Annotated in this window: 53 protein-coding genes (1 of these 53 cut by a window edge); 31 read left to right on the forward strand and 22 right to left on the reverse strand. The window is 74.7% G+C overall.

Annotation, left to right across the window (positions count from 1 at the left end; all coding sequences use genetic code 11):
• Positions 1-136 precede the first annotated feature (136 nt).
• Complete coding sequence (locus tag ACFCZN_RS02300) at positions 137-709, reverse strand: O-methyltransferase (RefSeq protein ID WP_429762517.1); 573 nt, start codon at positions 707-709, stop codon at positions 137-139.
• 191 nt (positions 710-900) lie between these two features.
• Between ACFCZN_RS02300 and sigE the strand changes: the two genes are divergently transcribed.
• From sigE to ACFCZN_RS02335, 7 genes are all read left to right on the forward strand, one after another.
• Positions 901-1,542 (forward strand): RNA polymerase sigma factor SigE, encoded by a 642-nt coding sequence (gene sigE / locus ACFCZN_RS02305; RefSeq protein ID WP_429762516.1) that lies wholly within the window; start codon positions 901-903, stop codon positions 1,540-1,542.
• Positions 1,539-2,582 carry a zf-HC2 domain-containing protein gene (locus ACFCZN_RS02310; RefSeq protein ID WP_430555690.1) on the forward strand — a complete coding sequence of 348 codons (1,044 nt, stop codon included), beginning with the start codon at positions 1,539-1,541 and terminating at the stop codon, positions 2,580-2,582. Before sigE ends, ACFCZN_RS02310 begins: the two co-directional genes overlap by 4 nt.
• Complete coding sequence (locus tag ACFCZN_RS02315; protein WP_430555691.1) at positions 2,579-3,916, forward strand: S1C family serine protease; 1,338 nt, start codon at positions 2,579-2,581, stop codon at positions 3,914-3,916. The genes ACFCZN_RS02310 and ACFCZN_RS02315 overlap by 4 nt, the downstream gene beginning before the upstream one ends.
• Before the next feature lie 9 nt (positions 3,917-3,925).
• Positions 3,926-4,309, forward strand: coding sequence for a Sec-independent protein translocase TatB (locus tag ACFCZN_RS02320; protein WP_429762512.1), 384 nt, complete (start codon positions 3,926-3,928; stop codon positions 4,307-4,309).
• Positions 4,310-4,370: 61 nt separating this feature from the next.
• Entirely contained in the window at positions 4,371-5,438 is a 1,068-nt protein-coding gene (trpS, locus tag ACFCZN_RS02325; protein WP_429762511.1) for a tryptophan--tRNA ligase, read from the forward strand.
• Entirely contained in the window at positions 5,435-5,989 is a 555-nt protein-coding gene (locus ACFCZN_RS02330) for a 2'-5' RNA ligase family protein (RefSeq protein WP_429762510.1), read from the forward strand. The genes trpS and ACFCZN_RS02330 overlap by 4 nt, the downstream gene beginning before the upstream one ends.
• 9 nt (positions 5,990-5,998) lie before the next feature.
• Positions 5,999-7,087, forward strand: a complete 1,089-nt coding sequence (locus ACFCZN_RS02335) for a YihY/virulence factor BrkB family protein (RefSeq protein WP_430555692.1) — start codon at positions 5,999-6,001, stop codon at positions 7,085-7,087.
• Here the strand turns inward: ACFCZN_RS02335 and ACFCZN_RS02340 are convergent.
• From ACFCZN_RS02340 to sdhC, 4 genes are read right to left on the reverse strand one after another with little or no spacing between them, the layout of a single operon-like run.
• On the reverse strand, positions 7,071-7,838 hold the full coding sequence (locus ACFCZN_RS02340) for a succinate dehydrogenase iron-sulfur subunit (protein ID WP_429762508.1): 768 nt from the start codon (positions 7,836-7,838) through the stop codon (positions 7,071-7,073). The genes ACFCZN_RS02335 and ACFCZN_RS02340 overlap by 17 nt on opposite strands.
• Positions 7,838-9,673: a succinate dehydrogenase flavoprotein subunit gene (gene sdhA / locus ACFCZN_RS02345; protein ID WP_429762507.1), complete on the reverse strand. Its 1,836-nt coding sequence runs from the start codon at positions 9,671-9,673 to the stop codon at positions 7,838-7,840. The genes ACFCZN_RS02340 and sdhA overlap by 1 nt, the downstream gene beginning before the upstream one ends.
• A 16-nt stretch (positions 9,674-9,689) precedes the next feature.
• Entirely contained in the window at positions 9,690-10,154 is a 465-nt protein-coding gene (locus tag ACFCZN_RS02350) for a succinate dehydrogenase hydrophobic membrane anchor subunit (protein WP_429762506.1), read from the reverse strand.
• Positions 10,154-10,537 (reverse strand): succinate dehydrogenase, cytochrome b556 subunit, encoded by a 384-nt coding sequence (gene sdhC, locus ACFCZN_RS02355; protein WP_429762505.1) that lies wholly within the window; start codon positions 10,535-10,537, stop codon positions 10,154-10,156. Before sdhC ends, ACFCZN_RS02350 begins: the two co-directional genes overlap by 1 nt.
• Positions 10,538-10,716: 179 nt before the next feature.
• Between sdhC and ACFCZN_RS02360 the strand changes: the two genes are divergently transcribed.
• The 15 genes from ACFCZN_RS02360 (at position 10,717) to ACFCZN_RS02430 (ending at position 26,718) form a co-directional block, all read left to right on the forward strand.
• Positions 10,717-11,850, forward strand: coding sequence for a mannose-1-phosphate guanylyltransferase (locus ACFCZN_RS02360; RefSeq protein ID WP_430555693.1), 1,134 nt, complete (start codon positions 10,717-10,719; stop codon positions 11,848-11,850).
• Complete coding sequence (locus ACFCZN_RS02365; protein WP_429762503.1) at positions 11,847-13,037, forward strand: amidohydrolase; 1,191 nt, start codon at positions 11,847-11,849, stop codon at positions 13,035-13,037. The genes ACFCZN_RS02360 and ACFCZN_RS02365 overlap by 4 nt, the downstream gene beginning before the upstream one ends.
• 181 nt (positions 13,038-13,218) lie before the next feature.
• Complete coding sequence (locus ACFCZN_RS02370; protein ID WP_429762502.1) at positions 13,219-14,316, forward strand: BMP family lipoprotein; 1,098 nt, start codon at positions 13,219-13,221, stop codon at positions 14,314-14,316.
• A 175-nt stretch (positions 14,317-14,491) separates the two neighbouring features.
• Positions 14,492-16,036 carry an ABC transporter ATP-binding protein gene (locus tag ACFCZN_RS02375; protein WP_429762501.1) on the forward strand — a complete coding sequence of 515 codons (1,545 nt, stop codon included), beginning with the start codon at positions 14,492-14,494 and terminating at the stop codon, positions 16,034-16,036.
• Positions 16,033-17,454 carry an ABC transporter permease gene (locus tag ACFCZN_RS02380; RefSeq protein WP_430555694.1) on the forward strand — a complete coding sequence of 474 codons (1,422 nt, stop codon included), beginning with the start codon at positions 16,033-16,035 and terminating at the stop codon, positions 17,452-17,454. Before ACFCZN_RS02375 ends, ACFCZN_RS02380 begins: the two co-directional genes overlap by 4 nt.
• A complete protein-coding gene (locus tag ACFCZN_RS02385; protein ID WP_430555695.1) occupies positions 17,451-18,749 on the forward strand; it encodes an ABC transporter permease in 1,299 nt (432 codons plus the stop codon). Before ACFCZN_RS02380 ends, ACFCZN_RS02385 begins: the two co-directional genes overlap by 4 nt.
• 2 nt (positions 18,750-18,751) lie before the next feature.
• Positions 18,752-19,177, forward strand: a complete 426-nt coding sequence (locus ACFCZN_RS02390; protein ID WP_429762498.1) for a cytidine deaminase — start codon at positions 18,752-18,754, stop codon at positions 19,175-19,177.
• Positions 19,174-20,481 carry a thymidine phosphorylase gene (locus tag ACFCZN_RS02395; RefSeq protein ID WP_430555696.1) on the forward strand — a complete coding sequence of 436 codons (1,308 nt, stop codon included), beginning with the start codon at positions 19,174-19,176 and terminating at the stop codon, positions 20,479-20,481. Before ACFCZN_RS02390 ends, ACFCZN_RS02395 begins: the two co-directional genes overlap by 4 nt.
• Positions 20,482-20,510: 29 nt before the next feature.
• The gene (locus tag ACFCZN_RS02400; RefSeq protein ID WP_430555697.1) at positions 20,511-21,350 is read left to right on the forward strand and encodes a hypothetical protein; all 840 of its coding nucleotides are present in this window, start codon (positions 20,511-20,513) and stop codon (positions 21,348-21,350) included.
• 124 nt (positions 21,351-21,474) lie between these two features.
• Positions 21,475-21,729: a hypothetical protein gene (locus tag ACFCZN_RS02405; RefSeq protein ID WP_429762495.1), complete on the forward strand. Its 255-nt coding sequence runs from the start codon at positions 21,475-21,477 to the stop codon at positions 21,727-21,729.
• Between the two features lie 19 nt (positions 21,730-21,748).
• A complete protein-coding gene (locus tag ACFCZN_RS02410; RefSeq protein WP_429762494.1) occupies positions 21,749-22,864 on the forward strand; it encodes an adenosine deaminase in 1,116 nt (371 codons plus the stop codon).
• The gene (gene deoC, locus ACFCZN_RS02415; protein WP_430555698.1) at positions 22,861-23,592 is read left to right on the forward strand and encodes a deoxyribose-phosphate aldolase; all 732 of its coding nucleotides are present in this window, start codon (positions 22,861-22,863) and stop codon (positions 23,590-23,592) included. The genes ACFCZN_RS02410 and deoC overlap by 4 nt, the downstream gene beginning before the upstream one ends.
• A gap of 10 nt (positions 23,593-23,602) precedes the next feature.
• The gene (locus ACFCZN_RS02420) at positions 23,603-24,253 is read left to right on the forward strand and encodes an ATP-binding cassette domain-containing protein (protein ID WP_430555699.1); all 651 of its coding nucleotides are present in this window, start codon (positions 23,603-23,605) and stop codon (positions 24,251-24,253) included.
• 7 nt (positions 24,254-24,260) lie between these two features.
• Positions 24,261-25,814, forward strand: coding sequence for a hypothetical protein (locus ACFCZN_RS02425; protein WP_430555700.1), 1,554 nt, complete (start codon positions 24,261-24,263; stop codon positions 25,812-25,814).
• Between the two features lie 73 nt (positions 25,815-25,887).
• On the forward strand, positions 25,888-26,718 hold the full coding sequence (locus tag ACFCZN_RS02430) for a siderophore-interacting protein (protein WP_430555701.1): 831 nt from the start codon (positions 25,888-25,890) through the stop codon (positions 26,716-26,718).
• Positions 26,719-26,725: 7 nt separating this feature from the next.
• Here the strand turns inward: ACFCZN_RS02430 and ACFCZN_RS02435 are convergent, their stop codons facing one another.
• Complete coding sequence (locus tag ACFCZN_RS02435; RefSeq protein ID WP_430555702.1) at positions 26,726-28,573, reverse strand: phospho-sugar mutase; 1,848 nt, start codon at positions 28,571-28,573, stop codon at positions 26,726-26,728.
• Between the two features lie 40 nt (positions 28,574-28,613).
• Positions 28,614-29,465 carry a purine-nucleoside phosphorylase gene (locus ACFCZN_RS02440; protein WP_429762488.1) on the reverse strand — a complete coding sequence of 284 codons (852 nt, stop codon included), beginning with the start codon at positions 29,463-29,465 and terminating at the stop codon, positions 28,614-28,616.
• 185 nt (positions 29,466-29,650) lie between these two features.
• Here ACFCZN_RS02440 and ACFCZN_RS02445 point away from each other — a divergent pair, with 185 nt between their 5' ends.
• Positions 29,651-31,054 carry an NAD(P)H-quinone dehydrogenase gene (locus tag ACFCZN_RS02445; RefSeq protein WP_430555882.1) on the forward strand — a complete coding sequence of 468 codons (1,404 nt, stop codon included), beginning with the start codon at positions 29,651-29,653 and terminating at the stop codon, positions 31,052-31,054.
• Between the two features lie 33 nt (positions 31,055-31,087).
• On the opposite strand, the gene ACFCZN_RS02450 is transcribed toward ACFCZN_RS02445, so the two are convergent.
• On the reverse strand, positions 31,088-31,612 hold the full coding sequence (locus ACFCZN_RS02450; RefSeq protein WP_429762487.1) for an NUDIX domain-containing protein: 525 nt from the start codon (positions 31,610-31,612) through the stop codon (positions 31,088-31,090).
• Between the two features lie 29 nt (positions 31,613-31,641).
• On the opposite strand from ACFCZN_RS02450, the gene ACFCZN_RS02455 reads away from it, so the two are divergent.
• A complete protein-coding gene (locus ACFCZN_RS02455; RefSeq protein ID WP_430555703.1) occupies positions 31,642-33,009 on the forward strand; it encodes an MFS transporter in 1,368 nt (455 codons plus the stop codon).
• Positions 33,010-33,041: 32 nt separating this feature from the next.
• On the opposite strand, the gene ACFCZN_RS02460 is transcribed toward ACFCZN_RS02455, so the two are convergent.
• The 4 genes from ACFCZN_RS02460 to ACFCZN_RS02475 all read right to left on the reverse strand — a co-directional run bounded on the left by ACFCZN_RS02460 (position 33,042) and on the right by ACFCZN_RS02475 (position 38,397).
• Complete coding sequence (locus ACFCZN_RS02460) at positions 33,042-34,832, reverse strand: acetyl/propionyl/methylcrotonyl-CoA carboxylase subunit alpha (RefSeq protein WP_429762485.1); 1,791 nt, start codon at positions 34,830-34,832, stop codon at positions 33,042-33,044.
• Positions 34,833-35,008: 176 nt separating this feature from the next.
• Positions 35,009-35,686 carry a Maf family protein gene (locus tag ACFCZN_RS02465; RefSeq protein WP_430546833.1) on the reverse strand — a complete coding sequence of 226 codons (678 nt, stop codon included), beginning with the start codon at positions 35,684-35,686 and terminating at the stop codon, positions 35,009-35,011.
• Between the two features lie 17 nt (positions 35,687-35,703).
• Complete coding sequence (locus ACFCZN_RS02470) at positions 35,704-36,630, reverse strand: AEC family transporter (RefSeq protein ID WP_430555704.1); 927 nt, start codon at positions 36,628-36,630, stop codon at positions 35,704-35,706.
• A 24-nt stretch (positions 36,631-36,654) separates the two neighbouring features.
• Positions 36,655-38,397 carry a DUF885 domain-containing protein gene (locus ACFCZN_RS02475; RefSeq protein ID WP_430555705.1) on the reverse strand — a complete coding sequence of 581 codons (1,743 nt, stop codon included), beginning with the start codon at positions 38,395-38,397 and terminating at the stop codon, positions 36,655-36,657.
• 71 nt (positions 38,398-38,468) lie between these two features.
• Between ACFCZN_RS02475 and ACFCZN_RS02480 the strand changes: the two genes are divergently transcribed.
• Entirely contained in the window at positions 38,469-39,671 is a 1,203-nt protein-coding gene (locus ACFCZN_RS02480) for a glycerate kinase (RefSeq protein ID WP_430555706.1), read from the forward strand.
• 4 nt (positions 39,672-39,675) lie between these two features.
• Here ACFCZN_RS02480 and ACFCZN_RS02485 read toward each other — a convergent pair whose 3' ends face one another.
• The 4 genes from ACFCZN_RS02485 to ACFCZN_RS02500 are packed head-to-tail and all read right to left on the reverse strand — an operon-like array spanning position 39,676 to position 42,766.
• Positions 39,676-40,248 (reverse strand): hypothetical protein, encoded by a 573-nt coding sequence (locus ACFCZN_RS02485; RefSeq protein WP_429762480.1) that lies wholly within the window; start codon positions 40,246-40,248, stop codon positions 39,676-39,678.
• Positions 40,245-40,487, reverse strand: a complete 243-nt coding sequence (locus tag ACFCZN_RS02490) for an acyl-CoA carboxylase epsilon subunit (protein ID WP_429762479.1) — start codon at positions 40,485-40,487, stop codon at positions 40,245-40,247. Before ACFCZN_RS02490 ends, ACFCZN_RS02485 begins: the two co-directional genes overlap by 4 nt.
• Entirely contained in the window at positions 40,484-41,068 is a 585-nt protein-coding gene (locus tag ACFCZN_RS02495; RefSeq protein WP_429762478.1) for a hypothetical protein, read from the reverse strand. The genes ACFCZN_RS02490 and ACFCZN_RS02495 overlap by 4 nt, the downstream gene beginning before the upstream one ends.
• Positions 41,069-41,113: 45 nt before the next feature.
• The gene (locus tag ACFCZN_RS02500; protein ID WP_430555707.1) at positions 41,114-42,766 is read right to left on the reverse strand and encodes an acyl-CoA carboxylase subunit beta; all 1,653 of its coding nucleotides are present in this window, start codon (positions 42,764-42,766) and stop codon (positions 41,114-41,116) included.
• Between the two features lie 88 nt (positions 42,767-42,854).
• Between ACFCZN_RS02500 and ACFCZN_RS02505 the strand changes: the two genes are divergently transcribed.
• On the forward strand, positions 42,855-43,733 hold the full coding sequence (locus tag ACFCZN_RS02505; protein WP_430555708.1) for a biotin--[acetyl-CoA-carboxylase] ligase: 879 nt from the start codon (positions 42,855-42,857) through the stop codon (positions 43,731-43,733).
• A gap of 11 nt (positions 43,734-43,744) precedes the next feature.
• Here ACFCZN_RS02505 and ACFCZN_RS02510 read toward each other — a convergent pair whose 3' ends face one another.
• Positions 43,745-44,575: an LLM class flavin-dependent oxidoreductase gene (locus ACFCZN_RS02510; RefSeq protein WP_430555709.1), complete on the reverse strand. Its 831-nt coding sequence runs from the start codon at positions 44,573-44,575 to the stop codon at positions 43,745-43,747.
• Between the two features lie 129 nt (positions 44,576-44,704).
• Between ACFCZN_RS02510 and ACFCZN_RS02515 the strand changes: the two genes are divergently transcribed.
• A complete protein-coding gene (locus tag ACFCZN_RS02515; RefSeq protein ID WP_429762474.1) occupies positions 44,705-45,766 on the forward strand; it encodes an adenylate/guanylate cyclase domain-containing protein in 1,062 nt (353 codons plus the stop codon).
• A gap of 25 nt (positions 45,767-45,791) precedes the next feature.
• Here ACFCZN_RS02515 and ACFCZN_RS02520 read toward each other — a convergent pair whose 3' ends face one another.
• The gene (locus ACFCZN_RS02520; RefSeq protein ID WP_429762473.1) at positions 45,792-46,676 is read right to left on the reverse strand and encodes a helix-turn-helix transcriptional regulator; all 885 of its coding nucleotides are present in this window, start codon (positions 46,674-46,676) and stop codon (positions 45,792-45,794) included.
• 149 nt (positions 46,677-46,825) lie between these two features.
• Here ACFCZN_RS02520 and ACFCZN_RS02525 point away from each other — a divergent pair, with 149 nt between their 5' ends.
• On the forward strand, positions 46,826-47,581 hold the full coding sequence (locus ACFCZN_RS02525; RefSeq protein ID WP_430555710.1) for an SDR family NAD(P)-dependent oxidoreductase: 756 nt from the start codon (positions 46,826-46,828) through the stop codon (positions 47,579-47,581).
• Between the two features lie 7 nt (positions 47,582-47,588).
• Here the strand turns inward: ACFCZN_RS02525 and ACFCZN_RS02530 are convergent, their stop codons facing one another.
• Entirely contained in the window at positions 47,589-48,413 is an 825-nt protein-coding gene (locus tag ACFCZN_RS02530; protein WP_430555711.1) for an SOS response-associated peptidase, read from the reverse strand.
• 92 nt (positions 48,414-48,505) lie between these two features.
• On the opposite strand from ACFCZN_RS02530, the gene ACFCZN_RS02535 reads away from it, so the two are divergent.
• The gene (locus ACFCZN_RS02535; RefSeq protein WP_430555712.1) at positions 48,506-49,735 is read left to right on the forward strand and encodes a multidrug effflux MFS transporter; all 1,230 of its coding nucleotides are present in this window, start codon (positions 48,506-48,508) and stop codon (positions 49,733-49,735) included.
• A 48-nt stretch (positions 49,736-49,783) separates the two neighbouring features.
• Here ACFCZN_RS02535 and ACFCZN_RS02540 read toward each other — a convergent pair whose 3' ends face one another.
• Positions 49,784-51,136, reverse strand: coding sequence for a permease prefix domain 1-containing protein (locus ACFCZN_RS02540; protein WP_430555713.1), 1,353 nt, complete (start codon positions 51,134-51,136; stop codon positions 49,784-49,786).
• Positions 51,136-51,516, reverse strand: coding sequence for a PadR family transcriptional regulator (locus tag ACFCZN_RS02545; protein ID WP_430555714.1), 381 nt, complete (start codon positions 51,514-51,516; stop codon positions 51,136-51,138). The genes ACFCZN_RS02540 and ACFCZN_RS02545 overlap by 1 nt, the downstream gene beginning before the upstream one ends.
• A gap of 174 nt (positions 51,517-51,690) precedes the next feature.
• Here ACFCZN_RS02545 and ACFCZN_RS02550 point away from each other — a divergent pair, with 174 nt between their 5' ends.
• On the forward strand, positions 51,691-54,000 hold the full coding sequence (locus ACFCZN_RS02550) for an esterase-like activity of phytase family protein (RefSeq protein WP_430555715.1): 2,310 nt from the start codon (positions 51,691-51,693) through the stop codon (positions 53,998-54,000).
• 81 nt (positions 54,001-54,081) lie between these two features.
• Positions 54,082-55,356 carry an LCP family protein gene (locus ACFCZN_RS02555; RefSeq protein WP_429762466.1) on the forward strand — a complete coding sequence of 425 codons (1,275 nt, stop codon included), beginning with the start codon at positions 54,082-54,084 and terminating at the stop codon, positions 55,354-55,356.
• 24 nt (positions 55,357-55,380) lie between these two features.
• Here the strand turns inward: ACFCZN_RS02555 and ACFCZN_RS02560 are convergent, their stop codons facing one another.
• Positions 55,381-56,227, reverse strand: the 3' portion of a protein-coding gene (locus ACFCZN_RS02560) for a LysR family transcriptional regulator ArgP (RefSeq protein WP_430555716.1). Its footprint extends 104 nt past the window's final position; 847 of the gene's 951 nt are visible here — the last part of the coding sequence; its start codon lies off the right edge, out of view; it ends in the stop codon at positions 55,381-55,383.

Below are 56,227 nucleotides of genomic sequence, written 5' to 3' on the forward strand. Positions count from 1 at the left end.
TTGGGGGGGGGGAGAGGAGAGAAGGGGGGGGGGGGGGGGGGGGGGAGGGAGGGGGGGGGGGGGGGGGGGGGGGAGGGGGGGGGGGGGGGGGGGGGGGGGGCGCGGGGCGAGGCTCCCCCCCCCCCCCCGCGGTGTCTCACTGCCGTACGGCGAGGAGCAGTCCGTCCCCCGACGGGGCCAGGGCGGACAGCACCCGGTCGTCGGAGCGCAGCGCGCGCCCGACGTCGCGCACCACGGTGGTCACCTCGTCGCGCCGCGCAGGATCGGGCACGCGCCCGCCGTGGAGCGCGCCGTCGACGGCGAGGACGCCGCCAGGGCGCAGCAGCCGCAGACCGGCCTCGACGTACTCGGGATAGGAGTGCGGCTCCGCCCCGACGAGCACGAGGTCGTACGCGCCGTCGGTGAGCCGGGGCAGGACGTCGGCGGGCCGGCCGGGGATGGCCCGGGTGCGCCCCGGCGCGACCCCGGCCTCGGCGAAGGCCCGCTTCGCGGCGCGCTGGTGCTCGAGCTCGGCGTCGATGGTCGTGAGCACGCCGTCGGCGGGCATGCCGCGCAGGAGCCAGAGGGCGGCGACGCCGGTGCCCGTGCCGACCTCCACGACGGCCCGCGCGCCGAGCGCCGCGGCCACGACCTGCAGCAGCGCCCCCGTGCCGGGGGAGACGGCCCCGCAGCCGAGCTCCGCCGCGCGCTCGCGGGCACGGAGCAGCACCTCGTCCTCGGGGACGAAGGACTCGCTGTAGGCCCAGGCTGCGGTGCGACCGCTGCGGGCGTCGACGTCGGTGGTGATGGCGGTCCTCCACGGCGGGGTCGCCGGCGGACGGCCGGCGCGGGTGATGCTGCGGTGATCGTACGCGGGAACGCCGCGGCGCGCCCGGACGTTGCCGTGGGACGATGGTGATGATGACGACCGACCCCGCTCCCGTGCAGGACGTGCCCGAGGCCCCCGCCGAGGCGACCTTCGGCGCGCCCGAGGACGCCGCGTCAGCGCCGGCATGGACGCCCCCGACGTGGGACGAGATCGTGCGCGAGCACTCGGCGCGCGTGTACCGGCTCGCGTACCGGCTGAGCGGCAACCGGCAGGACGCCGAGGACCTCACCCAGGAGACGTTCCTGCGCGTGTTCCGGTCGCTCTCCAGCTACACCCCGGGCACGTTCGAGGGGTGGCTGCACCGCATCACGACGAACCTGTTCCTCGACCAGGTGCGGCGCAAGAAGCGCATCCGCATGGAGGCGATGGGTGACGACGCCGCCCGCGTCGCGGCCCCCGAGGACCACGGTCGCCCCGAGCGCGGGTTCGAGCACGCGAACCTGGACCACGACGTGCAGGCCGCGCTCGACGCGCTGCGCCCCGAGTACCGCGCCGCGGTCGTCCTGTGCGACATCGAGGGCCTCAGCTACGAGGAGATCGCCGTCACCCTGGGCATCAAGCTCGGCACGGTCCGCTCCCGCATCCACCGCGCCCGTGCGCAGCTCCGCGACGCGCTGGAGCACCGGCGCGCGGAGGTGACCGCGCGGGACGCGAACGGCGGGGCGGCGTCGTGACGGGGTACGCCGGGTCCGGGCACCTCGGGGCCTGGGTGAGCGACCTGGCCGACGGCCAGCTCGACGCCGCGGCGACCGAGCGCGCGCTCGCGCACGTCGCGGGCTGCCCCCGGTGCGCGACCGAGCTCGACGCGGCCCGGGCCGCGCACCGCGCGCTCGCGGCAGCCTGCGACGTCGCGCCCGACCCGGAGCTCACGAACCGCCTGCTCGCGCTGTCGGCGTCCATCCCGTCGACGACCGGCGACCCGCTGCGCGACCGCGGCCGGTCCGCGGACTGGGAGCGTCCCCGGGCGTGGGAGCCGTCCCTGTCGGGCGACCTGGGTTCCCGACGGCGGCACCGGACCCGGCGGGTGGTCGCCGCGGGGGCGGGCGGCGTCGGCGTGCTCGGCGTCGCGCTGTTCGTGCTGGGGCAGGCCCCCGTGGTGACCCCGGACCCGTCGCGGGTCGCGGCGCTGACGCTGCTGGCGGACGCCGAGCCGGGCGGGCACGACGTGGCGGCCGGCCGCGCGGCCACCGCCGACGCACTCACCTGGCTGGCCGACCACGGCTGGTCCGCGCCCGCCGCGCTGCCCGAGGGGTACGCCGTGACCGCGCTGCGTACGGACGGCTGCGCCGGCGCCGGCGGCTCGGACGCGGCGGCCGTCGAGCTGGACCTGTCCGGGCCGGACGGCAGCGCCGTCGCGTGCCTGCGGCAGGGTCGGCTCGCGGACCTGGGCACGGCCGTCGCCGGCACCACCGACGGGGCCGCCGACGGGTCGGCGGGCGGGCTCGCCGTCCGCGGCCACGACGTGCGGGTGCTCTCCGCCGATCCGTGGCACGTGGCCTGGCAGTCAGGGGACACCGTCGTCGACGTGGCGACCGACGTCGACGCCGACGCGCTCGCCGAGATCGTGGCGGCGTTCCCGGGCTCCGCCGAAGGGGACGACGCGGGCGTCCTGCGCGAGATCTCCCGCGGCTGGACCATCATGACCGGCGCGATGTCCGGCGCCATGTCCGACGCGATGTCCGGAGCGATGACAGGAGCCGTCTGGCGCCGATGACCGAACCGTCCCGCCCCGCCGACGACCTGTTCGCGCCGCCCGAGCCTCCGGCCCGCGCGCCGGAGCCCGACCCGTACGTGCCGCCGTCGGCGGCGACCCTGTTCCCTGCCACGGTGTCGGCGGTGCCGGCACCGGCCGACATCGAGCCGCCGACCGCGGCGGCGCCGGAGACGGCGCCTCCCGCGCGGCCGGCGCGCCGTCGCCGCCCGGGGGCGGCGGCGGTCGTGGTGCTGGCCCTCGTCGCGGGTGCCGTCGGCGGCTTCGCGGGGGACCGCGTGTCGGACGCCCTGGACGACGGGAGGCCCGCGGACGCGGCGCTGCCGACGTCGGGCGGGCAGGACGCGGACGAGGGCACGGCCGCCGGGGCGTCCGCCGGCGCGGACCGACCGGACGGCTCCGTCGCGGCGCTCGCCGCCGACGTGCTGCCGAGCGTCGTCTCGATCCAGGTGCAGGGCGCGAACGGGGCGTCCAGTGGGTCGGGCTTCGTGCTGCGCGAGGACGGGTACATCCTCACGAACAACCACGTGGTCGCCCCTGCGGCGGCCGCGGGGGGCTCGGCGGTCGTGGTCTTCGCCGACGGCCGCAAGCGCGACGCCGAGGTGGTGGGCCGCACTGCGGACTACGACCTGGCCGTGGTGAAGGTGGACGCCGACGGCCTGGAGCCGCTGGTCCTCGGGGACTCCGACGCCGTGGTGGTCGGCGACCCCGTGCTCGCCGTCGGCGCCCCGCTGGGCCTGGACTCCACGGTGACGACCGGCATCGTCAGCGCCCTGCACCGGCCGGTGCAGGCGGGGGACGAGACCGGGGGAGGCGCGGCGACGGCGTTCATCGACGCCATCCAGACCGACGCGGCGATCAACCCGGGCAACTCGGGCGGCCCGCTGATCGACTCGGGCGGCGAGGTGGTCGGGATCAACTCGGCGATCGCGCAGCCGCCGGGCGCGATGTCCGCCACCGGCAGCATCGGCCTCGGCTTCGCGATCCCCGCGTCCCAGGCGCGGCACACCGCCGAGCAGCTCATCGAGTCGGGCCACGCGACGTACCCGGTGATCGGGGCGCTACTCGACACCACGTACACCGGAGAGGGGGTGCAGGTCTCGTCCGGGCCCCAGCAGGGCCAGCCGGCCGTCACCCCCGACGGCCCGGCCGACCGGGCCGGCATCCGCCCCGGCGACGTCATCCTGGAGATCGACGGCCGGCCCGTGACCGTGAGCGACGCCCTCATCGTGGCGATCCGCGCCCGCCAGCCCGGGGACGCGGTGACGCTGCGCGTGCGCACCGACGGCGAGGAGCGCGACGTCCGGGTGGTGCTGCAGGAGCGCGAGAGCGAATAGGCTGTCCGCGTGTTCGACATCAACGGCGGTGAGCTCATCATCATCGTGGTGCTCGCCGTCCTGCTCATCGGGCCCGAGCGCCTCCCCGGGTATGCCGCCCAGCTGGCCTCGCTCGTGAAGCGCGGCAAGCGCCTGCTGCAGGACACCAAGGCGCGTGTGGACACCGAGCTGGGGCCGGAGTTCAAGGACGTCGACTGGTCCAAGCTCGACCCGCGCCAGTACGACCCCCGTCGCATCGTGCGCGACGCGCTCATGGACGACGACGACGACGGTCCGGCCCCCGCGCCCCGCGCCGCAGCGGCGGCGGGCGGCACCGCGACCGCCGCCGCCACCAGCTCCTCCGACGAGCGCCGCGCCGCCGTGCCCGCCCCGTTCGACGACGAGGCCACGTAGCCCGTCGGGCCGGGGCGGACGGGTTTCCGAGCGGTCCGGCCGACCTGCCACAATGGACGGCATGTCCGACGTCGCCACCTCACCGTCCCTCCAGCGCGGAGCGTCCGCGCCGGGACTGCCCCGCATCTTCTCCGGCATGCAGCCGACCGACGGGTCGCTGCACCTCGGGAACTACCTGGGCGCGCTCGCCCAGTGGGTGGCGCTCCAGGACGGCCACGAGGCGCTGTACTGCGTCGTCGACCTCCACGCCCTGACGGTGAACCCGGACCCGGCGGCGCTGCGTGAGCGCACCCGCCGCACCGCCGCCCAGTACCTGGCCGGCGGCATCGACCCCGAGCGATCGATCCTGTTCGTGCAGTCGCACGTGGCCGAGCACGCGGAGCTGGCGTGGCTCCTGTCCTGCCAGACCGGCTTCGGCGAGGCCGGGCGCATGACCCAGTTCAAGGACAAGTCCGCGAAGCAGGGCTCCGAGGGCACCACGGTGGGCCTGTTCACCTACCCCGTGCTGATGGCCGCGGACATCCTCCTGTACGACACGGCGCTCGTGCCGGTCGGCGAGGACCAGCGCCAGCACCTCGAGCTCACCCGCGACCTGGCCGAGCGGCTGAACGCGCGCTTCGGCGAGGGCACCGCCGTCGTCCCCGAGGCGCACATCGTCAAGGCCGTGGCGAAGATCCAGGACCTCCAGGAGCCGACGGCGAAGATGAGCAAGTCGAACGCGGGCGGCAAGGGTGTCGTCTGGCTGCTCGAGGACCCGAAGAAGGCCGTCAAGGCCATCAAGTCGGCCGTCACGGACGCCGACGAGACGTACGGGGTGCGCTACGACCCCGCAGCCAAGCCGGGGATCTCGAACCTGCTCACGATCTTCTCGGCCGTCACCGGCCGCGGCGTCGACGAGATCGCCGCCGAGTACGACGGCCGCGGCTACGGCTACCTGAAGGTGGACCTCGCCGACGCCGTCGTCGCGTTCCTCGAGCCGTTCCAGGCGCGGGCGCAGACCTACCTGTCCGACCCGGCGCAGCTCGACAAGGTGCTCGCCGACGGCGCCGAGCGCGCGCGGGACATCGCGCGCCCGGTGCTCGACCGCGTCTACGACCGGTTCGGCCTGCTGCCCCGGGGCGCCCGGTGAACCTCCCCGACCGCGGCCCGGCCCAGGTGCGGATCGGCGTCGCCATCGCGGTGCCCGAGCCGTTCGGCTCGCGGCTCCAGGAGGCCCGTGCCTCGCTCGGCGACCCGCTGGCCCACGCCATCCCGCCGCACATCACGGTGATCGGCCCCACGGTCGTCGACGAGTCCGTGCTGGACGCGGTGGTCGAGCACCTCGAGAAGGTCGCGTCGGAGACCGCCCCGTTCCGGGTGCACCTGCGCGGGGCCGGCACCTTCCGCCCGATCTCGCCGGTGGTGTTCGTGGCCCTCGCCGAGGGCATCGCGGAGTGCGAGCAGCTCGAGACCGCCGCCCGCTCGGGCGTGCTGGCCCAGGAGCTGCGGTTCAACTACCACCCGCACGTCACCGTCGCGCACGAGGTCGCCGAGGCCGACCTGGACCGCGCCTTCGTCGAGATGGCTGACTTCGACGGCGTCTTCGAAGTGGACCGGCTCTGGCAGTACGAGCACGGCGACGACGGCGTGTGGCGACCGCAACGTTCGTTCCGGCTCGCGGGGGAGCACCCCGCTCCCTAGGGTCGCGGTGTGAACGACCGACTCGAACAGGCGAAGAGCCGGTCCCTCGTCGCGTACCAGTGGTTCAAGAGCCTGCGGCCGGTGCGGTCGTGGTACTGGTACGTCGACCGTCGCGGCGCCCTCCTGTGCGGCGGCATCGCCTACACCGCGATCTTCTCGCTCTTCGCGGCGCTGACGATCGGCTTCACGGTGTTCTCACGCACGCTCGCCGACCGGCCCGAGCTCCAGGACGCGGTGTTCGAGCAGATCAACACCTGGCTGCCCGGGCTCATCGACACCGGTGACAGCGACGGCATCCTCGACCCCACGGACCTGCTGCTGCCCTCCGTCATCAACCCGGCGACCGTCATCGCCGCGGTCGTGTTCCTCTGGACGGCGATCGGGTTCATGCGCGCCCTGCGCATCTCCGTGCGGTCGATGTTCGACCAGCCCGTCGTCGGCGTCAGCCCGGTGCTGTCGAAGATCTGGGAGCTGCTCGGCTTCGTCATCCTCGGCGGGATGGTCGTCGCGTCCGCGGCCGCGAGCATCGTCTCGCAGACCGTGAGCCGGCGGGTCGAGGACCTGTTCGGCAGCAACTTCCTCGTCGCCCAGCTCACCGCGATCGGGACGGCCGCCGTGGGGATCCTCCTCGACGCGCTCCTCGTCTACCTCATCGTCCGCGTGGTCGCGCGGGTCCGGCCCCGGAAGCGGCGCGACTTCGTGCTCGGCTGCCTCGCGGCGGGCGTGGTTGCCGGCGCGCTGCGCTGGCTGGGCACGTCCGTGGTGGCCGCGGGCGCGTCGCGCAACGCGCTGCTGGCGGCGTTCGCCGGCCTGGTGACGGTGCTGGTGCTCGTGAACTTCGTGGCCCGGGTGCTGCTGCTGATGTGCGCCTGGGTGTACGACCCGCCCCGGCTGGACGAGATCGCCTACGCCGAGGCGGAGGTCGCCGCGCGCCGCGACGCCGCGGAGATCGAGCGCGTGGTGCGCCGGGGGCAGGGCTCCGGAAAGCCGTGGAGCCCCGTCGTCCGCGGGGTACGACGGGGCTCCTACGCCCTGCGGATGTCCAGCGTCCGCCGGGTCGGCCAGAGGAACGGGCCGGGGGTCAGAACGCGCGCGTGATCATCGCGCGCTTGACCTCCTGGATCGCCTTGGTGACCTCGATGCCGCGCGGGCAGGCCTCGGTGCAGTTGAAGGTCGTGCGGCAGCGCCACACGCCCTCCTTGTCGTTGAGGATCTCCAGGCGCTGCGTGGCGCCCTCGTCGCGGCTGTCGAAGATGAACCGGTGCGCGTTGACGATCGCGGCCGGGCCGAAGTACTGGCCGTCGGTCCAGAACACGGGGCAGGACGACGTGCACGCGGCGCACAGGATGCACTTGGTGGTGTCGTCGAAGCGCTCGCGGTCCTCGGCGGACTGCAGGCGCTCGCGCGTCGGCTCGTTCCCCGAGGTGATGAGGAAAGGCATGATCTCGCGGTAGGAGGCGAAGAACGGCTCCATGTCCACGACGAGGTCCTTGACCACGGGCAGGCCCTTGATGGGCTCGACCGTGATCGGCTTGTCCGGGTTGACGTCCTTGAGGAGCGTCTTGCAGGCGAGCCGGTTGCGGCCGTTGATCCGCATGGCGTCGGAGCCGCAGACCCCGTGCGCGCAGGAGCGGCGGAAGGTCAGCGACCCGTCCTGCTCCCACTTGATCATGTGCAGCGCGTCGAGGACGCGGTCCGTGCCGTGCACCTGGACCGTGAAGTCGTCCCAGGTCGACTCCTCGCCGTGCTCCGACTCGGGGTTGTACCGCCGGATGCGGAGCGTGACCTCGAAGCTGGGGACGGCACCGGCCTTCGGCTCGGTGGCGGGGTTCTCGAGTACAGCAGTCATCAGTACTTCCGCTCCATGGGCTCGTACCGGGTCTGGATGACGGGCTTGGACCCCAGGACGACCTTGTAGTCCCCGAAGTCCTCGACGTGGTCGAAGTAGCCCGGGACGTGGCCGTCGCCGGCGTCGGGAGCCGACGTCGGACGGCGGTACGCCATCGTGTGCAGCATGTAGTTGGCGTCGTCGCGGTCCGGGTAGTCCTCCCGGTAGTGCCCGCCGCGCGACTCCTTGCGGTTGAGGGCGGCGACGACGGTCACCTCGGCGATGTCCAGCAGGAAGCCGAGCTCGATCGCCTCGAGCAGGTCCGTGTTGAACAGCTTGCCCTTGTCCTGGACGGAGACGTTCCGGTACCGCTTCTGCAGCTCCCGGATCTCCGCCAGCGCCTCGTTGAGGGAGTCGCCGGTGCGGAACACCTGGGCGTTCGCGTCCATGGTCTCCTGCAGCGCCTTGCGGACGTCCGCGACGCGCTCGCCGTCGGGGCGGTCGCGCATCTCGGCGAGCTGCGCCTCGACGCGGGCGGTCGGGTTCTCCGGGAGCTCCCGGTGCGGGCCCGCCGTCTTCGCGTACGCGGCGGCGGAGCGGCCGGCGCGCTTGCCGAAGACGTTGATGTCGAGCAGCGAGTTGGTGCCGAGGCGGTTCGAGCCGTGCACGGACACGCACGCGACCTCGCCGGCCGCGTAGAGGCCCTTGACGACGTTGTGGCTGTCGCGCAGCACCTCGCCCTGGATGTTGGTCGGCACGCCGCCCATCGCGTAGTGCGCCGTCGGGTAGACGGGCACGGGCTCGGTGTACGGCTCGATGCCGAGGTACGTGCGGGCGAACTCGGTGATGTCCGGGAGCTTGGCGTCGATGTGCGCGGGCTCCAGGTGCGTCAGGTCGAGCAGCACGTAGTCCTTGTTCGGGCCGGCGCCGCGGCCCTCGCGCACCTCGTTGGCCATCGAGCGGGCGACGATGTCGCGCGGTGCGAGGTCCTTGATGGTGGGGGCGTAGCGCTCCATGAAGCGCTCGCCGTCGGAGTTGCGCAGGATGCCGCCCTCGCCGCGCGCCGCCTCCGACAGGAGGATCCCGAGGCCCGCGAGGCCCGTCGGGTGGAACTGGAAGAACTCCATGTCCTCCAGCGGCAGGCCGCGGCGGTACGCCAGCGCCATGCCGTCGCCCGTGAGGGTGTGCGCGTTCGACGTCGTCTTGAAGATCTTGCCCGCGCCGCCGGTGGCGAAGATGATCGCCTTCGCCTGGAACACGTGGATCTCGCCGCTGGCCAGGTCGTAGGCGACGACGCCGGTCGCGTTGACCTCGGCACCGTCCTCGATCTGCTCGGTGGTGAGGTCGTGGTCCGTGAGCAGGTCCAGCACGTAGAACTCGTTGTAGAACTCGACGTTCTGCTTCACGCAGTTCTGGTACAGCGTCTGCAGGATCATGTGGCCGGTGCGGTCCGCGGCGTAGCAGGCGCGGCGCACGGCCGCCTGGCCGTGCTCGCGGGTGTGCCCGCCGAACCGGCGCTGGTCGATGCGGCCCTCGGGCGTGCGGTTGAACGGCAGGCCCATCTTCTCCAGGTCGAGGACCGAGTCGATGGCCTCCTTCGCGAGGATCTCCGCCGCGTCCTGGTCGACCAGGTAGTCACCGCCCTTGACGGTGTCGAACGTGTGCCACTCCCAGTTGTCCTCCTCGACGTTCGCGAGGGCCGCCGCCATGCCGCCCTGGGCGGCACCGGTGTGGGAGCGGGTGGGGTAGAGCTTCGAGATCACCGCGGTGCGGGCCTCGCCGGAGGCCTCGAGCGCCGCGCGCATGCCGGCGCCGCCTGCGCCGACGATGACGACGTCGTACTGATGTGTCTGCATCGGGGTGTGCCTGTCCTTAGTTCGAGAAGCAGATCGACGGCAGGAGCTCGGCCGGGGCGCCCGGCGGGCAGGGGTTGAACGTGAAGATCACGAGGGTGCCGAGCACGACCACGATCGTGAACGCCAGGTACAGCAGCACCTTGAGCACGCCGCGGGTGGAGTCCTTCTGGGCGTAGTCGTTGATGATCGTCCGCACGCCGTTGGTCCCGTGGATCATCGCGAGCCACAGCATCAGCAGGTCCCAGACCTGCCAGAAGGGGCTGGACCACTTGCCGCCGACGAAGGCGAAGTCGATCGCGTGCACGCCCTCGCCCACCATGAGGTTGACGAAGAGGTGGCCGAAGATCAGCACGACCAGCACGACGCCGGACGCCCGCATGAAGACCCAGCTGTACAGCTCGTAGTTGCCGCGGGTCGTCCTGCGGCGGGCGTAGGGGGACCGCGGGGCCGCGATGGCGGACGGGGTCTGGGTCGAGGCCATCAGTGCCCACCTCCGAAGACGTTCATCAGGTGCCGCGGCAGGAAGCCGGCCATGGTCACGACGAACAGGCCGACGACGACCCAGAGCATCGTCCTCTGGTACTTCGGACCCTTGGCCCAGAAGTCGACGAGGATCACGCGGATGCCGTTGAACGCGTGGAAGACGATCGCGGCGACGAGGCCGGCCTCCCCGAGTCCCATGATCGGCGTCTGGTACGTCCCGATGACGGCGTTGTAGGCCTCGGGCGACACCCGGACGAGAGCCGTGTCCAGGATGTGCACGAGGAGGAAGAAGAAGATGAGCACGCCGGTCACGCGATGCGCGACCCAGGACCACATGCCTTCACGGCCGCGGTAGAGCGTGCCAGCAGGTGCTGTAGGCACGGGGGGAGCCTCCGTTGGCGGATTCTGTGTGGATTCCGTTCACGGTCACTGTAGTGACATCCGGTCGTCTCACGGCACACGAGGTCCGGCAAACCGGGACGGTCCGGTGCCTTTCGTGACCTATTCCACAGGGTTGACGTCGCCGACGGCCGCGTCGTCAGCACGCTTATGCTGCGGGGATGAGCACTGCGGCGCACCCCTCCCGTTCACCGGTCCCCGGGTTCTACGCCGTGATCCCCGCCGGGGGCGCCGGCACCCGGCTGTGGCCGCTCTCCCGCGCGGGCGCGCCGAAGTTCCTGCACGACCTCACCGGCGCGGGCCGCACGCTGCTGCAGGGCACGGTCGACCGGCTGCGTCCGCTCGCCGGCGGCGGGGTCGTGCTCGTCACCGGTGAGCCGCACGTCGCGGCCGCGCGCGAGCAGCTGCCCGAGCTGGCCGAGGACGCCGTGCTCGCCGAGCCCTCCCCGCGCGACTCGATGGCGGCCATCGGGCTGGCCGCGGCCGTGCTGGAGCGACGGCACGGCGACGTCGTCGTGGGCTCGTTCGCCGCGGACCAGGTGGTGTCCGGCGCGGCGTCGTTCGACGCCGCGGTGCGGGAGGCGGTCGCGGCCGCGCGCGCCGGCTACGTCGCGACCATCGGCATCGCCGCCTCGCGCCCGTCCGTGGCGTTCGGCTACGTGCGGAGCGGTGAGCCGCTCGGCGTCGAGGGCGCGCCGAGCGCCCTGCACGTGCGCGGCTTCACGGAGAAGCCCGACGCCGCGACGGCCCGCGAGTACGTGGCGTCCGGCGAGTACCGCTGGAACGCCGGCATCTTCGTGGCCCGCAGCTCCGTGCTCCTGGGCCACCTCGCGACGCACCGCCCCGCCCTGCACGACGGGCTGCGGGAGATCGCCGCCGCCTGGGACACGCCCGACCGTGCGGCCGTGGTCGCCCGGGTGTGGCCCGGCCTCGAGAAGATCGCGATCGACCACGCCGTCGCGGAGCCCGTCGCGGCCGAGGGCGGCGTCGCCGTCGTGCCCGGCACGTTCGGGTGGGACGACGTCGGCGACTTCAACTCGCTCGCCGCGCTCCTGCCGTCGGACGACGAGGGCGGCTCCAAGGTGCTGGGCGACCCGGCCGACGTCGTGCGGGTCCAGTCGGCCGGCTCGGTCGTCGTGCCCGGCGGCGACCGGGTGGTCGCGCTGCTCGGCATCGACGACGTCGTCGTGGTCGACACCCCGGACGCGCTCCTCGTGACCACCCGCGCCCGCGCGCAGCAGGTCAAGGACATGGTCGACGCGATGCGTACCCACGGCCGCGAGGACGTCCTGTGAGCGCCCGCGAGGCCGGGGCGCGGCTGGACGAGATCGTCACAGCGCTCGAGGACGAGCTGGTGGCGATCCGGCGCGACGTGCACGCGCACCCCGAGCTCGGCCGGCAGGAGGTCCGCACCACGGCGCTCGTGGCCGACCGGCTGCGCGCCGCCGGCCTCGCCCCGAGGCTGCTCGAGGGCACCGGCCTGGTCTGCGACGTCGGCCCCGACCGGTCGCCCGACGGCCTGGGCCGGGTGGCGCTGCGCGCGGACATCGACGCGCTGCCCCTCGACGACTCGTGCGGCCTGCCGTTCCGCTCGGTGGTGCCGGGCGTGGCGCACGCCTGCGGGCACGACGTGCACACCACCGTGGTGCTGGGCGCCGGCCTGGCGCTCGCCGCGCTGCACTCCGAGGGCCTGCTCGAGCGCGGCGTCCGGCTCGTGTTCCAGCCGGCCGAGGAGATCATGCCCGGCGGCGCGCACGACGTCGTCGCCCAGGGCGCGCTCGACGGCGTCGACCGCATCGCGGCGGTGCACTGCGAGCCCAAGCTGGACGTCGGGCAGGTCGGCACCCGCATCGGGCCGATCACCTCGGCCTCCGACAGCGTGACGGTCACCCTGTCGTCCTCGGGCGGGCACACCTCCCGCCCGCACCTCACGGGCGACGTCGTGTACGCCCTGGGTCAGGTCATCACGCAGGTGCCCGCCGTGCTGGGCCGCCGGCTGGACCCGCGCTCGGGCGTGAACCTCACGTGGGGCGCCGTGCACGCGGGCAACGTGCACAACGCGATCCCGGCGACCGGCACGGTCGCCGGCACGCTGCGCTGCCTCGACGTGCGCGCGTGGGAGCGTGCCGGGCAGGTGCTGCACGACGCGGTGGAGCAGGTCGTGGCGCCGTACGAGGTGGACGTGACCGTGCGGCACGCGCGCGGCGTCCCGCCCGTGGACAACGACGCGGCCGTGACGGGCGCGCTCGAGGCGGCGGGGACCGCGGTGCTCGGCCCCGAGGGCGTCGTGCTCACCGAGCAGTCGCTCGGCGGCGAGGACTTCGCCTGGTACCTCACCAAGGTGCCGGGCGCGATGGCGCGCCTCGGCACCGGGACCCCGGGGGAGCGGCGCTACGACATCCACCAGGGCGACCTCGTCGTGGACGAGCGGGCGATCGCCGTCGGCGCCCGATTGCTGGGACGTTTCGCGCTGCAGCCGTGAGACGCCGGAAAGTGACCGGCGTGTTGCGGGATGCCCCGGTGACCGGGGGCGTCGATACCGCTTCGGTAACGACTCCTGCGGCTTTGTCGCCTGCGGTTCTCGGCGTGGGCACCGATGGCTAGGCTTCGGTCGGTGACGGGCCGGACGACCCTGGCCCGACGAACGATCGACAGGAGCGACTGTGAAGAGAGCGATCCAGCTCACCGCCCTCGCCGGTGTCGCCGCGCTCGCGCTGGCGGCCTGTGCGGAGGCCCCCGAGGAGTCCGGCGGCGGTAGCAGCGCCGCGACCGCGGTGGAGGGCTTCAAGCCGTGCATCGTCTCGGACCAGGGTGGGTTCGACGACAAGAGCTTCAACCAGCTCAGCTTCGAGGGGGCGACCGCGGCGGCGGACGAGTTCGGCGTGAAGCTCACGTCCGTCCAGTCGCAGTCGGAGAGCGACTTCAAGCCGAACGTCGAGTCGCTCGTCGGTCAGAGCTGCAGCCCGATCGTCTCGGTCGGGTTCGCGCTGTCGGCCGCGACGATCGAGTCCGCGAAGGCCAACCCCGAGACCGAGTACATCATCATCGACGACGCGGCGGACGCGGACTTCGACGGCAAGACGGACGCCGAGAACATCAAGCCGCTGCTGTACGACACGGCGCAGGCCGCGTTCCTCGCCGGCTACCTGTCCGCGGGCTACTCGCAGACGGGCAAGGTGGGCACCTTCGGCGGCCAGCCGTACCCGACCGTGACCATCTTCATGGACGGCTTCAAGCAGGGCGTCGACTTCTACAACGAGACCAAGGACGCCGAGGTCGAGGTCGTCGGGTTCTCCGGCGGCGAGGAGGGCTCGTTCACGGGCGGCTTCGAGGCCAACGAGACCGCGAAGACCACGGCGCAGAACATCATCGACCAGGGCGTCGACGTGCTCCTGCCCGTGGGTGGGCCGATCTACCAGTCCGCGATCGCCGCGATCCAGGACTCGGGCAAGGACATCGCGCTCATCGGCGCGGACGCGGACCTCTTCGAGTCCGACCCGTCCACGCAGGACTACGTGCTCACGTCGGTCCTCAAGGCGATGGACCTGTCCACCGAGGAGGCCGTCACGGCCGCGGGCAAGGGCGAGTTCGACGCGACGCCCTACATCGGCACCCTCGAGAACGAAGGCGTGGGCATCGCCCCGCTGCACAACTTCGAGGACAAGGTCGACCCCGCCCTCATGGACGAGGTCAACGCCCTCAAGGAGCAGATCATCGCCGGCGACGTGACGGTCGAGTCGTACCTCTCCGGCCAGGAGTGACCGGCTCCTCGACCTACCGGTGACGCTCGTGCGCGGGCCCGCGGGAACCACCCCGGGGCCCGCGCACGACGTATGCGGGGCGGCGACGACGGCGCCCCGGTGAGAGGCTGACGACGGTGCGTCGACCTGGCCCCGGACGGCCCTCGACTGATCCTCGACGGATGGAAGGCAGAGCATGAGGCTCGAGCTGCGAGGCATCACGAAGCGCTTCGGCGCGCTCGTGGCGAACGACCACATCGACCTGGTGGTGGAACCGGGCGAGATCCACTGCTTGCTGGGCGAGAACGGCGCCGGCAAGTCCACCCTGATGAACGTGCTCTACGGGCTCTACCAGGCCGACGAGGGCCAGATCCTGCTGGACGACGCGGTCCAGGACTTCGACGGGCCCGGCGACGCGATGGCCGCCGGGATCGGCATGGTGCACCAGCACTTCATGCTCGTGCCGGTGTTCTCCGTGGCCGAGAACGTGATGCTCGGTCACGAGTCCACCCGCGCCGGCGGGGTCCTCGACCTGGAGAGCGCCCGCACGAAGGTCCGGGAGATCTCGGCGCGGTTCGGCTTCCAGGTGGACCCGGACGCGCTGGTGGAAGACCTCCCGGTCGGGGTCCAGCAGAGGGTCGAGATCATCAAGGCGCTCTCGCGCGACGCCGACGTGCTGGTGTTCGACGAGCCGACCGCCGTGCTCACCCCGCAGGAGACCGACGAGCTCATGGCGATCATGCGCCAGCTCAGGGACGAGGGGGCGGCGATCGTCTTCATCACCCACAAGCTGCGCGAGGTGCGCGCCGTCGCCGACCGCATCACCGTCGTCCGGCACGGCAAGGTCGTCGGCGAGGCCAGCCCGGGGGCGACCGACGCCGAGCTCGCGTCGCTGATGGTGGGCCGCGCGGTCGAGCTGACGGTCCGCAAGGACGCGCCGCGCACCACCGAGAACGAGCTGGCGGTGACGGGCCTGCGGGTCACCGGTCCCGACGGCCAGGTGCTGGTGGACGACGTGAGCTTCACCGTGCGCGGCGGCGAGGTGCTCGTCGTGGCGGGCGTGCAGGGCAACGGGCAGACCGAGCTGACCGAAGCCCTGGTCGGTCTCCAGGAGCAGGTCACGGGCAGCGTGCGGCTCGACGGCAAGGAGCTGGTGGGGCGCTCGGTGCGCCGGATCCTCGACGCGGGCGTGGGCTTCGTGCCGGAGGACCGCAACGAGGACGGCCTGGTCGGCGAGTTCACCATCGCCGAGAACCTCGTGCTCGACCGCACGGACGGCCCGCCGTTCGTCCGCCGGGGCACCCTGCAGCTCGCGGCGCGCGACGACTTCGCCCGCGAGAAGGTCGCCGAGTTCGACGTGCGCACGCAGGGCATCGAGACCCGCGTGGGTCGCCTCTCCGGCGGCAACCAGCAGAAGGTCGTCCTCGCCCGCGAGCTGTCCCGCGAGCTGCGCCTGCTGGTCGCGGCGCAGCCGACGCGCGGGGTCGACGTCGGGTCGATCGAGTTCATCCACAAGCGGATCGTGGAGACGCGTGACACCGGCATCCCGGTGGTCGTGGTCTCGACCGAGCTCGACGAGGCCGTCGCGCTCGCCGACCGCATCATGGTCATGTACCGCGGTCGAGTGGTCGGGATCGTCCCGGCCGCCACGCCCCGTGACGTGCTCGGCCTCATGATGGCCGGCATCGCGCCCGAGGACGCGTCGCCGACCGGGCCCCAGAACGAAGGAGACGCGGCGTGAGCGGCGAGACGCCCCAGGACCGGGGGCAGGACCCGGCACAGGACCAGGGGCTCGACGTCGACCCCGACTCGCGCCTGGGCGAGGCGCTGGAGCAGGTCGACGCGACCGCAGAGCCCGGTCTCGCGGAGGAGCTGGAGCAGGAGGCGGCGCGCGAGCAGGCGGCCGTCGTCGAGGACTCCGGCCAGCGGTGGCGGGACGCGGTCCGCCGCGCGACGTCGGGCGGCTGGGCCGTCGCCCTGGGCGCGATCGTGCTCGCGGTGCTCGCGGGCTCGATCCTCATCGTCGTCACCGACGAGAGCGTGCAGGCCGCGGCACCGTACTTCTTCTCGCGGCCGAGCGACACGCTCAGCGCGATCGGCCAGGCCGTGGGCGGTGCGTACTCCGCGCTGTTCCAGGGCGCGGTCTACAACTTCGGGGCCGACACGTTCGCGCAGGGCATCCGGCCGCTCACGCAGACGCTCACGAACGCCACACCGCTCATCGCGGCGGGCCTCGGCGTCGCCCTCGCCTTCCGGGCCGGGCTGTTCAACATCGGCGGCCAGGGGCAGATGCTGGTTGCCGCGACCGCCGCGGGCTGGATCGGCTTCGGCGTCACCGGGCTGCCGTTCCCGTGGCACATGCTGATGTGCCTGGTGGCCGGCGTGGCGGCGGGTGCGCTGTGGGCCGGCATCGCGGGCCTGCTCAAGGCGCGCACCGGGGCGCACGAGGTGATCGTCACGATCATGCTCAACTACATCGCGTTCTACCTGCTGTCGTACCTCCTGGCCACCCCCGGCCTGATGCAGGCCCCCGGCTCGGCGAACCCGAAGACACCGCCGATGCAGGAGAGCGCCGTGCTGCCGCCGCTCCTCGGAGACCGCTACAACCTGCACTGGGGCTTCGTCCTGTCGGTCCTGGCCGTCGTCGGCGTGTGGTGGCTCCTCAACCGCTCCAGCACGGGCTTCGCCTTCCGCGCCGTGGGGGAGAACCCCAAGGCGGCACGCGTCGCGGGCATCGACGTCCCCCGGACCACGGTGCTCGTCATGCTGGTCGCCGGTGGCCTGGTGGGGCTCGCGGGCACCCAGCAGGTGCTGGGCACCGTGACGACGGGCTTCAGCGCCGACATCGACGCGGGCATCGGCTTCGACGCCATCACCGTGGCGCTGCTCGGCGGCTCCTCGCCGTGGGGCGTGCTCGGTGCCGGCATCCTGTTCGGCGGCTTCAAGGCCGGCGGCTCCGCGATGCAGGCCGCCCAGGGCATCCCGATCGAGATCGTCCTGGTCGTGCAGTCCCTGATCGTGCTGTTCATCGCCGCACCGCCGCTGGTGCGCGCCATCTTCCGGCTGCCGCAGCCGGAACGCACACCCCGACGACGAGACAGCCGACGGGACCGCCGCCGCGCCGAGGCCGCGCGCGGCACCGAGGAGGGACAGGCATGACCGCCACGACCGTCGACGCCGCGGGGCCCGCGGCCGCGGCGCCCGCGCCGCGCGCCGGCGCCCCGGTGAGCTGGAAGGCCGCGATCGGCCTCGCCGTCGTCCTCGCGCTGTACGCGCTGCTGCTGCTCCTGGCGCCGCACGAGGGTTCCTCGCGCTTCGCGCTCTCGACCAGCACCGACTTCGTGGTGCTGCCCACCCTCGTGCTCCCCGCGATGGGCACGGCCTGGGTGTGCGGCGCCATCGGGCTCGCCGTGCTCGCCTTCGCGGTGGTGCGCACCCGGGCCGGGCGGCGCGTCCCCGCGTGGGCGATCGCGATCTTCGCGGCCGCGCTGCTCGTCGGCTTTCTCGCGTGGGCCGCCGCGGGCAGCCCGCGCGACCTCTCCGTGGTCGGCCTCCTGGGCGGCGCGGTGGGCCTGTCCGTCCCGCTCGTGTACGGCGCGCTCGGCGGCGTCATCGGCGAGCGCGCCGGCGTCGTGAACATCGCCATCGAGGGCCAGCTGCTGGCCGGCGCCTTCGTCGCGGCGATCGTCGGGTCGCTCACGAACAGCCCGTGGGCGGGGCTCGTCGCGGCGGTGGTCGCCAGCGCCCTGGTCGCCCTCGTGCTGGGGCTCTTCACGATCACCTACCGGGTGAACCAGGTGATCGTCGGCGTCGTGCTCAACGTGCTGGTGATCGGGCTGACGAGCTTCTTCTACTCCGAGCTGCTCGTGCCCAACGCGGAGACGCTCAACTCGACCGTGCGGTTCCCCCGCCTGCCGATCCCGGGGCTGGAGAGCATCCCGGTGATCGGGCCGGTGCTGTTCAACCAGACCATCGTCGTCTACCTCATGTACGTGGCGGTGCCGGCGGTCTGGTACGCCCTGTTCCGCACGAAGTGGGGCCTGCGGGTGCGCGCGGTGGGCGAGCACCCCAAGGCGGCCGACACGGTGGGCATCGACGTGCTCCGCGCGCGGTACCGGGCCGTGCTGATCGGCGGTGCCGTGGTGGGCTTCGGCGGCGCGTTCTACACCGTGGTGTCGATCAACCAGTTCGGGCGCGAGATGACGGCGGGCGCCGGCTTCATCGCCCTCGCCGCCGTGATCTTCGGCAAGTGGGACCCGCTGCGGGCGGCCCTTGCGGGCCTGCTGTTCGGCTTCGCGACGAACCTGCAGAACGTGCTGTCCGTCGTGGGGTCGCCCGTCCCGAGCCAGTTCATGCTGATGCTCCCGTACGTGGTGACGCTGCTGGCCGTGGCCGGGCTCGTCGGCAAGTCCCGCGCGCCCGCCGCGTCGGGGACGCCCTACACCAAGGAGTAGCGATGACCAGCACTGGTCCGACCGTCGACTGGGAGGCGCTGCGCGCCGCGGCGCGGGACGTCGTCGGGCGGGCCTACGCGCCGTACTCCGGCTTCCCGGTCGGTGCGGCCGCGCTCGTGGACGACGGACGCGTCGTGGTGGGCTGCAACGTGGAGAACGCCGCCTACGGGGTGACGCTCTGCGCGGAGTGCTCCCTCGTGTCCGCCCTGGTCACGGGCGGCGGCGGCCGCCTCGTCGCGTTCACCTGCGTGGACGGCGCGGGGCGGACCCTCATGCCGTGCGGGCGGTGCCGGCAGCTCCTGTGGGAGCACGGCGGCCCCGACCTGCTGGTGGAGTCCGTGCGGGGCGTCGTGCCCATGACCGAGGTGCTGCCCGACGCGTTCGGCGCACCGGACCTGGATCGTGACCGCGAGGGGAGCGAGGCATGACCGTACCGGGCAGCGAGCCGTTCGACGCCGTCGACGTCATCCGGACCAAGCGCGACGGACGTCCGCTCGAGGCGGCGCAGATCGACTGGGTGGTGGACGCCTACACGCGCGGCGCCGTCGCCGAGGAGCAGATGTCGGCCCTCGCGATGGCGATCCTGCTGCGGGGGATGACGCGCCCGGAGGTCGCGCGCTGGACAGGGGCGATGATCGCGTCCGGCGAGCGGATGGACTTCTCCGGCCTGTCGCGGCCCACCGCGGACAAGCACTCGACCGGCGGCGTGGGGGACAAGATCACCCTGCCGCTCGCGCCGCTCGTCGCGGCCTTCGGGGTGGCCGTGCCGCAGCTCTCGGGCCGCGGCCTCGGGCACACGGGCGGCACGCTCGACAAGCTCGAGGCGATCCCCGGCTGGCGGGCGGCGCTGAGCAACGCGGAGCTGATGGACCAGCTCGAGGACGTCGGCGCGGTGGTCTGCGCCGCCGGGGCGGGGCTGGCCCCCGCGGACAAGAAGCTCTACGCGCTGCGGGACGTGACGGGCACGGTCGAGTCCGTGCCGCTCATCGCGAGCTCGATCATGAGCAAGAAGATCGCGGAGGGCACCGGGGCGTTGGTCCTCGACGTCAAGGTGGGCTCCGGCGCGTTCATGAAGGACCTGGACTCCGCGCGGGAGCTCGCCCGCACCATGGTCGACCTCGGCACCGACGCGGGCGTGCGCACGGTCGCGCTGCTCACCGACATGGCCGTGCCGCTCGGCCGCACCGCGGGCAACGCGCTGGAGGTGCGCGAGTCGGTCGAGGTGCTCGACGGCGGCGGCCCGGCCGACGTCGTCGACCTCACCGTGGCGCTGGCCGTGGAGATGCTGGCCGGCGCGGGGCGGGCCGTGCCCGAGGCCGAGGTGCGCGCGGCGCTGGCCGACGGCCGCGCCAAGGACGTCTGGCGCCGGATGATCGCGGCGCAGGGCGGCGACCCGGACGCGGCGCTGCCGCGCGCCCGCGAGCGGCAGGACGTGCTCGCGGACCGGTCCGGCGTCCTCACCCGGCTCGACGCGTACGCCGTGGGCATCGCGGCGTGGCGCCTGGGCGCGGGGCGCTCGCGCCGGGAGGACCCGGTGCAGGCCGGGGCGGGCGTCGAGCTGCACGCGAAGCCGGGGGACGAGGTCGCCGCTGGCCAGCCGCTGCTCACGCTGCACACCGACACCCCGGAGCGGTTCGACCGCGCCAGGGCGGCGCTCGAGGGGCAGTGGGCGGTCGACGACGCGGCGAGCGGCGACGCGGCCCGACCGCTCCTGCTCGACCGGATCGGCTGACCGGGCCGGGCGGTCGGGAGGTCCTGGCGATGGTGGCGCGGGCGCTGCGCGCGACGGACGTCCTCGCGCTCCTGGGCGCGTTCGCGGGGCCGACGCCGGAGCCTCCGCCCTCCGGACGGTTCGCCCGCCCGGAGGTGCCCGAGGACCTCGTCCCGGCGCTCGCCGCGCTCGCCCCGGCGGTGCGGGCACGGGTGCTCGACCCGCTCGGCCGACTCGGTCCGCAGCCCGCCCCGGGGCGCCCGCGCACGCTGACGCTCCCCGCGGCGGACGGCGTGGTCGCCACGGCCCGGCAGGTCGACGAGCGCACCTGCGGCGCGGCGGTGCTGGCCCTGCTCGCGCTCGCGGGCGACCCGCGCCGGGCGCTCGAGCTGAGCCGCCGGCCGCCGGGCGCCGCCGAGATCTTCGCCGGGTCCCAGCGGACGCTGCACGCCCGCGCCACGCGAGGGCCGGGCGGCCTGCCGGCCTGGCCCGTCGCGCTCGGCACGCCGCCGTGGGGAGCGGCCCGCGTCGCCCGGTACGGGCCGGTCCGCTACACCCATCGCGTGGTCGGCGGGCGCTCGGGCGGGCGCGTGCTGGCCGCCGCGGTGGAGGCTGCGGCCGCGGGCGTGCCCGTCCCGCTGTACTCGGGCGGCGACCTCGCCGGAGGCGTGTCGACCGCGGTGCCCCGGCACGTCGTCCTCCTCACGACCGTGCGGGGCGGCGTCGCGACCGTCTACGAGCCGTCGGCCGGCCGGCTGCACGGGGTGCCGGTCGCGCGGCTCGTCGCCGCCGGCGCCCGGGAGCGCGGGGACGACCCGCTGGTCGCCGCCGCGCTGGGGGGCTGGCCGCACGTGGTGTGGGCGCTGCTGCCGCGGGACGCGCGGGGCTGAGGTCCGGCCGCCGCCGAGCCGTCAGACGCACGGCCTGCTGACAGGTCCCCCGGCTCCTCTGGCGCGCCACGGGGCCGGGGTCCACGATGGGAGCGCACCGCCGTCGAGCGAAGGGACAAGTCCCATGAGCACCGCCCCGGACGACGCCTGGCGGGACGCCGGGCTCGAGAATCCCGACGACACCACGAGCCTGGTCGAGGACGCCCTGACGGACGACGCGGAGGCGGGCGACGCCGCGGAGGCCGGTGGCCGCGTGGAGGAGTACAAGCCGCGCCACGCCCGGCCCGACCTGGACGGCGAGGCCGCGGAGGCCGACGTCGTCGAGCAGAGCCAGGAGGTTCCCGGGCTCGACGATCCCGAGGCCTCCGGCGACGCCTGATCGCCGGTAGGTTGGCCCCATGACGCAAGCCCTCGTCGACCTGATCCCCGCCCTGCCCAAGGTGCTCCTGCACGACCATCTCGACGGGGGCCTGCGACCGCAGACCGTCCTCGAGCTCGCCGCCGAGGTGGGCCACGAGCTCCCGGCGTCGGACGCCGAGTCGCTCGGCACCTGGTTCGTCGAGTCCGCCGACTCGGGGTCGCTGGTGCGGTACCTGGAGACGTTCGACCACACCATCGCCGTCATGCAGACGGCCGACGCCCTGGCCCGCGTGGCGCGCGAGGCCGTGCTGGACCTGGCTGCGGACGGCGTCGTGTACGCCGAGCAGCGCTGGGCGCCGGAACAGCACCTGGCCCGTGGGCTGACGCTGCCGGAGACCGTCGAGGCCGTGCAGGCGGGCATCGACGAGGGCATCCGCGAGGCGGCGTCGCGCGGGCAGATCATCCGCGTCGGGCAGCTGGTCACCGCGATGCGGCACACCGACCGCTGGCAGGAGATCGCCGAGCTCGCCGTCGCCCACCGCGACCGCGGCGTGGTCGGTTTCGACATCGCCGGCCCGGAGGACGGGTTCCCGCCCTCGCGGCACGTGGAGATCTGGCGCTACCTGGCCGAGCAGGACTTCCCGACGACGATCCACGCGGGGGAGGCGGCCGGGCCGGCCTCGATCGCCGAGGCCGTGCACCTCGGCCAGGCCGACCGGATCGGCCACGGCGTGCGGATCGTCGAGGACATCACGTTCCACGAGGGCTTCGACGACGACGGCGAGCGGCGCGCCGAGCTGGGGCGCCTCGCGCACTGGGTGCGCGACCACCAGATCGCGCTCGAGGTGGCGCCCGTGTCGAACCTGCAGACGGGCGCCACGTCGGCGACGTCGGTGGGCGACCACCCGATCACGCGCCTCAAGGAGCTGGACTTCGCGGTCACGCTCAACACGGACAACCGCCTCATGTCCCGCACGTCCATGACGAACGAGATGACGCGGCTCGTCACCGAGGCCGGCTGGACCATCGACGACCTGGCCGACGTCACCCTGACCGCCGCGTGGAGCGCGTTCATGCACCACGACGAGCGCCGCGCGCTGGTCGACGACGTCATCCTGCCGGGGTACCAGCAGGTCGAGGGAGCGCAGCGATGAACGACGCCGCCCGGTCCGGCCAGGCCGACGTGCCCGCCGACGCCCTCGCGCTCGCGCGGTTCGTCGATCACACGCTGCTCAAGCCGGAGGCCACGACCGCCGACGTCACGGCGCTGGTGGAGGAGGGCGTCCGCCTGGGCGTGTTCTCCGTCTGCATCTCGCCGACGTTCGTCGCGCACGCCGCGCGCGTCGCGGCCGGCCGGATCGCGGTGGCGACCGTGTGCGGCTTCCCGTCGGGCAAGCACGTCAGCGCGGTGAAGGCGGCCGAGGCGGCCCGCGCCGTCGCCGACGGCGCCGACGAGGTCGACATGGTGATCGACGTCGGCGCGGCCAAGGAGGGCGCGTTCGACGCGGTCCGGGCGGACATCGCCGCGGTCCGCGCGGCCGTGCCCGCCGAGCACCTGCTCAAGGTCATCATCGAGGCGGCCGCGCTCACGGACGACGAGATCGTCGCCGTCTGCCAGGCCGCGCAGGACGCCGGCGCCGACTTCGTGAAGACCTCGACGGGCTTCCATCCGGCCGGGGGCGCGTCCGTGCACGCGGTGGAGCTCATGGCGCAGACGGTCGGGGGCGCGCTGGGGGTCAAGGCCTCGGGCGGGGTCCGGACGCTGGACGACGCGCTCGCCATGATCCGCGCCGGCGCCACGCGGCTGGGCCTGTCCGGGACCGCGGGCGTGCTCGCAGGGTTCTCCGGGCAGGCCGCGCCCGCCGGCGACAGCGGCTACTGAGGGCCGCCGGGTGGCCGCCGAGCCGCTCGTCGACGTCCGCGCGGCCGCGCGCACGCACGGCACGGTCCAGGTCCTGGCGCCCACGTCGCTGACGCTGGCGCCGGGCGAGGCGGCCGCCGTCGTCGGGCCCAACGGCAGCGGCAAGTCGACGCTGCTGCGCCTCGTCGCGGGCAAGGACGAGCCGACCTCGGGCGACGTGCGGGTGCTCGGCCTGCCCGCCGGGCAGGCGCGCCTGCGGCGGCGGGAGGACGTCGCGCTGCTGCTGGGCGGCCTGTCCGCGTACCCCGATCTCACGGTCGCCGAGCACCTGCGCCTCGTCGCGTCGGCGTGGGCGGGCCGGCATCCGGGCCCCGACGTCGAGACGGCGCTCGCGGCGGCCGAGCTGGACCGGGTGCGCGACCAGCTCCCCGGGGAGCTGTCGTCGGGGGAGGGGCAGATGTTCGCCCTCGCGACGACGCTCTACCGGCCCGCCCGCGTGGTGCTGCTCGACGAGCCGGAGCAGCGGCTCGACGCCCGCTGGCGGGCGGTGGCGCGGCGCCTCGTCTCCGGCGCGCTGGACGCCGGCCGGGCGCTCCTCGTCGCGACGCACGACCCCGACCTGCGCGCCGACCTCGCACGCCGCGGCCGGGAGGTCGAGCTCGCGGGCCCGGGTGCTCGGTGAGCGCGTCGTGAGCGTGACGGCGCACGTCGACGACGGCGCCCGCGTGCCGTACCCGCGCTGGCGGCGCTGGGTCGCGTCGCTGCGGCGCCGGACCCTGGTCGTGCGGGCTGCGGAGTCCGGCGGGGACCCGCACGACCGGGTCTACCTCGGGTACGGGGTGGTGCTGCTCGCGCTCGTGTACGGCCCGATCCTGTGGAGCGCCCTCGTCCAGGCGGCCGCGGCGGTGCCGGCGCCCGACGCGGCGGACGGGCGGGCGGCGCTGCTCGTCGCCGGGTCGGCGCTGGCGCTCGGCGTCGCCGGCCTCGCCGGGCTGGCCGCGTCCCGGGCGGGAGGGCCGCTGTGGACGAGCCGCGCGGAGACGACCTTCGCACTGTCCGGCCAGTTCCGCCCTCGCGACGTCCTTCGCCGCCGCGCGCTGCTGCTCACCCTCGGCGCCGCGGCCGTCGGCGCCTTCGCCGCGACCGCGGGCGCCGCGGGCCTCGCGGGCGGGCCAGAGGCCGCCGAGCCCGGGGCGCTCCTCGGCGCGGGGGTGGGGGCCGCGCTGCTGGCGCAGGTCCCGCTGGCGGTCGGCGCGGCGGCGCAGGCGCCGGGACGACGACGCGCCGCCGTCGGGGTCACCGTCCTTCTGCTGGTGCTCGGGCTGGTCGCGGCCGTGGGGGCGGCGACGCCCCTGGCGCTGCCCGCCCTCGCCCCGGCACCGTCGCCCGCGACCCGGGCCGGAGTCCTCGTGGGCGGCGCGCTGGTCGTCGCCGTCGGGCTGGCGTCGGCGTGGCTGGTGGTGCGGGTGCTGCCGGACGAGCTCGACGTCGACGCGGCCGCCGCGGGCCAGTCGCGGACCGTGACGGCCGGGCGCGGCCTGGTGGGCGGCGACTCCGGGGCGGCGGCCGACGTGCTCGGGCCCCGCGCGTACCGCGGACGCCGGGCGCGTCTCCCACGGCCTCTGCTGCGCGCGGCGCCCCTGGTGGCGCGGGACCTCCTCGGCCTCCGACGCCGGCCCGCCGCGGCCGCCGCCGCGCTCGCGACGGGAGTCGTCGGCGCGCTCCTCGTGCGGTGGGGGGCCGACGGCGGCCCGGCCGTCGTGACCGTCGCCGGAGCCCTGGCCCTGTACGCGGCGGCGCGGACCTGGTCCGACGGCCTGCACGCGTTCGCCGCCCAGCCGCAGCCGGGCGCGCTCCTGCCCGGCTCGGCCGGGCGCGCCGTCGCGGGCCACGCGGTGGTGCCCGCGGTCCTGGCGCTGGTCGCCGCCGCGGCGGGGACGGCGGGAGCGGGGGCGGGCGGCGTCGTGGCGTCGCTCCTCGTGGTCGCCCTGGTGCTCGGCGCGCGCGTCTGGGTGGCCGGCGCGACGGCGGCGCCTCCCGGGCTCTTCACGCCGATGATGACGCCGAACGGCGACATGTCGATGCTGGTGCTGGGCGCCTGGTACCTGCGCGGGTGGCTCGTGGTGGCGAGCGCGGCCTGGCTGCTCCAGCGGGTCGGCCCCGGCGCGACGGCGGCGGTGCTCGTCCTGGCCCTCGCGGCCGGGCTCGCGGCGGCCGGGGTGAGTCGGTTCGCGCGGGCGTGAGCCGGCGCGGGCCGACAGGGTGAGCGACGTCACACGCGGAGCGGCGACCCGGGGAAGTTAGGCTCGCCTCACCATGTCTGACTCGCAGCCCCAGGCCCCCGCCGGCCCGCCCGCCCGCAAGCGCACCCCTCGGCACGCGACGGTCACGGCCGTCCGCCGGGTCACCCCGCACCTGGTGCGGGTCACGATCGCCGGCCCCGAGCTCGCGGCGCTCGAGCCCACCGGGCACACCGACACCTATGTCAAGCTCGTGCTCGGCGAGCTGGCGGACGGCCGCCCCCTGCTGCGCGCGTACACGGTGCGGTGCCGGCGCGACGCGGACGTCGCCGCGTCGGGCGAGGCCGAGTGGGACCTCGACCTCGTCGTGCACGGGGACGAGGGCGTGGGCGGGCCGTGGGCGACGGGGGTGCAGCCGGGGGAGCCGGTGACGTTCCTCGGTCCGGGCGCCGGCTACGCGCCCGACCCGGAGGCGCCGTGGCACCTGCTCGTCGGGGACGACGCCGCGCTGCCCGCCATCGCGGCGGCGCTCGAGGCGCTCCCCGCCGGCGCCGTCGCGCACGCCGTCGTCGAGGTCCCCGGGCCCGAGGACGAGCAGGAGCTGGTCAGCGCCGCCGACCTCACGCTCACCTGGGTGCACTGCGGCGCCGGCGACCTCGCCGGCACCGTGCGCGCCGCGCACGCCGCCGGAGAACTCCCCACGGGCGCGCCGCACGTCTTCCTGCACGGCGAGGCCGGCATGGTGCGCGACCTGCGCCGGTGGGTCCGCACGGAGCTGGACGTGCCGCGCGAGCTGCTGTCGGCGTCCGGCTACTGGCGTCGTGGCAGCGACGACGAGGACTGGCGCGCCCGCAAGGGCGAGTGGAAGGCCGCCGTCGACCAGGACGACGCCGCCCTAGTCGGCTGAGACGGGGTCAGAGGCCGAGCGCCGTCCGGAGGTCGGCCTTGATCCGGTCCAGCTTCTTGTGCGCCGCGACGCGCAGCCGACCGACGTCGATCGCCGACGCGTCCGGGGCCACGGGCTCCACGACCTCCAGGTAGCACTTGACCTTCGGCTCGGTCCCGCTGGGCCGCACCACGACGCGCGTGTCGTCCGCGCCGAGCAGCACGATGCCGTCCGTGGGCGGCAGGCCGTCGATGCCGTCGGAGAGGTCGAGCACCTCGGCGACGCCCGCCCCCGCGAGCGTGCGCGGCGGCGCCGTGCGCAACCGCGCCATCGTGTCGGGGATGCGGGACAGGTCGTCGAACCGGACGGAGAGCTGGTCGGTGACGAAGAGGCCGTTCTCGCGGGCGACGTCGTCGAGCGCGTCCACGAGGGTGCGGCCGGCGGCCTTCTCCCGGGCGGCGAGCAGCGCCACGAGCACGGCGGTGCTGAGCCCGTCCTTGTCGCGCACGCGGGCCGGGTCCACGCAGTAGCCCAGCGCCTCCTCGTACCCGAAGACCAGCCCGGGGGTGCGGGCGATCCACTTGAAGCCCGTGAGGGTCGTCGCGTGCCCGACCCCGTAGCGGACCGCGATCGAGGACAGCACCCGCGACGAGACGACCGAGGACGCCACGACCGGGCCCGTGCCCGAGCCGTCCGGCGCGGGCACGTCGCCGCGGGCGATGCGGCGCACCGCCTCGCGCCCGAGGAGGGCGCCCACCTCGTCGCCGTGCAGCATCCGCCAGCCGTGCGAGCGGGCCGTCTCGGCGCCCTGGTGCGTGCCGTGGCTCGGGTCGTACACGGCGACCGCGCACCGGTCGGCGTCGGGGTCGTTGGCGATGACCACGTCGGCGTGCGCCTCCGCGAGGGCGACCGCCATGTCGATGGCGCCGGGCTCCTCCGGGTTGGGGAAGCGGACCGTGGGGAACGCCGGGTCCGGGTCGAGCTGCTCCTCGACCGGCAGCACGCGCGTGAACCCCGCGTCGGCCAGCACCCGGGCGAGCACACGACCGCCGACGCCGTGCAGGGACGTCGTGACGACGCGCAGCGCCGCCCGCTCCGTCGGACCGGTGGACGTGCCGGCGCGCTCGGCCAGGTCATGAACCGACGCGACGTACGCGTCGACCACCTCGCGGCCCAGGACCCGCCAGCCGGACTCGACGCGCGGGACGCCCGACGGCGGCCCCGCGGCGGCGATGGCCTCGGCGATGCGGGCGTCGTGGGGCGGCACGATCTGCGCACCCTGGCCGGCGTCGGTGACGACCCGCCCGCCCAGGTACACCTTGTAGCCGTTGTCCTGGGCCGGGTTGTGGCTCGCGGTGACCATGACGCCCGCGTCGGCGTCGAGGTGGCGCACCGCGAACGACAGCACCGGGGTGGGCAGGGCGGAGGGAAGCAGCAGCACCTCGTGGCCGGCGGCGGTGAGGACCGCTGCGGTGTCCGTGGCGAACCTCGACGACCGGTCGCGGGCGTCGTAGCCGACCACCACGCGCGCCGCCACCCCCCGGCCCAGCACCGACGTGAGGTACGTGCCGAGCCCGGACGCCGCGGTCGTCACGACCGCGCGGTTCATCCGGTTCGGGCCGGGTGCCATCGCGCCGCGCAGCCCCGCGGTGCCGAACTGGAGCGGACCGGCGAACCGGTCGCGCAGCAGCGCGACGGCGTGCTCGCGGGTGCTCGGTCGCTCGGACGACGTCTGCTGGGCGAGCCGTGACAGCTCGGCCTTGTCGTCGTCGTCGACGTCGTAGCGGATCCAGCGCTCCACCGCGTCGAGCAGCGTGGGCAGGTCGGTCGCCGTCGCGGCCGGCTCGAAGGCCGGGTCGTCGGTGTCCAGGCTCATGGCGGGGTCCCCTCCGTCGGGTGCTCGGCTCGGTGCGCGCTTACAGGGCGGTGACGATGCGGGCGAGGAGCTCGCTGATGCGCGGGCCGGCGGCCTGGCCGGCCTCCAGCACCTCCTCGTGCGACAGCGGCTGCGGGCTGATGCCCGCGGCGAGGTTCGTCACGAGGGACACGCCGAGCACCTCCATGCCGGCGTGCCGGGCGGCGATGGCCTCCAGCGTGGTCGACATGCCGACGAGGTCCGCGCCCATGAGGCCGGCCATCTTCACCTCGGCGGGCGTCTCGTAGTGCGGCCCGTGGAACTGCGCGTACACGCCCTCGGGCAGCTCCGGGTCGACGCCGCGGGCGATCTCGCGCAGCCGCGGCGAGTACAGGTCGGTGAGGTCGACGAACGTGGCGCCCTCGAGCGGCGACGTGGCCGTCAGGTTGAGGTGGTCGCGGATGAGCACCGGCTGGCCGGGCCGCCACGCGATGTGCAGGCCGCCGCAGCCGTTGGTGAGCACGACGGTCTCGCAGCCCGTGGCCGCCGCGGTGCGCACCCCGTGGGCGACGCGCCGCACGCCCTTGCCCTCGTACAGGTGCGTGCGTCCGCCGATGACGAGCGCGTGCCGCACGGCGCCGTCGGGCCGCTCCACGCGGATCGAGCGCGTGGTCGCCGCGTGCCCCGCCACGGCGGGGCGGGCGAAACCGGGGATCTCGTGCGTCGGGATCTCCGCGACGACGTCGCCGACCAGCTCGGCGGCGCCGCCCCAGCCGGAGCCCAGCACGAGGGCGACGTCGTGACCGGGCACCCCCGTCGCCTCGGCGATGTGGTCGGCCGCGGCGCGGGCGACGTCGAACGGGTCGGTGGTCGGGTCGTCGAGGTCCCCGACGCTGCGGCTCGTGGTGCTCATGGTCCCGAGGGTAGTCCGGGCCGCGACCCGTCGCCGCGCCGACGCCGGGGGCCCGGCGGCCTGACACAATGACCCCCGTGCCCTCCGTGAACACCCCTTCCCCGGACACCTCGCCGGCCACCACCCCCGACAGCCCGGCCTCCACCGTCGCCGCCACCCCAGGCGTCCCCGAGACCGACCCGCGCCTGCCGCACGTCGTCGTCGTCGGCGGGGGCCCGGGCGGCTACGAGGCCGCCCTCGTGGCCCGCCGGCTCGGCGCCCGCGTCACCGTGGTCGAGCGCCACGGGCTCGGCGGCGCCGCCGTGCTCACCGACGTGGTTCCCTCCAAGACCCTCATCGCCACCGCCGAGTGGTTCACCACGGCCGAGCAGGGGCCCGAGCTCGGCGTCCGCGGGGAGGCCCCCGCGGGCGAGCGTCGCGACCTGGTCGACCTCGAGGCCGTGAACGCCCGTGTGCTCGCGCTCGCCGACGCGCAGTCGCGCGACATCCACTCCCGGCTCGAGCGCGAGGGCGTCGAGATCGTCGCCGGAACGGGCCGCCTCGACGGCCCGTCGCGGGTCGTCGTCGACACGGAGACGGGCACGACGACGCTCGACGCCGACACCGTGCTGCTCGCCGTCGGCGCCACGCCGCGCACGCTGCCGACCGCCGTCCCCGACGGGGAGCGCATCCTCACCTGGACGCAGCTCTACGGCCTCGCCGAGCTGCCCGAGAAGCTGATCGTCGTGGGGTCCGGCGTCACCGGCGCGGAGTTCGCGGGCGCCTACCAGGCACTGGGCTCGCAGGTGGTGCTCGTCTCCTCCCGCGACCGGGTACTGCCCGGCGAGGACATGGACGCCGCCGAGCTGCTGGAGGGCGTCTTCCGGGCCCGCGGCATGACCGTCATGTCACGTTCGCGTGCGGCGTCCGCCGTGCGCACCGAGGACGGCGTCGCCGTCACGCTGACCGACGGGCGCGTCGTCGAGGGCTCGCACGTGCTCATCGCCGTCGGCGGGGTGCCGTCCACCGCCGGCATCGGCCTCGAGGAGGCCGGCGTGCGCCTGTCGGCGAGCGGCCACGTCGAGGTGGACCGCGTGTCGCGCACCTCCGTGCCCGGCGTCTACGCCGCGGGCGACTGCACCGGCGTGCTGCCGCTCGCGTCCGTCGCGGCCATGCAGGGCCGCATCGCGATGTCGCACGCCCTGGGCGACGCCGTCGCGCCGCTCAAGCCTGGTCGCGTCGCCGCCAACATCTTCACCGCTCCGGAGATCGCGACGGTCGGCCTCAGCGAGTCGATGCTCCGCGAGCGGGGCTACCGGTACGTCACGACGACGCTGCCGCTGGCGCGCAACCCGCGCGCCAAGATGCTGGGCATGCGCGACGGCTTCGTGAAGCTCTTCGCCCACCCGGACGCCGGCGTCGTGCTCGGCGGAGTCGTCGTGGCCCCGCGAGCCAGCGAGCTGATCTTCCCGATCACCCTCGCCGTCGCGCACCGCCTCACGGTGGACGACGTCGCCGACTCGTTCACCGTCTACCCGTCGCTGTCCGGGTCGATCGCCGAGGCCGCCCGCGTGCTGCACGGGCAGTCGGGGGAGGACGCCGCCGTCTGACGGCCCGTGCCGGGCGCGTCGGGACGGACCGGGTCAGGACCTGCCGTCGAGCCGCGCCCGCAGCGCGGGCCACGCCGTCGCGAACGCGGGCAGCAGGGGGAGGGCCGTCACCTCGTCGACGGCGACCCATCGCACCTCCAGGCTCTCCGGGTCGGCCGCGCCGGGCGTCACGCGGGCGCCCGGCGCGACGTCCGCGAGCACGGTCGTGTAGGCCCAGGGGCCGTGGTCGAGCACGTGCGTGCCCAGCACGTGCACCGCGCGCGGCTCGACGGCCGCCTCCTCGAGGCTCTCGCGCAGCGCCCCGTCGACGGGCGTCTCGTCCGGGGCCAGCGCGCCGCCCGGCACGCCCCACGTGCCGCCCTGGTCCGACCAGACCGCGCGGTGCTGCAGCACGACGTCGGTCACGGGGCCGAGCGCGCCCGGGGTGCCCGGCCCGCGCCGCGCGAGCAGCAGCCCCGCCGCGCCGTAGAGGCCCCAGTGCCGGTGGTCGCCGCAGGTCACCCAGCCGTCCCCGGGGTGCCGGTGGAGGGTCTCGCGCGGGGGAAATCGGCTGGGCACGCGGTCAGGCTACAGGCGACGATGGCACCGTGAGCGCGCACGGCACCGATGAGTTCCCCGACCCCGCACCGTCTTCCACCACCATGAACGACGAGGCGGCGGACCCGCGCGACGAGATGCCCGGGTGGAAGCGGAACGTCGCGATCTTCCTCACCGGCCAGACGATCTCGCTGCTCGGGTCGATGCTCGTGCAGTTCGCCGTGATGTGGCACCTGACGATCGTCACGCAGTCGGGTTCCGTGCTCATGCTCAGCATCGTGTTCGGCATGCTGCCGCAGGCCTTCATGTCGATCTTCGGCGGGGTGTGGGCGGACCGGCACTCCCGCAAGCTGCTGATCATCGGCGCGGACAGCGCCATCGCGGCGATCACGCTGGCGCTCGCGCTGCTCATGCTCTCCGGCGTCGACGACCTGTGGCTGATCTACGTGGCGCTCGCCGTCCGCTCCACGTTCGCGGGGATACAGACCCCCGCGGTGAACGCGATGGTGCCGCAGATCGTGCCGGCGCCCCAGCTCATCCGCATCAACGGGATCAACCAGTCCATCCAGTCCGGCATGATGCTGCTCGCCCCCGTGGTCGCCGCCGCGATCTACGCGAGCTTCGACATCGTCGCGGTGTTCTTCGTGGACGTCGTCACCGCGGTGCTCGGCATCGGCATGCTGATGCTGGTCACCGTGCCGCGACTGGTCCGGCACGACGGCGCCGCGCCCGAGGGGGCCGGTCCGGAGAAGCCGAGCTACTTCGGCGACCTGGCCGCGGGCGTCCGCTACATCCGTGGCCACGGCGCCGTGAAGTGGCTCATGACGATCTTCGCCACCACGATGGTGCTCATCGGCGCGCCGTCCTACCTCACGCCGCTCATGGTGACCCGCACCTTCGGCGACGAGGTCTGGAAGCTCACCACCAACGAGGTGTTCTGGGCGGCCGGCATGCTCGCGGGCGGGCTCGCGATGGCGTTCGTCGGGACCCGCGTGACCCACCGCGTGGCGCTGATCGTCGGGAGCACCCTCGCGGCGGGGGTGCTCACCGCCGGGCTCGGCCTGTCCACGAACATGTGGGTGTTCTTCGTCCTGGGACTGCTGATCGGCGTCACGTTCACACTCATGTCCGCGCCGAGCATGGCCATCCTGCAGGAGACGGTCGAGCCCGAGATGCAAGGGCGCGTCTTCGGGTTCGTCGGCATCGTCATGACCGTCGCCATGCCGCTGAGCATGGTGGTCTTCGGCCCGCTCGCCGATCGGTACTCCGTGCAGGTGCTGCTCGTCGTCGCCGGCGCGCTGCTCGTCGCCTTCGTGGCCGCGGTGCTGTCGGTGCCGTCCGCCCGCCGCTCCCTCGCCGCCATCGCGCGGCCGGCGACGTCCGAACCCGCCGAGGTCGTGCGAGATCCCGCGAGGTAGGACGAGAGCCCGCGACGGACTACTCCCTCGGGTCAGTCGACGATCTCGCAGATGGCGGCGCCGGCGGTGACGCCGTCGCCGGGGGTCGCGGACAGGGACCGCACGGTGCCCGCCTTGTGCGCGAGCAGCGGCTGCTCCATCTTCATCGCCTCGAGCACGACGACGAGGTCGCCCTCGGCCACCTGGGCCCCGTCCTCGACCGCGACCTTCACGATGGTGCCCTGCATGGGCGAGGCGAGGGTCGCGCCGCTCGCGGCGGAGGACGTGCGCCCGTTGCCGCGGCGGGCGGGGCGGCGGGCGGCGTTCGCGCGGCGGGCGCGCCCGGCGGCCACGCCGAGCCCGGCGGGCAGCACGACCTCGAGACGGCGGCCACCGACCTCGACGACGACGCGCTCGGCGAGCTCCTCGGCCGGCTCCTCGGCGTCGGGCACCGGGGCCGGGGCGGCCGGCGCGAGCCTGCCCAGCTCGTCCGCGAAGTCGGTCTCGATCCAGCGGGTGTGCACGCGGAAGGGGGAGTCGTCGGTGGGGACGAAGTCCTCGGCCTCCATCACCGCGCGGTGGAACGGCACGACGGTGGGGATGCCCGCGACCTCGAGCTCGCGCAGCGCACGGCGGGCACGCTGGGCCGCCTGCTCGCGGGTGGCGCCCGTGACGATGAGCTTGGCGATCATCGAGTCGAAGGCGCCCGAGATCGTGTCCCCCTCGACGACGCCGGTGTCGACGCGCACGCCCGGGCCGGACGGCCAGCGCAGCGTGGAGACGGTGCCGGGGGAGGGCAGGAAGCCCGCGGCCGGGTCCTCGCCGTTGATGCGGAACTCGAACGAGTGACCGCGGACCGTGGTGGAGTCGTACCCCAGCGGCTCGCCCGCCGCGATGCGCAGCTGCTCGCGCACCAGGTCGAGGCCGGTGACCTCCTCGGTGACCGGGTGCTCCACCTGCAGGCGGGTGTTGACCTCGAGGAACGACAGGGTGCCGTCCGTCCCGACGAGGAACTCGCACGTGCCGGCGCCCACGTACCCGGCCTCGGCGAGGATGGCCCGCGACGCCCGGTCGAGCTCGGCCTCCTGCTCCGGCGTGAGGAAGGGCGCGGGCGCCTCCTCGACGAGCTTCTGGTGCCGGCGCTGCAGCGAGCAGTCGCGGGTGGAGACCACCACGACGTTGCCGTGCGCGTCGGCCAGGCACTGCGTCTCGACGTGCCGCGGCCGGTCGAGGTACCGCTCCACGAAGCACTCGCCGCGGCCGAACGCGGCGACCGCCTCGCGCACCGCGGACTCGTACAGCTCGTCGATCTCGTCGTCCGTGCGGGCGACCTTGAGGCCGCGGCCGCCGCCGCCGAACGCCGCCTTGATGGCGATCGGCAGCCCGTGCTCGGCCGCGAAGGCGTGCACCTCGTCCGCGCCCTGGACCGGGTCGGACGTGCCGGGCACCAGCGGCGCGCCCGCGGCCTGCGCGATGTGCCGCGCGCTCACCTTGTCGCCGAGGGACTCGATGGCGGCGGGCGGCGGCCCGATCCACACCAGCCCGGCGTCGAGCACGGCCTGGGCGAACTGGGCGTTCTCCGACAGGAACCCGTAGCCGGGGTGCACCGCGTCCGCGCCGGAGCGGCGCGCGACGTCGAGCAGCTTCTCGACGTCGAGGTAGGTGTCGGCGGCGCGCTGGCCCTGCAGCGCGAACGCCTCGTCGGCGAGCCGGACGTGCAGCGCGTCCCGGTCGGAGTCGGCGTAGACGGCGACGGAGGCGATCCCGGCGTCGGTGCAGGCACGGGCGATGCGGACGGCGATCTCGCCGCGGTTCGCGACGAGGACCTTGCTGATGGTGGGCACGGCTCACGGTAACGCGTGCGCCGCCGTCCTCCGGCACCCGCGCGACGCCTGCGGAGAAGTCTGTGCCGGGTACCAACGACGATCCGGGCCGTTTGGAGGGATCCCACATGGACCCGGGCGGTAGGTAGTGCCGGAGGCGCCCGGAGTTGGTGGTTTCGGCAGTGGGTCTGAGCCGCTCAGCGGGGGTCGCGGAGCGAGCGCCAGGGGATCTCCAGCTCGCCCAGCAGCTCTCGCAGCAGCGGCAGGCTCAGCCCGACGACGCCGTGGTGGTCGCCCTCGATCCGGTCCACGTACGGGCCTCCGAGGCCGTCGATCGTGAACGCGCCGGCCACGTGCAGGGGCTCGCCCGTCGCGACGTAGGCGTCGATCTCCTCGTCGTCGACGTCGGCGAAGTGCACGGTGGTGGACGACGACGCGCCGAGCGTGCCGCCCGTGCCGCCGTCCTCGGGGTCGCGGGCGTCCACCAGCCAGTGGCCCGTGTGCAGGACGGCCGCGCGGCCGCGCATCGCACGCCAGCGGCGGCGGGCGTCCTCGGCGTCCGCGGGCTTGCCGAGGATCTCCCCGTCCAGCTCGAGCATCGAGTCGCAGCCGAGCACGAGGGCGGACGCCTCGTCCTCGCCGCCGTCCTCGAGGCGGGCGCTGACCTCCTCCGCCTTGGCCTGGGCCAGGACGAGGACGGCGTCGGCGGGGTCGAGGTCGCCGCCGAACCCGGCGCGCGCGGCGTCGAGCACGGCCGGCTCGTCGACGGACGAGACGACGACCCGCGGCGTGACGCCGGCTGCCGCCAGGGTGGCCAGGCGGGCGGGGGACTGCGAGGCGAGGACGAGGCGCACGGGCGCGGTGGAGGCAGGCACGTGCGCACCCTAACCAGTCAGCCGGTGTGCAGCAGCAGCGACGACACCAGCAGGACGACGGGCGACGCGACGGTCGTGACCAGGATGGTGTCGCGCGCGAGCAGCTCGCCGGTACGGAACCGCGCCGCGTAGTTGTACACGTTCTGGGCCACGGGGAGCGCGGCGAGCGTCACCGCCGTCGCCACCTGCGCGGGGTCCAGCCCGAACGCGTACCGCGCGAGGACGAAGGCGACCGCCGGCATGACGACCGCCTTGAGCACCGACGCCACCACGACGGCCGTGCGCCCGCCGGGCTGCTGGAAGGGACGCGACCCGTGGAGCGACATCCCGAAGGCGAGGAGGATCATCGGCACGGCCGCGCCGCCGAGGATCTCCAGAGGTGCGAGCATCGGGGCCGGGACGCTCCAGCCGGTGAGCGAGACGACCGCGCCCGCGAGCGAGCCGAGGATGATCGGGTTCCGCACCGGCTGGGCCAGCACGAACCCCACCGACACCCGCCCCGACGTCTGGGCGTCGAGCACCAGCAGCGTCACCGGGGCGAGGATCAGCAGCTGCAGCAGGATCACCGGCACGACGGCGGCGGGGTCGCCCAGCACGTACACGGCCACGGGCAGGCCGATGTTGTTGGCGTTCACATAGCCGGCCGAGACCGCGCCGATCGTCGCCTCCGTGGCGGGGCGGCGCAGCCAGAGCAGGTTGACGACGACGAACACCGCCGCGACCGCCACCGCGGCGATCGCCTGCACCAGCAGCGGCGCCTGGAAGAGCTCGCCGACGTCGGCGTCCGCGATGACCGTGAACAGCAGCGCGGGGCTGGCGACGAAGAACCCGATGCGGTTCAGCGCGGTCCGGGCGTCGGGCCCGCCGAGGCGCAGGCGCGCCGCGACGTACCCGACGGCGATGACCACGCCGATGATCGCGAAGCCGGTGAGGATGCCTTCCATGCGGGGCGGGGGGAGCGCGCCGCGTCAGCGGGCGTCGCGCAGGGCGCCGGTCAGCACGTCCAGGCCGACCGAGCCGAGGCCGAGCGCCCTGGCGTGGAACGCCCGCAGGTCGAACTCCTCGCCGCGCGCCCGCGCCGCCGTCCGGGCGTCGTCGCGCGCCTGCTCCCACAGCCGCTGGCCCACCTTGTACGACGGCGCCTGGCCGGGCCACCCGAGGTACCGGTTGAGCTCGAACCGCACGAACGACTCGGGCATGTTGACGTTCGCCTTGAGGAACGGCCACGCCTTCTCGGCGTCCCACACCCCGCCGCCCCACTGCTCGGGGGCTGGCTTGCCGAGGTGCACGCCGATGTCGAGCACCACGCGCGCCGCGCGCATCCGCTGCGCGTCGAGCATGCCGAAGCGGTCGCCCGGGTCGTCGAGGTGGCCGAGGTCGGCCATGAGCCGCTCGGCGTACAGGGCCCAGCCCTCGCCGTGCCCGGAGACCCAGCACATCAGGCGGCGCCACGAGTTCAGCGTGTCGCGCGCGACGACGGCGGCCGCGCACTGCAGGTGGTGGCCGGGCACGCCCTCGTGGTAGACGGTCGTCTTCTCGCGCCAGGTGTTGAACTCGGTGACGTCGGCGGGCACCGACCACCACATGCGCCCGGGACGGGAGAAGTCGTCGCTCGGGGGCGTGTAGTAGATGCCGCCGGTCTGGGTGGGGGCGATGCGGCACTCGATGGTGCGCACGGGCCCCTCGATGTCGAAGTGCGTGCCTGCGAGGTCCTCGATGGCGGCGTCCGCGGTCTCCTGCATCCAGCGGCGCAGCGCGTCGGTGCCGTGCAGCGTGCGGGCCGGGTCGGCGTCCAGCGCGGCGACGGCGTCCTCGACGCTCGCGCCGGCACCGGCGATCTGGCGGGCCACGGACTCCTGCTCGGCCACGATCCGGGCCAGCTCGTCCAGACCCCACTCGTACGTCTCGTCCAGGTCGACCTCGGCGCCGAGGAACTCGCGCGAGAAGCGCGCGTAGCGGTCGCGGCCCACGGCGTCGCGCTCCGGCGCCTGCGGCGCGAGGTCGCGCTCGAGGAACTCGGCGAGGCGCGCGTAGGCGTCGCGGGCCGCGGTCGCGCCGCGCTCCAGCTCGGCGCGCACGAGGCTGCACGCGCTCGACTCGTCCAGGACGGCGGCGACGTCGTCGCTGCGAACGAGGCCGTCGAAGAACGACTCGTGCCCGTCGAGGCCGGCGAGCTCGCGCGACTGGGAGACGCCTTCGCGCACCTGGCGGATCGCGGCGACCTGGCCGCGCCGCGCCGCCTCCGTGAGGGACGCGACGTAGCCGTCGATCGCGTCGGGTACCGCGTTGAGGCGCGCGGCGACGTCCTCCCAGGCCTCGACCGAGCCGGTGGGCATGAGGTCGAAGACGTCGCGCAGCTGCTGCACCGGCGACTCGATGTTGTTGAGGCTGGCCAGCGGCTCGCCGGCGTCGTGCAGCTCGAGCGCCAGGCCCACCCGCTCGCGCATCGCGGCCAGGGTGACCCGGTCGACGGCGTCCAGCGGGCCGCCGTCGCGCTCGGCCGCGTCCAGCTCGCGCAGGACGGCGCGGTCCGACTCGGCCCGCGCCTCGTGCCCGGCGGGGGACAGGTCGGTCATGCGGTGGTCGTGACCCGGCAGCCCGATCGCCGTGGCGAGCAGCGGGTCGAGCTCGGCGGACCGGGCGACGTACGCGTCGGCGACGGCGTCGACCGCGGAAGGGGTGCGGGGCGGGGTGGGGGTGCTCGAGGTCACAGCACGCACCCTATCGACCCGCCCCGAGACGGCGCGCCGTCATTCCGGCCCTCCGGGTACGGTCTGTGCCCGTGCACAGTGTCGTGAAGAACGAGGACGTGAATCCCCCCGCCGCCCACGCGCCCCTCCGCGTCGTGGTCGCCCCCGACTCGTTCAAGGGCAGCGCCACGGCGACGCAGGTGGCCGCGGCGCTCGCGGCCGGGGCCCGCGCCGCCCTGGGCGGCGACGCCGAGGTGCGCGCCGTGCCGTTCGCCGACGGCGGCGAGGGCACCCTGGACGCGATCCTCGGGGCGTGGGGCGAGGAGCCCCGCACCTGCGTCACGACCGACGCCCTCGGGCGCCCGACCACGGCGCGCTACGGCGTCTCGCCCGACGGCCGCACCCTCGCGGTCGAGGCGGCGGAGGCCTACGGCCTGCCGAAGGTCTCGGACGTCGCGCTGCGGCCGCTCGACGCGACCAGCCACGGCGTCGGCACCGTGGTGCTCGCCGCGCTCGACGCCGCCCCGGACGTCGAGGAGGTCGTCCTGTTCGTCGGCGGGTCGGCCTCGACCGACGGAGGGGCGGGGCTCCTGTCCGACCTCGGCGCCCGGTTCCACGACGCGGACGGCGCCCCCGTCCCTCCGGGGGGTGGCGGGCTGAGCGCCCTGGCCGCCGTCGACCTGTCCGGCCTCGACGCCCGCGCCGGCGCGCTGCGGTGGCGCATCGCGTGCGACGTCGACAACCCGCTGCTCGGGGCGCGCGGCGCGGCCGCGGTCTTCGGGCCGCAGAAGGGCGCGACTCCGGAGGACGTCGCGGTGCTCGACGACGGGCTCGCGCACCTCGCCGACGCCCTCGCCGCCGCGACCGGTCACGACGCGCGCGACCTGCCGGGCGCCGGTGCCTCCGGCGGGCTGCCGGTGGGCCTGTCGGCCGCGCTCGGGGCGGAACTGGTGCCCGGCGGCGAGCTCGTCGCCGAGGCGGTGGGGCTCGCGGAGGCGCTCGAGGGCGCCGACCTCGTGCTCACCGGGGAGGGCCGCCTCGACGAGCAGTCCCTGCACGGCAAGGTCGTGGACACCGTGGTGCGGCTCGTGGCGGGCCGCGCGGCGGTCGTCGTCGTGGCGGGCGGCGTGGAGCTCACGCCCGCCCAGGTCGCGGAGGCCGGGATCGCGGCGGCCTTCTCCCTCGCGCCGGGGCCGCGCACGCTCGCCGAGCTCTCCCGCGACGCCGTGGTCGAGCTGGAGCACACGGCCGCGCACGCGTGCCGCCTGTTCGCGGCGGGGCGCGCGTCGCGCTGACGCGTCAGCGCTTGCGGGTGCGGCGGCGGACGGCGTCGGCCCAGTCGCGGTGGTACCGCACCACGACGGTCTCGGTGCCCGGTGCCCACCAGACGGCGACCGGGTCGCCGTCGCGCGGGGGAGGCAGCCGCTCCTCGTCGTCCGGCCGCACCAGGGACGAGTAGGGGCGGTCGGCCGTGCCGTCGTCCGTCGGGTAGGACACCACGCCGCTGAGCAGGAGGCCGGAGCTCGTGCGGCGCTCGTTCACGGAGACCGACCCCGTGGCCGACCGCCTGTCCGCGCCGAACGCCGCGGCGTCGCGCCCCTCGGTGGCCTGGCGCTGGTCGTCCCGGTAGCGGACCAGGGCGGCGACGGCGGTGACCATGAGGCCGGCGAGCATGCCCATGAACAGCCACAGCTCGAGCTCGCCGGACGGGTCCTCGATCGTGCGCCGCAGCACGTAGAGGCCGGCGGTCACCACGAGGGCGGGCGCCCACAGCCACCGTCGCAGCCAACCCGGGCGCGGGGGAGCGGGCAGCTCCTCCAGCGGCGCGTCGACCTCGTCGGGGCCCTCGACCTGCTGCCAGACGACGCTCACGAGTGCAGGCTCCAGCGCCACGCGTCGGCGTTGTGGCGGCCCCAGCGACCGCCGAAGCTCTTCGCGGTCACGCCCGCGCCGTTGCCGCGCACCGTGCGGGCGCGGTTGGTCCACTCCTCGACGGGGGCCTCGTCGTCGGGCAGCCCGCTCGCCGACGCGACCGCCGCGAGCCCGGCCACCAGCGCGGCGACCTCGACGTCGTCGGGACGACCGCGCACCACGCGCACCTCGTTGCTCATCGCGCACCCCCGAGCGGGTCGTCGCCGTCCTCGTCGTCCAGCTGGTCGTCCAGCTCGTCGTCGAGGTCGTCGTCGCCGAACTCCACCGCCGCGCCGCGCGACGTCGCCCACTCCGCGACCTCGTAGCCGCCGTCGAACAGGCGCTGCGCGACGTCCCCGCCGGCCTCGTCGAGCAGCTCGACGACGCCGTCCAGGGTGCCGGGCGAGCCGGGCGTCGGGTCGGCCACGACGAAGCCGAGGTAGAACACCTCCGCCGGCACGGCGCCCTCCGGGGCGTCGTGGGTGTGCTCGTCCTCCTCCTCGCCGCCCTCCCACACGGAGCTCGTCAGGTCGGGGTGCATGCCCAGCCCGTCGTGCAGCGCGTCGAAGACGGCGGCGTTGAGCTGGCCCACCCGGCTCTCCAGCGCGAGCACGCGCGGGTCCTCGTCCGCCTCGGAGGCGCCGAACTCGGCGCGCACGCCGACCGCGGTCTGCACGTACTCGTGCAGGGCGGCCGCCAGCGCGTCGACGGCGCGGTGCATCGGCTCGGGGTCGACCGACCCCAGCGGCGCGGGTCCGTGCGTGGCGTCCTCGTGGCTCATCTGCTCATTCTTCCCGGTTTCGACGGCGCTCAACCACCGACGGTGTCACAGGGGGATGTTGCCGTGCTTCTTGGGCGGCAGGCTCGCGCGCTTGGTACGCAGCGCCCGCAGCGCGCGGACCACCTGCACGCGCGTCTCGGACGGGCGGATGACGGCGTCCACGTAGCCGCGCTCGGCGGCGTCCCACGGGTTGACGATCGCCTCCGTGTACTCGTCCGTGAGGCGCTGCCGCTCCGCCTCGACGTCGCCGCCGGACTCCGCGACCTCCTTGAGCGCCGAGCGCTGCAGGATGTTCACCGCGCCGGACGCGCCCATCACCGCGACCTGCGCCGTCGGCCAGGCGAGGTTGACGTCCGCCCCGAGCTGCTTGGAGCCCATGACGATGTACGCGCCGCCGTAGGCCTTGCGCGTGATGACGGTGACCAGCGGGACGGTCGCCTCGGCGTACGCGTAGATGAGCTTGGCGCCGCGCCGGATGATGCCCTGGTGCTCCTGGCCGACGCCGGGCAGGAAGCCGGGGACGTCGACGAAGGTCAGCACGGGCAGGTTGAACGCGTCGCAGGTGCGCACGAACCGGGCCGCCTTCTCGGCGGCGTCGATGTCGAGGGTGCCCGCCATGGACAGCGGCTGGTTGGCGATGATGCCCACCGACTGGCCCTCGACGTGGCCGAACCCGATCAGCACGTTCTGCGCGAACAGCGGCTGCACCTCGAGGAACGACTCGGGGTCGAGGACCGTCTCGACGACGGCGCGCATGTCGTAGGGCTGGTTGTCGCTGTCGGGGACGATGACGTCGAGCGCCTCGTCGTCCTCGGTGACCTCCAGCGGCGTCTCGTCCTCGGGCGGGAACGACGGCGCGTCGCCCAGGTTGTTCTGCGGCAGGTAGCCCACGAGGTGGCGCACGTAGTCGATCGCGTCGTCCTCGTCCGCACCCAGGTAGTGCGCCACGCCGGACGTCGCGTTGTGCGTGCGGCCGCCGCCGAGGGTCTCGAAGTCGACGTCCTCGCCCGTCACCGTGCGGATCACGTCCGGGCCGGTGATGAACATGTTGGACGTGCCGTCCGCCATGACGATGAAGTCGGTCAGGGCGGGGGAGTAGACGGCGCCGCCCGCGCTGGGACCGAGGATGAGCGAGATCTGCGGGATCACGCCGGAGGCCGCGACGTTGCGCCGGAACATCTCGGCGAACTGCGTCAGCGCCGCGACGCCCTCCTGGATGCGCGCCCCGCCACCGTCGGAGATGCCGATGATCGGCACGCCGGTGCGCAGCGCGAGGTCCTGCACCTTGGCGATCTTCTCGCCGTGCACCTCGCCGAGCGAGCCGCCGAAGACCGTGAAGTCCTGGCTGAACACGCACACCTGGCGCCCGTCGACCGTGCCGTGGCCGGTCACGACGCCGTCGCCCGCGACGCGCCGCTTGTCGAGGCCGAAGTTGCGGCTGCGGTGCATGGCCAGCGCGTCGAGCTCGACGAAGCTGCCCTCGTCCAGCAGCGCCTCGATGCGCTCGCGGGCAGTCTTCTTGCCGCGCGGGTGCTGCCGCGCCTTCGCCTTCTCCTCGGCGTCGGTCACGGCCTCGGCCCGCCGGCGCTCCAGGTCGGCGAGCTTGGCGGCGGTGCCGGAGGCGGCGGGCGGCTCGATGTCGGTCGAGGAGGTGGCGTCGTTCACCCGACCGACCCTAGTTGGTGGGTTGCCACGCATCGATGCGCGACAGGCTGCGGCCCGCCCGGATTCTTTGGAGGGACCCCACAAAGGGTCGGTGGCGGTGAGATGCGGGACGATCGGGGACGTGAGCCACGACCCCCGCGACGACCCCCGCCGAGACCCCCTCGATCTCCCCTCCTTGCGCCGCGACCTGCTCGCGCCCGCAGGCCCCCTCGCCCGCCTCGACGTCGTCGAGGCGTCCGGTTCCACGAACGCCGACCTGGCCGACGCCGTCCGCCGGGCGCCGGGGGAGTGGCCCGCGCCCGCGGCGCTCGTCGCCGAGCACCAGACGGCGGGGCGGGGGCGTGCGGGGCGCGGGTGGCAGACGCCGCCGCGCGCCGCGCTCACCGTCTCGGTGCTGCTGCGCCCGCGGCTCGAGCCCGCCCGGCTGGGCTGGCTGCCGCTGCTCGCCGGCCTCGCCGTCGCGCGCGCGGTCGACGCCGCCGGGGTGCCCGGGGCCGCGGTGAAGTGGCCCAACGACGTGCTGCTGCCGGCCGCCGACGACGCGGCAGGGCTGGGGCCGTTCCGCAAGGTGGCGGGCGTGCTGGCCGAGGTGGTGCCGGCCCTCGACGGTCAGGGGCCCGCCGCCGTCGTCGTCGGCGTCGGGCTGAACGTGGACCAGTCCGCGGCGGAGCTGCCCGTGCCGACCGCGACGTCGCTGGCGCTCGAGGGGGCGCGGGCCGACCGCGGCGCGCTGCTCGGCACGCTCGTGCGCGAGCTGGTCGGCGTCGTGGCGGACCTGGAGGCCGCCCGCGGGGACGCCGACGCGGCCGGGCTCGCGGCACGGTACGCGGCGGCGTCGGCCACGCTCGGCACGGCGGTGCGCGCCGAGCTCGCCGGCGGCCGCGACGTGGTGGAGGGCGAGGCGGTGCGCGTCGCCGCCGACGGCGCGCTGGTGCTGGCGACGGCGGGCGGGGAGCGGACGGTGACGGCCGGGGACGTGCACCACCTGCGCACGGCATGACCGTGGTCGCGTCAGCGGCCGGCGAGCTCGGCGACCACGGGAGCGAGCCGGTCGGTGGCGTTCGCACCGACGACGACGTAGGAGAAGCCGCCCTCCTCGCGTCGCCGCAGGATCTCCTCGGCGGCCGCCCCGGGGTCGGCGGGCAGCTGCAGCAGCGAGTCCGCCGCGCGCAGCGCGCCGGTGTCGGTGTCGGGCGGCGCCATGAACGGGGAGACGGCATCGCCGACCACGGCCGCGTGGAACGCCAGCTCGAGGTCGGCGCGTGACCGGAGGTCCGCCGCGATCTCCATCGTGACGGCCCGCGGGTCGTCCGGCATGATCGCGACCGCCGCCGTGTCCGCGAGGTCGGCGGCGAGGGCGCGGGCCTTCGGGCCTCGCACCGCCATCACGACCGGCGTGCGCCGCGCCGCGCCGTCGAGCCGGCGGAGCAGCGCGACCGCCTCGCCCATGCGCGCCAGTCGTCGCCCGGCCGGTAGGACCGGCATGCCCAGCTCCCGCAGCTCGTCCTCGATGCCGGGCCTCCCGGCGCCGAGGCCCATCTCGAAGCGGCCCTCGGTGAGCACCGACAGGGAGTGCGCCTCCCAGGCCACGGCGCGGGCCGTGCGCAGCGGCGAGGCGTACACCCAGGTGCCCACGCGGACGTCGGCGAGCGTCGCCGCGACCGCCAGGGTGGGGCCGGGTGCCGGCTGCCACTGCTGGACGTCGGGCATCAGGAGGGTCGAGTACCCGTGGTCGGCGATCCGGCGCACCTGGTCCCGCCACGCGGGGAGGTCGGCGCCGACGGGGGCGACGACCCCGAAGCGAAAGCGCCGTGCCGGCCTGGTCGTGTGGTCGTGGGGCATCGTCGCGGTCCTCTCGCGCAGGCGTCGTGGTCGGGACGTGCTCATCGACCGCCGGCGGGGCGCGAACTCATCGGGCGCCGGCCCGGGGCTCCCAGCCGGGACACAGCCCGCGCTGACTACAGTGGGGGCGTGACGAGCGACACCACGACGGGACCCGGTCTGCCGACGGACGACGACGCCCGGCGGGCGGGGGACACCGCGGCCCGCCTGGACGAGGCGATCCTCGGCGGCCCGCGCCGGTACACGCTGTCCGACCTCGTGGAGGGCACCGGCCTGTCGCAGGAGTTCATCGAGAACTACTGGCGCTGGCTGGGGCTGCCCGTCACCCACCCCGCCGAGGTGGGGTTCACCGACGCGGACATGCAGGCGCTGCGCGAGATCGGCGAGCTCGTGGACGCCGAGCGGCTCGACGAGCAGGCCCAGATGACGCTCATCCGCTCCCTCGGGCACACCACGGACCGGCTCGCCCTGTGGCAGGTGGAGGCGTTCGTCGAGCACCTCAGCCGCCGCGACGGCCTGGACGACGTGAGCGCGCGGCTCGCCGCCATCGACCGCATGCCGGACCTCACCTCGCAGCTCTCCCGCCAGCTCGAGCACGCCTGGCGGCGCCAGCTCGCCGCGCTCACGGGGCGGCTCGCCACCGAGTTCGGCGGCGCGCGTCGCGGCACCCAGGAGGCGCACGACGACGAGCTGCCGCTGCCGCGCGCCGTCGGGTTCGCCGACATCGTCTCGTTCACCAAGCGCACCGCGGGCCTCGGGTCGCAGGAGCTGTCGGAGTTCGTGCAGCTCTTCGAGTCCCGGGCCCGCGACGTCATCACCGAGGCCGGCGGCCGCGTCGTCAAGACCATCGGCGACGCCGTGCTGTTCGTGGCCGACGACGTCACGACGGGCGCCGAGGTGGCACTCGGCCTGGCCGCGCCGCACGCGACCGACCCCGAGATCCCCGTGCGCGTCGCGTTCGTGTGGGGGCGGGTGCTGTCGCGGTTCGGCGACGTGTTCGGCTCCGACGTCAACCTCGCCTCCCGCATCACCGAGCTCGCCGAGCCGGCCACCGTGCTGGTGGACCCGCACACGGCGTCCCTGCTCGCGTCATCGTCCCGCTACGCCCTGACGGCGCAGCCGCCGCAGGAGGTGCAGGGCATCGGCGAGATCACGCCGGTGCGGCTGCAGCGCGCCTACACCGGGGGCTGACCCTCCGCGCGCTCACCGCGCCACCTCAGGAGGCGTCCGAGCGCACCACGCGCAGCGTGCGGTCGCCGGCGGCCAGGTCGTCCAGCGCCCGCTCGGTCGCCTCGTCGGCCGGGAGCAGCAGCTCGATCCGCAGGTGCTCGCCCCCGCCGGGCACCAGCACCTGCGGCTCCACGCGCAGGGCGCCGGCCTGCGGGTGGGCCAGCCGCAGCACGGCGTCCCGTCCCCGGTCGGCGACCGGGCGCGCCCACCGCTCGGTGAACGCGGCCCCCGCCAGCACCGTGAGGGCGTCCACCAGCTCGCCGAGGACCGGGTCGGACGGCACCGACTCGCGCTGCAGGTCGGCGACCACGCGGTCCGCGACGGCGTCCCAGTCGGGGAACAGGTCGCGGGCCCGCGGGTCGGTGAGGACGACGGGTGCCAGCCGCGGCTCCCCGTGGTCGAACAGGCCGGCGGGCGCGAGGAGCGCCCGGTAGGCGGGGGTGCAGGCGAGCACCGTGCCGAAGCGGTCGAGCAGGGCGGCGGGGGCAGGGGCGAGACGGTCCAGCACGGCGCGGGTGCCCGCCGGGATGTCGTCGCCCGGCGCGGTCGCCAGGCAGACGCCGGCCCCCTGAGCGTCCTTGGAGGCGAGCAGCAGCACGCGCCGCTCGTCGTGCCCGAGCCGGAGCGCGTCGGCGAGCGCGCCCACCACGGCGGGCGACGGGTGCCGGTCGCGCCCCTGCTCCAGGCGGGTGAGGTACTCGACGCTCACGCCCGCGAGCACCGCGAGCTCCGCGCGACGCAGGCCGGGGGTGCGGCGGCGCCCGACCTCGGGCATGCCCACGTCCCGGGGGCGCACGTCCTCGCGGTACGCGCGGAGCAACGCGCCGAGGTCACGGTCGATCCGGTCGGCGGTCCGGTCGGCGTCGGTCATGCGGCCAGCCTAGGCACGCGGCGGCGGCGGAGGGTGGCCCTGGCGCGGCCAGGCTCGCGGCGGCCTCCCGCCGGCGCGGCCGCCGGGCGACGGTGGACGCGTCGGCACCGACCCGGTGGCCGGCGCACAGCCGTCACGAGGAGCACAGCATGAACCTGGGACTGCAGGGGCGCACCGTCGTCGTCACGGGGGCGTCCGGGGGGATCGGGCGGCACGTCGCCGCCCAGTTCGGCGCCGAGGGCGCCGACGTCGTCCTCACGTACCGCGAGTCGAAGGACGACGCCACGCGCGTCGCGGAGGAGATCGGCGGGCGTGCGCTCGTCGTCCGCTACGACCAGACCGAGGAGGGCGCGGCCGAGGGCCTGCGCGACGCCGTCCTCGCGTGGACCGGCCGCGTCGACGTGCTGGTCAACAACGCGGTGACCTGGAGCCCGCCGGGGGCGGACGGCCCGCGTGGCTTCGAGCACGTGCCCGACGGCGCCTGGCTCGAGACCGTGCGCGCGAACGTCGAGGGGGCGGTGCGGCTGACCCGCGCGGTCGCCCCGTCGATGCGCGCGCAGCGGTGGGGGCGGCTGGTGCACCTGTCGTCCAGCCTGGTGCGCGACGGCGACGAGGGCACGGCGTACTACGCCACCGCCAAGTCGGCGCTGCACGGGTTCAGCCGGTCGGTCGCGTTCGCGCTCGGGCGCGAGGGTGACATCCTGTCGAACGTGGTGCTGCCTGGCCTCACCAGGACGGTGCGCAACGGGGGGATCGTCGAGGCGTTCGGCGAGTCCGCGGCGGCGCGCGCCCCGCTCGGCCGCCTGCTGGACGCACGCGAGGTGGCGACCGCGATCGTCTACCTCGGGTCGGCCGCCAACACGGGCATCACCGGCCAGGAGGTCGCCGTGACCGGCGGCGCCTGACCGCGGCTCAGCCGCGCCCCGCGGCGACCACGTCCGGGTCCCGCGGGTCGGGGTCGACGTCGATGAGCGACGGCCGGTTGTTCTGCACCGACCCGACGGCGTCGCCCACCGGCCGCGTCGCCATCCCGACCTGCGGGCCGGTGACGATGCCCATCGCCTGCTCGGCCCCGACCGCGGGGTCGAGCCAGGCGTCCCACGACGCCCGCGGCAGCACCACGGGCATCCGGTCGTGGATGCGCTCCAGGTCCTGCGACGCCGCCGTGGTGATCACCGTCGCGGAGACGAGCCAGCGGTCGGGGTCGTCGTCGGCCTTGGTCCGGTCCCGCCAGAACTCGTACAGGCCGGCGAGCGCCGCGACGCCGCCGTCGTCCGGGTGGATCCAGTACGGCTGCTTCGGCACCTTGCCCTTCGACCCGCCCTTCGACCCGCCCTTCGACCCGCCCCGCGCGGGGGCGCCGGGCGGGAGCTCGAGCTTGCGCCACTCGTAGTACCCGTCGGCCGGCAGCAGGCAGCGCCGGACGCCGAGGGGCTTCGCGAACGCGGACTTGTCGAGGAGGGTCTCGGTGCGCGCGTTGATCATGCGCGCGCCGATCGACGGGTCCTTCGCCCACGACGGCACGAGCCCCCAGCGCGCCAGCCGGAGCGAGCGGGTGATCTCCCCGGTCTGCCCGCCCTCGAGCCGCTGCGGGCGCTCGACGACGATGCGCACGGGGTCGGTGGGGGCGACGTTCCACGACGGGGGCAGGAGGCGCGCGTCCTCCGCGATCTCGGCGACGGCGAGGTCGTCGGCGATGTCCTGGGCGTCACGGAAGGACGCGTAGCGGCCGCACATGGGTCCATCGTGACGCATCCCACCGACACCCGGGCGGCCGGCCGGGGGATTCTCCCTGGGGCTGGTCGTAACGATTCGATACGATGGTGGCCATGCCCGACGACTCCGCGAGACTTCCGCGCGCCCGCTCTCCGTACCGTTGGGTCATCATGCTCGGGGCGCTCGCGGCGCTGCCGGCGTTCACCGTCGACATGTACCTGCCGTCGCTGCCCGAGGTAGCGGCCGACCTGGGCTCCTCCGCGTCGTTCGCGCAGCTGTCCGTCTCCGTGATGCTCATCGGCGGCGCCCTGGGCCAGCTCACGATCGGCCCGCTGTCCGACCGCTTCGGGCGCCGGGCGCCCCTCATGTGGGGCCTCGCGCTGCACGTCGTGACGTCGATCCTGTGCGCGTTCGCGCCGAACATGACCGTCCTCGTCGGGCTGCGCCTCCTGCAAGGCTTCTTCAACGCCGCGTGCGGCGTCGCGGCGATGGCGGTCGTGCGCGACCGGTTCGTCGGCGCGGAGGCCGCGCGCATCCTGTCCCGGCTGATGCTCGTCATCGGCGTCGCGCCCATGCTGGCGCCGACCTTCGGCTCCGCCGTCGCCGCGGCGGCCGGCTGGCGCTGGGTCTTCGGCTTCCTGGCGCTCGCGGGCGTGGCGATGGGCCTGGTCGTGTGGCGGTTCATGCCGGAGACGCTCCCCGCCGGACGACGCCAGACCGGCGGTGCGACCAGCGTGTTCGCCGGCTACCGCACGCTGGTCAAGGACAAGCAGTTCATGGCGCTCGCCGTCATCCCCGGGCTCGGGCAGGCCGTGCTGATGAGCTACGTGGTCGGCTCGCCGTTCATCTTCCAGGAGGGCTACGGGCTGAGCCACGGGCAGTTCTCCGTGCTGTTCGCCGTCAACGGCCTGGGCCTGGTGCTGTCCGCGCAGGTGAACGCCGCCCTGGTGCGGCGGGTGGCGCCCATCCGGCTGCTGCGGGCCGCGCTCGCGATCCAGGGCGTCGTCGCGGTCGGGCTGCTGGCGGTGGCCCTCACCGGGGCCGGCGGGCTGATCGGCCTCCTCGCGATGCTGTGGCTGGTGCTCGCCTTCCAGGGGCTGATCCCGGCCAACGCGTCGGCCATCGCGCTGTCCCGGCACGGCGAGCGCGCGGGCACCGCGGCCGCCGTCATCGGCGCCGTGCAGTCCGGGGTCGCCGGCCTCGTGTCGCCGCTGGTGGGCGTGCTCGGCGGCGACGCCGTCGCGATGTCCTGGGTGATGCTCGTCGCGCTGGCCGGCGCGATCGCCGTGCTCGCGTTCGCCACGCCCGCCTACCGCAAGGACGGCTGGGTCAAGCTGGCCTGACGGTGAGGATCGGGTTCGCGGCCTGGTGGTGCCGGGCCGTGGGGCGTCCTAGGCGAAGCCGAAGACCGGCCCGAACGCCACCACCACGAGCGCCGCCCACACCGCGTAGACGGGCAGGAAGCGGGTCTGCCACCGGACCAGCGCGCCGAACGGCTGCCGCTCGCGCAGGAAGCCGAGCAGGAGCAGCCCGGACCGGGCCAGGTGCACCAGCAGCAGCAGGTTGAGCCCGAGCGCGGCCACCTTGTTGGGGCTGAAGCCGAACTCGGCGATACGGGTGAGCATCGCCGTGAGCGCGACGGCGTCCACGGCGAGCGCGGCCGCGACGAGCACCAGCTGGAGGCCGTCGAACCAGCCCGGGCGGGCGAGGGAGTCGCGGGCCGAGACGGAGTACAGCAGCAGGCAGAGCACCAGCACGAGGATCGCGTCCATGAGGATGAGCAGCTCGCGCTCGACGTCGGCCAGCCCGCCGGCGCCGAGCAGGACGACGAGCGTCACCAGCAGCATCACCGTGGTCAGCGGCGTGAAGACGCGCGTGAGGACCGGGGCGATGTTCTCCACGACGTCCTGCTTCGCCTCGACGAGCCAGGCCCCGACGACGACGGCGCCCGGCACCGCGAACGGCATGATCCAGCTCTCCATCGCGGGCTCGATGTCCACGCCGACGAGGCTCAGGGTCGCGGCCGTGAGGCCCAGCAGCACCCCGCCGCCGATCGCGAGCAGCGTCACGTAGACGACGAGCTCGCCGGTGAAGCGCGCGAAGTCCATCCGCGGGTCCTGGTCCCGCCAGCGGCCACCCACGTAGACCACGCCGACCAGCGCCCACAGCACGACGGGGGCGTGGATCGCCGCGAGGACGACGGTCGACCCCGTGTCGACGTACGGGTAGACGTTGAGCACGACGGCGAGCAGCGCGTACGGGACCAGCAGGGCGCCGACCACGCGCCGTGCGACGCGGCGCTTCCACACGAAGTAGGCGCCCAGGAACGGCGCCGTCATGAGCGGGACGTTGCGCAGCAGCGCCGAGTCCGTGTCGAAGGCCGCGAGCGCCACCTTCACCGCGATCCCCGCGCCGACGGCGAGCGCGAGGACGACGGCGAGCTCGCGCCACGCCGGGCCGGACGCCTGCGCGGCATCGTCGTCCGGGACGAGGACGAGCTGCTTCCACAGCCGCTCGGAGTGCTCGCGCGCGAACTCGTGCGAGACGGCGTCGAGGTTGCCCATGCGGCGCACCGCGACGAGGAACGCCTCGTCGTCGTCGAGGCCCGTCGCGGTGAGGTCGTCGACCCGGCCGCGCAGGTGGTCCTCCATCTCGTCCACGTCGGCGGGCGCGATGGCGCGGTGGCGCTGCACGTACGAGCGCCACTGGTCGATCTGCGCCTCGAGGCGCTCGCGGGAGGCCATCAGGCCCAGCCCTCCGAGACCGCGGGGCGGGCCGGGGCCTGGGCCGCCTGCTGGGCGGACCGCCAGACCTGGTGCAGCACGTCCGCGACGACGGACCACTGCTCCTGGCGCTCGGCGAGCGCGTCGTGCCCGGCCGGGGTGAGGGCGTAGTGCTTGCGGCGCCGGCCGGCCTCGGAGGTGCCCCAGGTCGCGGCGACCAGGCCCAGGCGCTCGAGGCGGTGCAGCAGGGGGTAGAGCATCCCGTCCGTCCACTGCATGCGGCCGCCGGAGAGCTCCGTGACCCGCTTGAGGATGGCGTACCCGTAGGACTCGCCCTCCGCGAGGATGCCGAGCACCAGCGGGGTGGCGGACGCCGCCACCAGGTCCTTGTCGAAGCGCACCTCGAGCTCCTATGTCTAGATCTGCTAGGGGTGCTGAACCTAGCAGATCTAGGCATCGCTCGGGAGGGGTCGACCGGGTGGTTCGGCGCCGCGGCCTTCAGGCGCCACGGGATCGTCGCCCGGCGTTCATCCAGGGTTCGTCGAGCCGTCGCGGAGCGCCGGTGGGATCGGGCCATGACTCGCTCACCGAACCAGGCTCGCGCCCTGCGCCTCGTCGCGGCCGGCGCCGCCGCGGCGGTCGCGCTCACCACCGCGGCCGGCACCGCCGCCCTCGCGGACGGGCGCCCCGGCGGCCACGGCACGCATCAGCCGACGCCCGGCCACGGGCGACCGGGCGCCGTCACGACCCACCTCGTCCCGACGCTCGAGGGGCGCGCGACGCTGTCCGCGGACTTCCTCGCCGAGGGACCGTCGTCCGGCGCCCAGGCCTCCGCCGCCAACGGCCGGCAGGGGCCGTGGGACGGTCAGGTGATCCCGGGCTTCTCGGCGATGGTCGACAACGGCGACGGCACGTTCTGGGCGCAGCCGGACAACGGCTTCGGCAGCCAGGGCAACTCGGCGGACTTCCTGCTCCGCAGCTACCTCGTCGAGCCGGACTGGGACACCGGCGGTGGCCGGGGCAGCGGCTCGGGCGAGATCGAGGTGCTCGACCACATCTCCTACGACGACGAGAACCACGTGCTGGACTTCGACATCGTCAACGAGGGCACGGACGAGCGGCTGCTCACCGGCGCCGACTTCGACGTCGAGTCCGTGGTGCGTGCCGACGACGGCACGCTGTGGGTGGGCGAGGAGTTCGGTCCGTTCCTGCTGCACTTCGACGCGGACGGGACGCTGCTCGAGAAGCCCTACCCGCTGCCCGGCGGGCTGCGGTCGCCGCAGAACCCGTACCTCGCCGACGGCGAGGAGCCCACCGTGCGCGCCAGCCGCGGCTTCGAGGCGATGGCGGGGGTCAAGGGCGGGCGCTACCTGTACCCGGTGCTCGAGGGCGCCCTGGTCGACGACACCGACCAGCGACGCCGCGTCGTCCACGAGTTCGACACCCGCCGCGGCGCGTACACCGGCCGCACCTGGGACTACCAGACCGACCAGGAGGCCAACGTGCTCGGCGACGCGTTCGCCGTCGGCAAGGACTCGTTCTGGGTCGTGGAGCGGGACGACTTCGAGGGGCCGGCGTCGGTCACGAAGCGGGTCTACGAGATCGACCTGAGCGAGACGGACCGGGAAGGCTTCGTCCGCAAGGAGCTCGTCCTCGACGCGCTGCGGGTGGAGAACCCTGACGGCATCGACGCGGGGGAGGGCTACGGGCTGGGCGAGACGTACGCGCTGCCCGTGCAGTCGTTCGAGACGGTGCTCCGGCTGCGCGACGGCCGCATCCTCATCGGGAACGACAACAACTACCCCGGCAACGCGGCGCGGAACCCGGGCACGCCCGACGACACCGAGATGGTCGTGGTCGACCTGGAGAAGCAGCGCACGCGGGACGACGGCGTCACCGTCGTCGGGCACCGCGGCGCGTCCGGGGACCGGCCCGAGCACACGCTCGCCGCCTACGAGCAGGCGATCCTGCAGTGCGCGGACGTCATCGAGCCCGACGTCGTGCCGACCAAGGACGGCGTGCTCGTCGCCCGCCACGAGAACGAGATCGGCGGCACGACCGACGTCGCCGAGCACCCGGAGCTCGCCGACCGTCGCACCACGAAGACGATCGACGGGAAGGCCGTCACGGGCTGGTTCACCGAGGACTTCACGCTCGCCGAGCTGCGGACGCTGCGCGCCACGGAGCGGCTGCCCGAGCTCCGCCCGGACAACACCGCCTACGACGGCCTGTACCAGGTGCCCACCCTCGACGAGGTGCTCGATCTCGCCCGCCACTCCGAGACCTGCGACGGCCGGCCCGTCGGCGTGGCGCCCGAGACGAAGCACCCCACGTACTTCGCGTCCATCGGGCTGCCGCTGACGGACCCGCTCGTCGCGGAGCTCGCCGCGAACGGCCTCGACTCGCGGCGCGCGCCCGTCGTCGTGCAGTCCTTCGAGACCACCAACCTGCGCGAACTCGACCGGCGCACCGACGTGCGCCTCGCGCTCAACGTCTCCGCGAGCGGAGCGCCGTACGACCTGGTGGCCGCCGGTGACCCGCGCACCTACGCCGACCTCGTCACCCCCCGAGGCCTGCGCGACCTGGCCCGGTACGCCGACATCGCGAGCCTGGAGAAGAACGTCGTCGTCCCGCGCGCGGCCGACGGCACGCTCGGCCGCCCGACCTCCGTGGTCCGCGACGCGCACCGCGCGGGGCTGGAGGCCTACGCCTGGACGTTCCGCGCCGAGAACCAGTTCCTCCCGGCCGAGCACCGCTCGTCGGCGGACCCGGCTGCGCACGGCGACCTGGCGGCGGAGCTCGACACGTTCCTCGACACCGGGCTCGACGGCGTGTTCTCGGACCAGCCCGGCATCGCGGTCGAGGCCGTCGCCGCCCGGCGCTGACCGGTCGCGCGGGGGGTGATCCCGTGGTCGCACGGGGCACCCCTCGCGCGAACATGCTGCTCAGGCCCTAGGATCGCGCTTGTGCGGACCCTGCCACGGCACGCGTCAAGCCTCGCCTCGCACCGGGTCGTCCGTACGATCGCCCTCGTCGTCACCGCGGTGGTGGCCTTCGTGGCGGCGACCGCGGTCGCGTCGTTCGTCGACCTGCGCTCCCAGATCGGGGTCTCCGACGTCGACGACCTCCTCGCCGGCGACGACCGTCCGCCCGAGGTCCCGGCCGAGCAGGACCCGACCGACCCGTTCGCGGGCAAGGACCTCAACATCCTGGTGATGGGCACCGACTTCCGGGACGAGGCCAACGCCAAGATCGCGGGGTCCGGCGACGAGTTCCACTCGGACACGACGCTGCTGGTGCACCTGTCGGGCGACCGCAGCCGCATCGAGGCCGTGTCCATCCCGCGCGACTCCCTCGTCGACATCCCCGCCTGCAAGCTCCCCGGCGGCGGCGAGACCGCACCGCAGACGAACGCCATGTTCAACTCCTCCTTCGCGCTCGGCGGCGGGCCGGACAAGGACGTCACCGGCGCCGCCGCGTGCACCATCCGCACCGTCGAGAAGCTCACCGGGGTGCGCATCTCGGACCACGTCGTCGTGCAGATGACCGGCGTGATCGGCGTCGTCGACGCCATCGGCGGCGTCACCATGTGCCTCCCCGAGCCGGTCAAGGGGCAGCGCGTGGACCTCGACCTGCCGGAGGGGAAGCAGAAGCTCGACGGGTACACCGCGATCAACTTCCTGCGCGCCCGCAAGGGCGAGGGCATGGGCCTGGAGATCGGCAGCGACCTCAAGCGCATCGAGCGGCAGCAGGCGTTCTTCGACGCCGCGATGCGCGAGATCCTGTCGCAGAACATCATCACCGACTCGCCCCGCCTGTACCGGATGGTGCGCGAGATCCTCGGCTCCATCTCCACGGACCCCGAGCTGGCGAGCCCGACGGCGCTCGCGGGCCTCGCGTGGAGCATCCGCGACCTCGACCCGTCGCAGATCGTGTTCACCTCGGTGCCCGTCGTGGACTCGGTGAGCCAGCCCGGCCGGGTCGAGTGGACATCGGAGGCGGACGCGATCTGGGAGCGGATCCGCGCCGACGAGGCGCCGCCCGGGACCGCCCCGGCCAAGGAGAGGCCGAGCGGCACGGCGTCGGCCTCGCCGGACGGCGCGACGGCCGTCGACGACGAGGTCGCGTCGCCCGACGCCGTCGACGGCGAGGACGGCGGCACCCGTGGCGGCAAGGACGGCGAGGGCGCCTCGCCCGACCCGTCGCCCAGCCCGTCCGTGCTGCCGGGCGTCTGCGCCTGACCGCCGCCGTGCGGTGACGGAAGGTCAGCGCTGGGGCAGGGCGCGGCGTGCCTCGAGCCGCAGGGCCTCGGCGACCCGGTCGAGGACCGTCGAGCGCAGCTTCCACTGCTGCAGGTAGACCGGGACGTCGACGACGGCGTCGTCCTCGAGCAGCGCGACCTGTCCGCCGGCGTGGCCCGGCCCGCCGTCGAGCATGCCGAACCGGGATCCCGGGCCGGGGAGCGGGCCCCACATGCCCCACCCCAGGCCGCGGCGGATGCCGTCGACATACTCGGTGGTGCTCGGCACGTGGTGGCGCGGCGGGTCCGGGACGGCGGCGCCCGCCGCGGCGGCGCGCTCGCGCAGCCAGGCGTCCTGGAGGTCGTCGGCCCGGTTGAACACGAGCATCGGGGCGCGGCCCAGCGCCTCGATCGTGGGGCCGTCCGGGAACCAGCGGTCGATCACCTCCCGGGTGGCGGCCGGGCGGTAGCGGGTGACGCCGAGGAACGTCGAGGTGCAGCCCTGCACCGGGTCGCGCTGCGACGTGATCGCGGCCATCACGACTCCGGCCGGCAGCAGGTCCACGGTGCGGTCCTGGTCGTCGCGGTGGAGGTCGAAGCAGACGCCCTCGACGCGCGCCAGCGCCGGCATCACCCAGGTCGCGAGGGAGTCGGCATTGACGGCGATCGGCACCGTGACCGGGCGGGGCGGGGCGCCGGTGCCGTCGTCGTCGGCGTCCCGGGGTCCGAGCTCGCGGACCGCCTCCGCGCCGAGCAGCTCGACCTGGCGCGCCAGGCGCAGCAGCGTGCGCCCCGGCTCGGTGGGCGCGACGGGGCGGGTGCGGCGCACCAGCACGGAGCCCGCGGTGCTCTCCAGCGCGCGGACGCGCTGG

The organism is Isoptericola sp. NPDC056134, from assembly GCF_042264825.1.
In the GTDB taxonomy this organism is placed as follows: domain Bacteria; phylum Actinomycetota; class Actinomycetes; order Actinomycetales; family Cellulomonadaceae; genus Isoptericola; species Isoptericola nanjingensis.

Excerpts from the sequence above, each read along its gene's own strand:
- ACFCZN_RS02400 (WP_430555697.1), top strand. The coding sequence starts at position 20,511 with ATGGTGGCGCGGGCGCTGCGCGCGACGGACGTCCTCGCGCTCCTGGGC.
- ACFCZN_RS02360 (WP_430555693.1), top strand. The coding sequence starts at position 10,717 with ATGAGCACTGCGGCGCACCCCTCCCGTTCACCGGTCCCCGGGTTCTAC.
- ACFCZN_RS02435 (WP_430555702.1), bottom strand. The coding sequence starts at position 28,573 with ATGAGCCTGGACACCGACGACCCGGCCTTCGAGCCGGCCGCGACGGCG.
- ACFCZN_RS02525 (WP_430555710.1), top strand. The coding sequence starts at position 46,826 with ATGAACCTGGGACTGCAGGGGCGCACCGTCGTCGTCACGGGGGCGTCC.
- ACFCZN_RS02430 (WP_430555701.1), top strand. The coding sequence starts at position 25,888 with ATGTCTGACTCGCAGCCCCAGGCCCCCGCCGGCCCGCCCGCCCGCAAG.
- ACFCZN_RS02535 (WP_430555712.1), top strand. The coding sequence starts at position 48,506 with ATGCCCGACGACTCCGCGAGACTTCCGCGCGCCCGCTCTCCGTACCGT.
- ACFCZN_RS02350 (WP_429762506.1), bottom strand. The coding sequence starts at position 10,154 with ATGGCCTCGACCCAGACCCCGTCCGCCATCGCGGCCCCGCGGTCCCCC.
- ACFCZN_RS02315 (WP_430555691.1), top strand. The coding sequence starts at position 2,579 with ATGACCGAACCGTCCCGCCCCGCCGACGACCTGTTCGCGCCGCCCGAG.
- ACFCZN_RS02440 (WP_429762488.1), bottom strand. The coding sequence starts at position 29,465 with ATGAGCACCACGAGCCGCAGCGTCGGGGACCTCGACGACCCGACCACC.
- ACFCZN_RS02540 (WP_430555713.1), bottom strand. The coding sequence starts at position 51,136 with ATGGCCTCCCGCGAGCGCCTCGAGGCGCAGATCGACCAGTGGCGCTCG.
- ACFCZN_RS02500 (WP_430555707.1), bottom strand. The coding sequence starts at position 42,766 with ATGCGTGGCAACCCACCAACTAGGGTCGGTCGGGTGAACGACGCCACC.
- ACFCZN_RS02340 (WP_429762508.1), bottom strand. The coding sequence starts at position 7,838 with ATGACTGCTGTACTCGAGAACCCCGCCACCGAGCCGAAGGCCGGTGCC.
- deoC (WP_430555698.1), top strand. The coding sequence starts at position 22,861 with ATGAACGACGCCGCCCGGTCCGGCCAGGCCGACGTGCCCGCCGACGCC.
- ACFCZN_RS02490 (WP_429762479.1), bottom strand. The coding sequence starts at position 40,487 with ATGAGCAACGAGGTGCGCGTGGTGCGCGGTCGTCCCGACGACGTCGAG.
- ACFCZN_RS02530 (WP_430555711.1), bottom strand. The coding sequence starts at position 48,413 with ATGTGCGGCCGCTACGCGTCCTTCCGTGACGCCCAGGACATCGCCGAC.
- ACFCZN_RS02520 (WP_429762473.1), bottom strand. The coding sequence starts at position 46,676 with ATGACCGACGCCGACCGGACCGCCGACCGGATCGACCGTGACCTCGGC.
- ACFCZN_RS02550 (WP_430555715.1), top strand. The coding sequence starts at position 51,691 with ATGACTCGCTCACCGAACCAGGCTCGCGCCCTGCGCCTCGTCGCGGCC.
- ACFCZN_RS02410 (WP_429762494.1), top strand. The coding sequence starts at position 21,749 with ATGACGCAAGCCCTCGTCGACCTGATCCCCGCCCTGCCCAAGGTGCTC.
- trpS (WP_429762511.1), top strand. The coding sequence starts at position 4,371 with ATGTCCGACGTCGCCACCTCACCGTCCCTCCAGCGCGGAGCGTCCGCG.
- ACFCZN_RS02495 (WP_429762478.1), bottom strand. The coding sequence starts at position 41,068 with ATGAGCCACGAGGACGCCACGCACGGACCCGCGCCGCTGGGGTCGGTC.
- sdhA (WP_429762507.1), bottom strand. The coding sequence starts at position 9,673 with ATGCAGACACATCAGTACGACGTCGTCATCGTCGGCGCAGGCGGCGCC.
- ACFCZN_RS02375 (WP_429762501.1), top strand. The coding sequence starts at position 14,492 with ATGAGGCTCGAGCTGCGAGGCATCACGAAGCGCTTCGGCGCGCTCGTG.
- ACFCZN_RS02470 (WP_430555704.1), bottom strand. The coding sequence starts at position 36,630 with ATGGAAGGCATCCTCACCGGCTTCGCGATCATCGGCGTGGTCATCGCC.
- ACFCZN_RS02395 (WP_430555696.1), top strand. The coding sequence starts at position 19,174 with ATGACCGTACCGGGCAGCGAGCCGTTCGACGCCGTCGACGTCATCCGG.
- ACFCZN_RS02510 (WP_430555709.1), bottom strand. The coding sequence starts at position 44,575 with ATGCCCCACGACCACACGACCAGGCCGGCACGGCGCTTTCGCTTCGGG.
- ACFCZN_RS02405 (WP_429762495.1), top strand. The coding sequence starts at position 21,475 with ATGAGCACCGCCCCGGACGACGCCTGGCGGGACGCCGGGCTCGAGAAT.
- ACFCZN_RS02385 (WP_430555695.1), top strand. The coding sequence starts at position 17,451 with ATGACCGCCACGACCGTCGACGCCGCGGGGCCCGCGGCCGCGGCGCCC.
- sigE (WP_429762516.1), top strand. The coding sequence starts at position 901 with ATGACGACCGACCCCGCTCCCGTGCAGGACGTGCCCGAGGCCCCCGCC.
- ACFCZN_RS02390 (WP_429762498.1), top strand. The coding sequence starts at position 18,752 with ATGACCAGCACTGGTCCGACCGTCGACTGGGAGGCGCTGCGCGCCGCG.